Source organism: Caloranaerobacter longqiensis (assembly GCF_050286925.1).
In the GTDB taxonomy this organism is placed as follows: Bacteria; Bacillota; Clostridia; order Tissierellales; family Thermohalobacteraceae; genus Caloranaerobacter.
In genome coordinates this window covers 1-57,671 of sequence record NZ_JBFWFX010000008.1, presented here as the reverse complement: position 1 = coordinate 57,671, position 57,671 = coordinate 1, and the positions used below count along the sequence as shown (strand labels likewise).

The 57,671-nt window shown below is 29.1% G+C and carries 56 protein-coding genes, 1 pseudogene, 1 riboswitch and 2 other annotated features; of the genes and pseudogenes, 9 read left to right on the top strand and 48 right to left on the bottom strand.

Annotated elements, in window-relative coordinates:
• Positions 1-23 precede the first annotated feature (23 nt).
• The 5 genes from AB4Y15_RS08420 to pgsA all read right to left on the bottom strand — a co-directional run bounded on the left by AB4Y15_RS08420 (position 24) and on the right by pgsA (position 5,677).
• Positions 24-248 carry a hypothetical protein gene (locus AB4Y15_RS08420; RefSeq protein WP_427339699.1) on the bottom strand — a complete coding sequence of 75 codons (225 nt, stop codon included), beginning with the start codon at positions 246-248 and terminating at the stop codon, positions 24-26.
• 58 nt (positions 249-306) lie between these two features.
• The gene (locus tag AB4Y15_RS08415; RefSeq protein WP_427339698.1) at positions 307-1,602 is read right to left on the bottom strand and encodes a bifunctional folylpolyglutamate synthase/dihydrofolate synthase; all 1,296 of its coding nucleotides are present in this window, start codon (positions 1,600-1,602) and stop codon (positions 307-309) included.
• A 339-nt stretch (positions 1,603-1,941) separates the two neighbouring features.
• The gene (locus AB4Y15_RS08410; RefSeq protein ID WP_427339696.1) at positions 1,942-4,590 is read right to left on the bottom strand and encodes a valine--tRNA ligase; all 2,649 of its coding nucleotides are present in this window, start codon (positions 4,588-4,590) and stop codon (positions 1,942-1,944) included.
• 25 nt (positions 4,591-4,615) lie between these two features.
• Positions 4,616-4,786: a hypothetical protein gene (locus tag AB4Y15_RS08405; protein WP_427339694.1), complete on the bottom strand. Its 171-nt coding sequence runs from the start codon at positions 4,784-4,786 to the stop codon at positions 4,616-4,618.
• Between the two features lie 57 nt (positions 4,787-4,843).
• Positions 4,844-5,064: a binding site (T-box leader), on the bottom strand.
• 64 nt (positions 5,065-5,128) lie between these two features.
• Positions 5,129-5,677 carry a CDP-diacylglycerol--glycerol-3-phosphate 3-phosphatidyltransferase gene (gene pgsA, locus AB4Y15_RS08400; protein WP_427339692.1) on the bottom strand — a complete coding sequence of 183 codons (549 nt, stop codon included), beginning with the start codon at positions 5,675-5,677 and terminating at the stop codon, positions 5,129-5,131.
• Positions 5,678-6,011: 334 nt separating this feature from the next.
• On the opposite strand from pgsA, the gene AB4Y15_RS08395 reads away from it, so the two are divergent.
• The gene (locus AB4Y15_RS08395) at positions 6,012-7,022 is read left to right on the top strand and encodes an ABC transporter substrate-binding protein (protein WP_427339690.1); all 1,011 of its coding nucleotides are present in this window, start codon (positions 6,012-6,014) and stop codon (positions 7,020-7,022) included.
• 6 nt (positions 7,023-7,028) lie between these two features.
• Here the strand turns inward: AB4Y15_RS08395 and trpS are convergent, their stop codons facing one another.
• From trpS to AB4Y15_RS08380, 3 genes are all read right to left on the bottom strand, one after another.
• On the bottom strand, positions 7,029-8,030 hold the full coding sequence (gene trpS, locus AB4Y15_RS08390) for a tryptophan--tRNA ligase (protein ID WP_427339688.1): 1,002 nt from the start codon (positions 8,028-8,030) through the stop codon (positions 7,029-7,031).
• A 56-nt stretch (positions 8,031-8,086) separates the two neighbouring features.
• Positions 8,087-8,293: a binding site (T-box leader), on the bottom strand.
• A 68-nt stretch (positions 8,294-8,361) separates the two neighbouring features.
• Positions 8,362-9,126, bottom strand: coding sequence for a TIGR00266 family protein (locus tag AB4Y15_RS08385; RefSeq protein WP_427339687.1), 765 nt, complete (start codon positions 9,124-9,126; stop codon positions 8,362-8,364).
• Between the two features lie 312 nt (positions 9,127-9,438).
• Positions 9,439-10,275 (bottom strand): DegV family protein, encoded by an 837-nt coding sequence (locus tag AB4Y15_RS08380; RefSeq protein WP_427339686.1) that lies wholly within the window; start codon positions 10,273-10,275, stop codon positions 9,439-9,441.
• A gap of 415 nt (positions 10,276-10,690) precedes the next feature.
• Here AB4Y15_RS08380 and AB4Y15_RS08375 point away from each other — a divergent pair, with 415 nt between their 5' ends.
• On the top strand, positions 10,691-11,542 hold the full coding sequence (locus AB4Y15_RS08375; protein WP_427339685.1) for a DegV family protein: 852 nt from the start codon (positions 10,691-10,693) through the stop codon (positions 11,540-11,542).
• A gap of 52 nt (positions 11,543-11,594) precedes the next feature.
• Here the strand turns inward: AB4Y15_RS08375 and AB4Y15_RS08370 are convergent, their stop codons facing one another.
• The 12 genes from AB4Y15_RS08370 to cbiB all read right to left on the bottom strand — a co-directional run bounded on the left by AB4Y15_RS08370 (position 11,595) and on the right by cbiB (position 21,899).
• Entirely contained in the window at positions 11,595-12,821 is a 1,227-nt protein-coding gene (locus tag AB4Y15_RS08370; protein ID WP_427339684.1) for an MDR family MFS transporter, read from the bottom strand.
• A 139-nt stretch (positions 12,822-12,960) separates the two neighbouring features.
• Complete coding sequence (locus AB4Y15_RS08365) at positions 12,961-13,395, bottom strand: GNAT family N-acetyltransferase (RefSeq protein WP_427339682.1); 435 nt, start codon at positions 13,393-13,395, stop codon at positions 12,961-12,963.
• 130 nt (positions 13,396-13,525) lie between these two features.
• On the bottom strand, positions 13,526-14,272 hold the full coding sequence (locus AB4Y15_RS08360) for an AIR synthase related protein (RefSeq protein WP_427339681.1): 747 nt from the start codon (positions 14,270-14,272) through the stop codon (positions 13,526-13,528).
• Position 14,273: 1 nt separating this feature from the next.
• A complete protein-coding gene (locus tag AB4Y15_RS08355) occupies positions 14,274-14,792 on the bottom strand; it encodes an ECF transporter S component (RefSeq protein WP_427339680.1) in 519 nt (172 codons plus the stop codon).
• A gap of 28 nt (positions 14,793-14,820) precedes the next feature.
• A complete protein-coding gene (cobC, locus tag AB4Y15_RS08350) occupies positions 14,821-15,399 on the bottom strand; it encodes an alpha-ribazole phosphatase (RefSeq protein WP_427339678.1) in 579 nt (192 codons plus the stop codon).
• Entirely contained in the window at positions 15,396-16,130 is a 735-nt protein-coding gene (gene cobS, locus AB4Y15_RS08345; protein WP_427339676.1) for an adenosylcobinamide-GDP ribazoletransferase, read from the bottom strand. The genes cobC and cobS overlap by 4 nt, the downstream gene beginning before the upstream one ends.
• Before the next feature lie 7 nt (positions 16,131-16,137).
• Positions 16,138-16,698 carry a bifunctional adenosylcobinamide kinase/adenosylcobinamide-phosphate guanylyltransferase gene (gene cobU / locus AB4Y15_RS08340; protein WP_427339674.1) on the bottom strand — a complete coding sequence of 187 codons (561 nt, stop codon included), beginning with the start codon at positions 16,696-16,698 and terminating at the stop codon, positions 16,138-16,140.
• A 17-nt stretch (positions 16,699-16,715) separates the two neighbouring features.
• Entirely contained in the window at positions 16,716-17,513 is a 798-nt protein-coding gene (locus AB4Y15_RS08335; protein ID WP_427339673.1) for a heme ABC transporter ATP-binding protein, read from the bottom strand.
• A gap of 12 nt (positions 17,514-17,525) precedes the next feature.
• Positions 17,526-18,542: a FecCD family ABC transporter permease gene (locus tag AB4Y15_RS08330; protein ID WP_427339671.1), complete on the bottom strand. Its 1,017-nt coding sequence runs from the start codon at positions 18,540-18,542 to the stop codon at positions 17,526-17,528.
• 52 nt (positions 18,543-18,594) lie between these two features.
• Complete coding sequence (locus AB4Y15_RS08325) at positions 18,595-19,842, bottom strand: helical backbone metal receptor (protein ID WP_427339669.1); 1,248 nt, start codon at positions 19,840-19,842, stop codon at positions 18,595-18,597.
• Between the two features lie 29 nt (positions 19,843-19,871).
• Complete coding sequence (gene cobD / locus AB4Y15_RS08320) at positions 19,872-20,912, bottom strand: threonine-phosphate decarboxylase CobD (protein ID WP_427339667.1); 1,041 nt, start codon at positions 20,910-20,912, stop codon at positions 19,872-19,874.
• Positions 20,913-20,942: 30 nt separating this feature from the next.
• Positions 20,943-21,899, bottom strand: coding sequence for an adenosylcobinamide-phosphate synthase CbiB (cbiB, locus tag AB4Y15_RS08315; protein WP_427339666.1), 957 nt, complete (start codon positions 21,897-21,899; stop codon positions 20,943-20,945).
• A gap of 178 nt (positions 21,900-22,077) precedes the next feature.
• Positions 22,078-22,259: riboswitch (cobalamin riboswitch) on the bottom strand.
• Positions 22,260-22,469: 210 nt separating this feature from the next.
• Here cbiB and AB4Y15_RS08310 point away from each other — a divergent pair.
• A complete protein-coding gene (locus AB4Y15_RS08310) occupies positions 22,470-23,741 on the top strand; it encodes a M14 family metallopeptidase (protein WP_427339664.1) in 1,272 nt (423 codons plus the stop codon).
• Between the two features lie 56 nt (positions 23,742-23,797).
• On the opposite strand, the gene ppsA is transcribed toward AB4Y15_RS08310, so the two are convergent.
• From ppsA to AB4Y15_RS08230, 16 genes are all read right to left on the bottom strand, one after another.
• Positions 23,798-26,146, bottom strand: coding sequence for a phosphoenolpyruvate synthase (gene ppsA, locus AB4Y15_RS08305; protein ID WP_427339663.1), 2,349 nt, complete (start codon positions 26,144-26,146; stop codon positions 23,798-23,800).
• Between the two features lie 165 nt (positions 26,147-26,311).
• Positions 26,312-27,145 carry a carbon-nitrogen hydrolase family protein gene (locus AB4Y15_RS08300; protein ID WP_427339661.1) on the bottom strand — a complete coding sequence of 278 codons (834 nt, stop codon included), beginning with the start codon at positions 27,143-27,145 and terminating at the stop codon, positions 26,312-26,314.
• A 30-nt stretch (positions 27,146-27,175) separates the two neighbouring features.
• Positions 27,176-27,586, bottom strand: coding sequence for a nucleoside-diphosphate kinase (ndk, locus tag AB4Y15_RS08295; protein WP_427339660.1), 411 nt, complete (start codon positions 27,584-27,586; stop codon positions 27,176-27,178).
• A gap of 90 nt (positions 27,587-27,676) precedes the next feature.
• The gene (locus tag AB4Y15_RS08290) at positions 27,677-28,048 is read right to left on the bottom strand and encodes a hypothetical protein (RefSeq protein WP_427339658.1); all 372 of its coding nucleotides are present in this window, start codon (positions 28,046-28,048) and stop codon (positions 27,677-27,679) included.
• A gap of 21 nt (positions 28,049-28,069) precedes the next feature.
• Entirely contained in the window at positions 28,070-29,425 is a 1,356-nt protein-coding gene (locus tag AB4Y15_RS08285) for a TldD/PmbA family protein (RefSeq protein ID WP_427339656.1), read from the bottom strand.
• 2 nt (positions 29,426-29,427) lie between these two features.
• On the bottom strand, positions 29,428-30,816 hold the full coding sequence (locus AB4Y15_RS08280; RefSeq protein ID WP_427339654.1) for a TldD/PmbA family protein: 1,389 nt from the start codon (positions 30,814-30,816) through the stop codon (positions 29,428-29,430).
• A gap of 390 nt (positions 30,817-31,206) precedes the next feature.
• Positions 31,207-31,788: a hypothetical protein gene (locus AB4Y15_RS08275; protein ID WP_427339652.1), complete on the bottom strand. Its 582-nt coding sequence runs from the start codon at positions 31,786-31,788 to the stop codon at positions 31,207-31,209.
• 87 nt (positions 31,789-31,875) lie between these two features.
• Positions 31,876-32,400, bottom strand: a complete 525-nt coding sequence (locus AB4Y15_RS08270) for a DNA topology modulation protein (protein ID WP_427339651.1) — start codon at positions 32,398-32,400, stop codon at positions 31,876-31,878.
• 146 nt (positions 32,401-32,546) lie between these two features.
• Positions 32,547-32,984 carry a C-GCAxxG-C-C family protein gene (locus AB4Y15_RS08265; protein ID WP_427339649.1) on the bottom strand — a complete coding sequence of 146 codons (438 nt, stop codon included), beginning with the start codon at positions 32,982-32,984 and terminating at the stop codon, positions 32,547-32,549.
• Positions 32,985-33,118: 134 nt separating this feature from the next.
• Entirely contained in the window at positions 33,119-33,907 is a 789-nt protein-coding gene (locus AB4Y15_RS08260) for an ABC transporter permease (RefSeq protein WP_427339647.1), read from the bottom strand.
• Positions 33,882-34,835 (bottom strand): ABC transporter ATP-binding protein, encoded by a 954-nt coding sequence (locus AB4Y15_RS08255; protein ID WP_427339646.1) that lies wholly within the window; start codon positions 34,833-34,835, stop codon positions 33,882-33,884. The genes AB4Y15_RS08260 and AB4Y15_RS08255 overlap by 26 nt, the downstream gene beginning before the upstream one ends.
• Before the next feature lie 80 nt (positions 34,836-34,915).
• Entirely contained in the window at positions 34,916-35,245 is a 330-nt protein-coding gene (locus tag AB4Y15_RS08250) for a hypothetical protein (protein ID WP_427339645.1), read from the bottom strand.
• The gene (locus AB4Y15_RS08245; protein ID WP_427339644.1) at positions 35,246-35,944 is read right to left on the bottom strand and encodes a hypothetical protein; all 699 of its coding nucleotides are present in this window, start codon (positions 35,942-35,944) and stop codon (positions 35,246-35,248) included. It abuts the gene before it with no gap.
• Between the two features lie 47 nt (positions 35,945-35,991).
• Positions 35,992-36,510: a hypothetical protein gene (locus tag AB4Y15_RS08240; RefSeq protein ID WP_427339642.1), complete on the bottom strand. Its 519-nt coding sequence runs from the start codon at positions 36,508-36,510 to the stop codon at positions 35,992-35,994.
• A 35-nt stretch (positions 36,511-36,545) separates the two neighbouring features.
• Positions 36,546-37,391, bottom strand: a complete 846-nt coding sequence (locus AB4Y15_RS08235) for a class I SAM-dependent methyltransferase (RefSeq protein ID WP_427339641.1) — start codon at positions 37,389-37,391, stop codon at positions 36,546-36,548.
• Between the two features lie 54 nt (positions 37,392-37,445).
• The gene (locus tag AB4Y15_RS08230) at positions 37,446-38,207 is read right to left on the bottom strand and encodes a M48 family metallopeptidase (protein ID WP_427339639.1); all 762 of its coding nucleotides are present in this window, start codon (positions 38,205-38,207) and stop codon (positions 37,446-37,448) included.
• Between the two features lie 450 nt (positions 38,208-38,657).
• Here AB4Y15_RS08230 and AB4Y15_RS08225 point away from each other — a divergent pair, with 450 nt between their 5' ends.
• Entirely contained in the window at positions 38,658-40,304 is a 1,647-nt protein-coding gene (locus AB4Y15_RS08225; RefSeq protein ID WP_427339637.1) for a Na+/H+ antiporter NhaC family protein, read from the top strand.
• 170 nt (positions 40,305-40,474) lie between these two features.
• Here AB4Y15_RS08225 and AB4Y15_RS08220 read toward each other — a convergent pair whose 3' ends face one another.
• From AB4Y15_RS08220 to AB4Y15_RS08205, 4 genes are all read right to left on the bottom strand, one after another.
• On the bottom strand, positions 40,475-41,026 hold the full coding sequence (locus AB4Y15_RS08220; protein WP_427339635.1) for a class IV adenylate cyclase: 552 nt from the start codon (positions 41,024-41,026) through the stop codon (positions 40,475-40,477).
• Between the two features lie 119 nt (positions 41,027-41,145).
• Positions 41,146-41,832 (bottom strand): metallophosphoesterase, encoded by a 687-nt coding sequence (locus AB4Y15_RS08215; RefSeq protein ID WP_427339633.1) that lies wholly within the window; start codon positions 41,830-41,832, stop codon positions 41,146-41,148.
• A 102-nt stretch (positions 41,833-41,934) separates the two neighbouring features.
• Positions 41,935-44,682 carry an AAA family ATPase gene (locus AB4Y15_RS08210; RefSeq protein WP_427339631.1) on the bottom strand — a complete coding sequence of 916 codons (2,748 nt, stop codon included), beginning with the start codon at positions 44,680-44,682 and terminating at the stop codon, positions 41,935-41,937.
• Positions 44,682-45,785, bottom strand: coding sequence for a metallophosphoesterase family protein (locus AB4Y15_RS08205; RefSeq protein WP_427339629.1), 1,104 nt, complete (start codon positions 45,783-45,785; stop codon positions 44,682-44,684). Before AB4Y15_RS08205 ends, AB4Y15_RS08210 begins: the two co-directional genes overlap by 1 nt.
• Before the next feature lie 197 nt (positions 45,786-45,982).
• On the opposite strand from AB4Y15_RS08205, the gene AB4Y15_RS08200 reads away from it, so the two are divergent.
• The 4 genes and pseudogenes from AB4Y15_RS08200 to AB4Y15_RS08185 all read left to right on the top strand — a co-directional run bounded on the left by AB4Y15_RS08200 (position 45,983) and on the right by AB4Y15_RS08185 (position 47,793).
• Positions 45,983-46,306, top strand: coding sequence for an ArsR/SmtB family transcription factor (locus AB4Y15_RS08200; protein ID WP_427339627.1), 324 nt, complete (start codon positions 45,983-45,985; stop codon positions 46,304-46,306).
• Between the two features lie 39 nt (positions 46,307-46,345).
• Positions 46,346-47,290: pseudogene (locus AB4Y15_RS08195) on the top strand (permease).
• 15 nt (positions 47,291-47,305) lie between these two features.
• Positions 47,306-47,545, top strand: a complete 240-nt coding sequence (locus AB4Y15_RS08190; protein WP_427339625.1) for a thioredoxin family protein — start codon at positions 47,306-47,308, stop codon at positions 47,543-47,545.
• 65 nt (positions 47,546-47,610) lie between these two features.
• Positions 47,611-47,793, top strand: a complete 183-nt coding sequence (locus tag AB4Y15_RS08185) for a thioredoxin family protein (protein WP_427339775.1) — start codon at positions 47,611-47,613, stop codon at positions 47,791-47,793.
• Positions 47,794-47,831: 38 nt separating this feature from the next.
• On the opposite strand, the gene AB4Y15_RS08180 is transcribed toward AB4Y15_RS08185, so the two are convergent.
• The gene (locus AB4Y15_RS08180; protein WP_427339623.1) at positions 47,832-48,995 is read right to left on the bottom strand and encodes a M28 family metallopeptidase; all 1,164 of its coding nucleotides are present in this window, start codon (positions 48,993-48,995) and stop codon (positions 47,832-47,834) included.
• 384 nt (positions 48,996-49,379) lie between these two features.
• On the opposite strand from AB4Y15_RS08180, the gene AB4Y15_RS08175 reads away from it, so the two are divergent.
• The gene (locus AB4Y15_RS08175) at positions 49,380-49,514 is read left to right on the top strand and encodes a hypothetical protein (RefSeq protein ID WP_427339621.1); all 135 of its coding nucleotides are present in this window, start codon (positions 49,380-49,382) and stop codon (positions 49,512-49,514) included.
• A gap of 48 nt (positions 49,515-49,562) precedes the next feature.
• Here the strand turns inward: AB4Y15_RS08175 and AB4Y15_RS08170 are convergent, their stop codons facing one another.
• From AB4Y15_RS08170 to AB4Y15_RS08140, 7 genes are all read right to left on the bottom strand, one after another.
• The gene (locus AB4Y15_RS08170; protein WP_427339619.1) at positions 49,563-50,225 is read right to left on the bottom strand and encodes a TMEM165/GDT1 family protein; all 663 of its coding nucleotides are present in this window, start codon (positions 50,223-50,225) and stop codon (positions 49,563-49,565) included.
• Positions 50,226-50,459: 234 nt separating this feature from the next.
• Positions 50,460-51,002, bottom strand: coding sequence for a phosphatase PAP2 family protein (locus AB4Y15_RS08165; protein WP_427339617.1), 543 nt, complete (start codon positions 51,000-51,002; stop codon positions 50,460-50,462).
• 128 nt (positions 51,003-51,130) lie between these two features.
• The gene (locus AB4Y15_RS08160) at positions 51,131-51,880 is read right to left on the bottom strand and encodes a peptidylprolyl isomerase (protein ID WP_427339616.1); all 750 of its coding nucleotides are present in this window, start codon (positions 51,878-51,880) and stop codon (positions 51,131-51,133) included.
• 374 nt (positions 51,881-52,254) lie between these two features.
• On the bottom strand, positions 52,255-53,838 hold the full coding sequence (locus AB4Y15_RS08155; RefSeq protein WP_427339615.1) for a DEAD/DEAH box helicase: 1,584 nt from the start codon (positions 53,836-53,838) through the stop codon (positions 52,255-52,257).
• A gap of 142 nt (positions 53,839-53,980) precedes the next feature.
• Complete coding sequence (locus AB4Y15_RS08150; RefSeq protein WP_427339614.1) at positions 53,981-55,711, bottom strand: S8 family serine peptidase; 1,731 nt, start codon at positions 55,709-55,711, stop codon at positions 53,981-53,983.
• A 604-nt stretch (positions 55,712-56,315) separates the two neighbouring features.
• Entirely contained in the window at positions 56,316-56,474 is a 159-nt protein-coding gene (locus AB4Y15_RS08145) for a hypothetical protein (protein ID WP_427339613.1), read from the bottom strand.
• Positions 56,475-57,107: 633 nt separating this feature from the next.
• On the bottom strand, positions 57,108-57,356 hold the full coding sequence (locus AB4Y15_RS08140) for a hypothetical protein (protein WP_427339612.1): 249 nt from the start codon (positions 57,354-57,356) through the stop codon (positions 57,108-57,110).
• Positions 57,357-57,671: the final 315 nt, after the last annotated feature.

The window sequence follows — 57,671 nt, the reverse complement described above, 5'->3', positions numbered from 1 at the left end:
AGAGGTGATTAATTAAATTATAGCTATATATCAATTATTATTTTTTTAATCCATACTTCTTTATCAATTGTTATATTCCTTCTTTTTATCTCAATAATTAGTTCGTTAAACTCATTAGCTTCTTCCCAGTATTTTTCTTCATCATTTAATGATGATAAAAGCCTCAGTTTTTCCATTCTCGAATAAGCTTCTTCCAGTAAAACATAATCTTCTAAATCTTTATATGGTTTGTACCCTATTTCAGACATAACCGACCTCCCATTTGAATATATATATATATTTTATTCAATGGGAGAAAAATAATAACTAATCATTCATAATAATTTTTCTGACATCACCAATTAAATATAAAGAACCTGAAAATAATATTAAATCATCTTCTTCTGCCATATCTAAAGCTTTATTTACAGCTTTCTCTATATCTTTTTCAATTAAATATTTCTTGTTAAACTTTTTAATAATGTCTGCTAATTTTTCGGCCTCAAGTTTTCTTGGATTATTTGCCTCTGTAATAATAATTTCATCTGCTAGATGAACTAGTTCATCCAATATACTATTAACCTCTTTATCACTAAGTATTCCAATACCTAGAATTAATTTATTATATTTAAAAAGTTCCTTTATAGACTTTTTTAAAGAATTTGCTCCTGCTAAATTATGAGCACCGTCTATAATAAATGTCGGATTACGTCTTAATATTTCTAATCTGCCTTTCCACTCAGTTTTCAATAATCCTCTCCTGATACAATCTTCATCAATATCTATATATTTATTTTCCAATAAAGTAAGTATAACTGTTAAAGCTACACAAGCATTATTTATTTGATGCTCTCCTATAAGATTAATCTTAAGATTTTCAAAAGTCTTTCCATTAAATTTAAAATTGAATTTGCTACCTAATCCTGTACATTCAATCACTTCTACATCTTCAACAGGTGCTATTATAAGCTTGCCATTCTTATCCTTAACAACATTCTCAATAACTTTTTGTGCTTCATCTACTTGAGGATGACTTACAACGAGTCCATTTTCTTTTATTATCCCTGCCTTTTCCCAGGCAATTTTTTCTATAGTATCTCCAAGTATATCTTTGTGATCTAATGAAATTGGAGTTAAAACCGAAACCAATGGATTTTCAATAATATTAGTAGAATCATATCTTCCACCTAATCCAACTTCAAGCACTACAAAATCAACTTTTTCTTCTTTATAATAAACAAAAGCTATTGCAGTCACTATTTCAAATTCAGTAGGATGGTTATAACCTTTTTTTACCATTTCTTCAACTTTCTCTTTAACTTTTGAAGTAACTTGAGCTAACCTTTCATGTTCAATCTCTTTACCATTTATTCTAATTCTTTCTGTAAATCTCTCTAAATATGGTGAAGTAAATAATCCTACTTTATAGCCAGATTCAGTTAATATAGTCGAAATATAAGATGAAGTTGAACCTTTACCATTAGTTCCAGCTACATGTATTATTTTTAAACCTTTATGAGGATTACCCAATAAATCAAGTAAAATCCTTATATTTTCAAGTCCTAATTTGCTTCCAAATTTTCTTGTACCATGAATATACTCTAATGCCTCTTTATAGTTCATCATCTCACTCCTCAATATTATCGAGAAAATAGAACTCATTAAAAAAAGCTTAGGATACAAACTAAATAAATATAATGATTGAAAAAATAAAAGTGAATAATTACAAAGCTTCAGCCAAGAAAACTTGATGAATAATTTCAGAAAAATCCGTAGGCTTAGCAGGACGCTAAGCCAGCATCCTACAAGACAGGACGTCTTGATTAGGTGCGTTAGGATTTTTCGAAATTATAAGTCTATGTTTTCTCTGAAGATTTGTCTATGAACGTTATTTTTTCAATTCATTAAATAATATAACTTTGTCAACAAGCTAAGACTCCATCAAGGAGTCTTAGCTTTTCTCTATTTTCTCTTTAAACTTTCCAATCTTTCAAGCACTTTTTCCATCATATTTTGATACTTAGCTTCTTTTTCTCTTTCTTTATCAACTATATGTTTAGGCGCCTTACTTATAAAGCCTTCATTAGACAGCTTGCTTCTTACCCTTTTTAATTCCCCTTCTAATCTCTCTTTTTCTTTTTCTAATCTTTCTATTTCTTTTCCAATATCAACTAGTTCTTCTAAAGGTAAATATATTTCACAATCTTCTACTACGGCTGACATTGCATCTTCACCTATACCATCTTTATTATCCCTAATTTCTATACTTGAAGCTCCTGCAAGAGTAGTAAAATAAATCTCTCCTTCGGATAATATATTCTTAATATCATTGTTATTAGTTACAAATATTACTTTAGCTTTTTTAGAAGGAACTACATTCATTTCTGCTCTTATATTTCTAATATTTTTTACGGCTTCCATTATGAAACCAATTCTTTTTTCAGATTCTTCAAAATTATATTCTTCTTTATATGCAGGCCATTTTGCTATTATTAAACTACTTTCTGTATTTGGTAAGTGCTGCCAAATCTCCTCTGTAATAAATGGCATAAATGGATGTAGTAATTTTAGAAGGTCTTTTAATACGTATAATAGCACATATCTTGCAGTATTCTTGCTTGGTTCATCATTACCATACAAACGAGGTTTTACCATTTCAATATACCAATCGCAATATTCACTCCAGATAAAATCATATAGCTTTTGAGCTGCAATTCCCAATTCAAATTTTGTTAAATTCTCTGTAACTTCCTTTGCTACCTTATTAACTCTAGATATTATCCATTTATCTTCTTCTTTTAGTGAATTAAACGCTAAATCATGCTCTATTAACTCTTCACCTAGATTCATTAAAACAAATCTTGACGCATTCCATAACTTATTTGCAAAATTTCTACTTGCTTCAACTCTTTCCATATGGAATCTCATATCGTTTCCTGGTGTATTTCCAGTAACTAAAGTAAATCTTAAAGCATCAGCACCATACTTATCTATTATTTCAAGTGGATCAATACCATTGCCTAATGATTTACTCATCTTTCTTCCTAATGAATCTCTAACTAAACCGTTAATTAAAACATTCTTAAATGGAATATCTCCCATATGCTCTAATCCTGAAAATACCATTCTAACTACCCAGAAGAAAATAATATCGTATCCTGTTACCAACACATCTGTTGGATAGAAGTATTTAAGTTCTGGCGTATCTTCAGGCCATCCTAAAGTTGAAAACGGCCATAAAGCAGATGAAAACCATGTATCTAAAGTATCTGGGTCTTGTTTAATATCTGTACTTCCACATTTAGGGCAGCTTTCAGGTTCTTGTCTTGAGACTATAACTTCTTCACAGTCTTGACAGTAATATACAGGTAATCTATGTCCCCACCAAAGCTGTCTTGAAATGCACCAATCTCTAATATTTTCTAACCAATGAACATATATTTTACCGAATCTTTCTGGTATAAATCTAAATTTTCCTTCTCTATATGCTTTTAACGCTGGTTTAGCTAAAGGCTCCATTTTTACAAACCACTGTTTTGATACAATAGGCTCAATAACAGTTTTACATCTTTCACAATGACCTACATTATGAGTATGATCTTCAATTTTTACAAGATAACCTCTATCTTCCAAGTCCTTAACTATTGCTTTTCTCGCTTCATATCTATCCATTCCCTGATATTTGCCGCCTAATTCATTAATACTTGCATCATCATTCATAATCTTTATTTGCTCTAAATTATGTCTTAATCCAACCTCAAAGTCATTTGGATCATGTGCTGGAGTTATTTTAACAGCTCCAGTACCAAACTCCATTTCTACATATTCATCTGCTATAACAGGTATTTCTCTATTAACTAGAGGTAAAATTAATTTCTTTCCAATTAAATGCTTATATCTCTCATCTTCTGGATTTACAGCAACTGCCACGTCACCAAGCATAGTTTCAGGTCTAGTAGTTGCAATAACAATATACTCATCACTATCTTTAACAGGATACTTAATATGCCATAGCTTGCCTTGTTTTTCTTCATGCTCTACTTCAGCATCTGAAATAGCTGTCTTACAACTTGGACACCAATTTATAATTCTATTTCCTCTATAAATTAAACCTTTTTCATATAATTTTATAAAAACTTCTTCAACTGCTTTGCTTAATCCCTCATCTAAAGTAAATCTTTCTCTTGACCAATCACAAGAAACTCCAAGTTTTTTTAATTGTTTTCTTATATTACCACCATACTTTTCTGTCCAATCCCATGCTTCTTCTAAAAACTTTTCTCTACCTATTTGCTCTTTTGTCTTGCCTTCAGAATGTATTTTAGCTACAACTTTAGCCTCAGTTGAAATACTCGCATGATCAGTCCCTGGTAGCCATAAAGCTTCATAACCTTCCATTCGCTTCCATCTTATTAAAATATCTTGTAAAGTATTGTTTAAAGCATGCCCCATATGCAAACTACCAGTAACATTAGGTGGTGGCATCATAATAGTAAATGGTTTTTTTTCTTCATTAACTTCAGCTCTAAAATAATTATTTTCATTCCAATAGTTATAAATTCTTTCTTCAAAATCCTTTGGATTATACTTTTTTGCTAAATTCTTCTCCATATTTTCCCCTCCTCAATCTAATTATCTATTTGCCGTAAAACATTAAAAATGCTCCTAAAATTGATAATATTAGTCCAAGTATTTTTATTTTTAATAAACCTTTCAGAGTTTTTATTTTGCCCTTTTTAAAATATAAATCAGAACCAAACACAATTAATCCACTTATTATAAACAAAACTCCTCCTAATTCAAACATTAAACCACTTCCTTTAAAATGTAAAATCCTTCCGATTAAAAAAGCCCTTCATCCAAACATAAGGACGAAGGGCATTTTCGCGGTACCACCTTATTTCCAGATATTTAAAACATATCTGGCTCTCATTTAAATAACGGTAAAACCGTCTAGACTTACTTAAGTTCAGCCTAGAAGCTCCAGAGCTACCTTCAGTAAACATTGCCTTGCAAAACCTTCCAGCCAATGGGTTTTGCTCTCTTGAAGGTTGTTTACCTACTCCTCTCCTTCAACGCTTTTATCCATTATTTTAACTAATACCAAGTACCTAATACCTAATTTTTAATATATTATATAATAATTATCTTATTTGTCAATGCTTTTTTCCTTATTCATGCGATTTATTTTTCTAAATCCAATCAGATAATTAATAAACGCTATAAGCGTAAGTATAACAGCTGCTAAAACAAGTAAATAACTTATCAGCTTATTTATTTTGAAAACGATAGATAAAATAGCAATATAAAATGATACTGTTGCTATCTTACCATACTTATTAGCTGGAATAACAGTTTTGTCAACGAAATAATATAAAAATAATCCTCCTAATATCATTAAAATTTCTTTTATGCCTATAACTGTAATAACCCATAATGGCAAATATTTTTTATCTGTAAAACAAACTAAAACAGTAATCTGCATGAGCTTATCTGCTAAAGGATCAAGTACAGTTCCCCATTTAGTCACCATATTATACTTTCTGGCAATATATCCATCTAAAACATCAGTAATTCCAGCCAATATAAAAATATATGTAGCATATAGTATATTATTTTCTATTGATGAATAGAAAATACCTATAAAAATTGGTATAAATAAAAACCTAATTGTTGTAAGTATATTAGGTACGTTCATAATACACCTCTTCTGTTAGAATATAATAATGCTATCATTTCCAATGAATACCAAAAAGCCTATACTTAATATTATAAATAATTATGCCTATATACACAAGAATTATATCATCCATTTGTTTTATCTTTTATATAATTTATTACACTTTACATTAAAAATTCCTGCATAATCTAATATTTTGTTAAAATATAAAGCTTGTTGACAAAGTAAAATATAAGTTCGTCAACAGTCTGAATATTTTGTTAAAATGTATTTTTTAACTATATGTAACAGTTGAATTTACAACTGAATATAATAATTTTAAAACTGAACACTTAAGGAGGTTCAACATGAAATGCAAAAAAAATTTTCTCTATTTTTAATAGTCATACTTATAATATCTAATTTATTAATAGGTTGTCAAAAAGAAAATCTTAAAACTGTAAGATTAGTTGAAGTTACACATTCTGTTTTCTATGCTCCACAATATGTAGCTTTAACAAAAGGTTTCTTTGAAGAAGAAGGTATTAAAATAGAATTAACAAATGGTAAAGGTGCAGATAAATCAATGGCTGCACTGCTAAGCAATCAAGCCGATATAGGTTTTATGGGCCCAGAAGCTTCTATCTATGTATATAATCAAAGTAAAAAAGATTATGCCATTAATTTTGCTCAATTGACTCAAAAAGATGGTTCTTTCCTAGTAGGCAGAGAGAAAGATCCTGATTTTTCATTTGAAAAATTGAAAGGAAAAACTATACTTGGCGGAAGAAAAGGCGGAGTCCCTGAAATGACTTTAGAATATGTGCTTAAAAAACACGGTCTTGAACCTGGAAAAGATGTAAATGTACGTACTGATATACAATTTTCAATGATGGCAGGAGCGTTTACAAGTGGAGAAGGTGATTATACAACACTTTTTGAACCAACTGCTTCAATGATGGAAAAAGAGGGTAAAGGTTATATAGTCGCTTCAATAGGTAAAGAAGGAGGTTATATTCCATATACAGTATACTGTGCTAAAAAAAGCTATATTGAAAAAAATCCAGATATAATTCAAGGCTTCACAAACGCAATCTATAAAGGTATGCTTTGGGTACAAAATCATTCTTCTGAAGAAGTTGCAGAAGCTATACAACCTCATTTTCCAGATGCAGACAAGGAACTTCTAATTACTGTTATAAATAGATATAAAGAGCAAGCTACTTGGAAACCTGATCCTGTATTAACAAAAGAAGGCCTAGAGCATCTAATGCATATAATGGAATTAGCCGGAGAACTTGATAAAAGAGCTCCTTATGATAAAATCGTAACAACTAAATTTGCCAAAAAAGCCGTTGAAAATATTAAGGAATCCTTTAAATAGGATTCCTTAATATTTTCTCTGTACAAATCCAACTTTTCTATAAACTTTGCTTAGGGTCTTTCTTGCTACTCTCTGTGCTCTATTCGCTCCCTCAATATAAACCTTCTCCAAATAATCTTTATTTTTCATTAAATCTTCAAATCTTTCCCTTAAAGGTCTTAATCCTTCAACCACTACTTCAGCTAAATCAGCCTTAAATTTTGCATATCCCTGCCCTTCATATCTCTTTTCAATTTCTTCAATACTGTCACCTGAAAGTTTAGAATAGATAGTAATCAAATTTTTAATTCCAGGCTGTTCATCACAATATTTAACCCTATTTAACGAATCTGTAACAGCTCTCTTTATCTTTCTCCTTATAACATCTGGGCTATCTTTAAGCAAAATATATCCATTTTCATTGCTATCTGATTTAGACATTTTACTTGTAGGATCTTGTAAGCTCATTATTCTAGCTCCTACTTTAGATATATAAGCTTCTGGAATTTTGAACGTTTCACTATATCTATTATTAAATCTTTTAGCTATATCTCTAGCTAGTTCTAGATGCTGCTTTTGGTCTTCACCAACAGGAACTAAATCAGCTTGATATAGTAATATATCCGCAGCCATTAATACAGGATAAGTAAATAACCCTGCATTTAGATTAGCTTCATTTTTTCTGGATTTTTCTTTAAATTGTGTCATTCTATTTAATTCACCCATATAAGTTAAACAATTTAAAACCCAAGCTAGTTCTGCATGTTCACTAACATGGGACTGAATAAAAATAGTGTTTTTCTCTGGGTCTATTCCACTAGCGATATACTGTGCTAAAATCTCCAAAGTATTTCTCCTTAAATCTTTTGGTACTTGAGGTACAGTAATAGCATGTAAATCAACAATACAATAATAACATTCATATTCATCTTGAAGCTCTATCCAATTTTTTATTGCTCCCAAATAATTACCAAGTGTCAATTCTCCTGAAGGTTTAATTCCACTTAAAATTACTTTTTTATCGCTCATTTTCTCACCTTCCTTTTTCTTTCTAATCTATGAAAAAAACCTTTCTTCTCTATATTTATAGAGACGAAAGGTCAGCTTCCGCGGTACCACTCTACTTGACTCTGTGTCCACTTTAGCCCATAACGCAGGCATACGTTGGATTCTACTTAAAATTCGAATCCACACTCCTAAGCCCATTCAGCATACCCTTAACTTCGAGCTCCCACCATCCTCGAATCGCTTTAGTTAGGTATATGCCTACTACTCTTAGTCATAGCTTTTTGTTCTATTTTTGTTCTATTTTTTTCTATTATACCATATAGCTTAATATATTCAATATAAAAATATCAATCTAATCACCATCAAATATTTCTCCTAAAATACTAGCTCCAATTCCTCCTATTCCTCTTTTTTCACCAACTTGATGAAAACGTGCTGCTGCATATATTCTATCAGCTAAACGTGATAAAGGTAGACTTTGCAAATAAACCTCTCCAGGTCCTCTTAACTGAGCTAAGAAAAGACCCTCCCCGCCAAACAATGCGTTTTTGAATCCTCCAACAAATTGAATATCATAATCAACAGTCGGTGCAAAACCAACAATACATCCTGTATCTACACGTATAGTTTCATTATGGGCTAACTCTTTTTTTATAATTGTACCACCTGCATGAATAAAAGCCATACCACTACCTTCTAATTTTTGAAGTATAAAACCTTCTCCGCCAAAAAAGCCTGCCCCTAATCTTCTTGTAAAAGCTATATCTATATCAATACCTCTAGCCGCACATAAAAAAGCATCTTTCTGACAATAAAATCTTCCACCATATTTTTCTAATTGAATAGGTATTATTTTCCCAGGATAAGGTGCTCCAAACGCAACACGTCCTTTTCCTCTACCCTGATACATAAATGTTGTAATAAAAAAGCTCTCTCCTGTAATCATCCTCTTGAAACCTTTAAACAGTCCTCCACCAGTAGAAGTTTGCATAACTATACCGTCTTCCATATACATCATAGCACCTGCTTCTGCTCTTACTCCCTCATTAGGATCTAATTCAATCTCAACAATCTGCATGTCATCTCCATAAATTTTGTAATCAATAATATCGCCCATATATTCACCACCCTTCATAATATTAGTTAATCTTTTTAAATTATATCATCATTCAGAAGAATATATCCATATTTTCTTAAGTATATATTTATTTTTTATATAAACATATCAAAAAATAATCACTTAAAGCAAGTGAAAAACAAAGGGTCAAGTTATGGACAAATTTTCCTTTATTAAAAATCTATGAAAATAAAAACGAATACTTGAAAGAATTTGATTTAAAAAAACAGGATGTTAAACTCTGACGTCCTGCAAGACAAAACATCGTCAATAAACTCAAACCTGCGATTTTTAAATCGCAGGTTGACTATATTAAAACGCTATTATTATGCCTCCATCATTTGCATAAACTGTACTTATACCACCAGCATCTACAATAATAATATCTTTAAAGTTATATCTTTTCATAACTTCTTCTTTAAATTTTTCTGCTTTCTCTAAACAATTACAATGAGCTATTCCTAAAATCTTTTCTTCTAGTTTTTCACCTTTTTCACCTATCAAGTCGATTAACCTTTTAAATGCTTTTTTTGAACCTCTTACCTTATCTACCAATTCAATTTTGCCTTCTTTATTCCCACCTAAAATCGGTTTTATATTTAAAGCTGTTGCTATTCTACCTTTTAATTTACTCATTCTGCCTGATTTTATGAGGTTTTCTAACGAATCTAATATAAACAAAGTTTTCATTTCACTAATATATTCATTGACCTTTTCAACAATTTCTAAATTTTTATAATTTTTCTTAGCAAGTTCTAATATTTTTAAGCTTATCAATGTCTCTGCAACTGAAGCACTCAATGAATCAAAAACGTGTATAAATTTATCTTGAAACTGTTCTTTATACATTTCTTTAGCCATTAACGCATTATTATAAGTACTGCTTAATGAAGATGACAATGTAACTACAAAAATACTTTCTGCTTCCTTAAATCGTTTTATAAATTCCATAGGTGAAGGACTTGCCGTTTTAGGAATATTATCACTATTTTTCATCTGATCCAATAAACCTTCTGTATCTAATTGTTCATCATCTTTATAATGCTTATCATCAATTTGTATTGATAAAGGAACAATATCAATTTTCCTCTCTTTCTTTAACTTATCATTCAAATCGCAACCACTATCAGTAATAACCTTAATATTCATCAAATTCCCCTTTCAATTTATATACTCATATCTATATTATACTATTTAGTATAATGTTACAATTCAGATCTTAAAATATTTTAAAAAAATATTATTCACTTTCCTTTTATTTTTCTTTATATTCTACCCTACTTAATTTTATTTAAACTTTAATATTCCCTTGAACTTTTATAATATAATTAATATAAATAGTTATTTAAAAGGAACAAAATCTTCGATTCAAATAAGTTAAGGAAGATTTTGCCCATATCCACAAACGGAAATTATATTTGAATTTATCCACAATTTAAAGTAGTTTATAACGACTCTGGCATGTAAACATGTCAGACAAAGTTTCAATAAAATCAACATTAATTTTTTAAAATATGGGATTTTATTATAATTTCCTATGGATTATAAAAAAGGAGGTTGCCAAATGAATAACGTAAAAATATTTACTGATAGCACTTGTGATCTTTCGATTGAAATCCTTGAAAAATACGATATTTCTGTAGTACCTCTTTATGTAAACTTTGGTAATGAAACATATAAAGATGGGATAGATATAAATACAAAAAAATTATATGACTTAGTTGATAAATATGGAATACTACCTAAAACTTCAGCACCTTCACCAACTGATTTCTATGAAGCTTTTAAACCATACATTGATGAAGGAAAAGATATAATATATATTGGATTGTCTTCAAAACTATCTTCAACTTTACAAAATGCAAAAATTGCCGCTAATAAATTCCCAAATAACAGAATTGAAATAATAGACTCTTTAAATCTTTCGACAGGCATTGGTCTGTTAGTCTTAAAAGCTGTTGATTATGTAAAGGAAGGTATGGGAATCAAAGAAATCGGTGATAGATTAAGAAATAAAGTACCTTTAGTAAAAACATCTTTTGTAATAGATACTCTTGATTACTTATACAAGGGTGGAAGATGTTCTGCTCTACAAAATTTTGTAGGAAGTATGCTAAGAATTAAACCAATAGTTAAAGTAGTAGACGGTACAATGATATTAGGACAAAAAGCCATAGGGAAAAGAAGAAAAATAATTAATAAAATGCTAGAAAATACAATTAAAGAAAGTTGTAATATAGATTTAGACCGCATTATAGTAACTCATTCTATGGGATATGAAGATGCTTTATATTTAAAAAATGAACTTGAAAATAATTTAGATGTTAAAGAAGTTATTATTACAGATGCAGGTTGTGTAATTTCAAGTCATTGCGGTCCTAATACTGTAGGTATACTATACATAAATAAGGAGTAGAACTTTCTGCTCCTATTATTATGCAAAAATCACATTAATCATCTTTAATAAGTCACACTTCAGTTCTTTCCGTTAAAGAAAGCAAATACATCAAAGAAGCAGCACCTAATGATAATACAAATAATATTGGCCAAACCATTCTTACACTGTATGCTTCTATATATCGCCCCATAATTACAGGTCCTACAGCATATCCAACCCCAGATATAATCGGTAATACAGCATTAAATCTACCTCTATGTGAAATTGGTGTATGATTAGCAATGTAAACACTTGTATTCGTAACAGTAAGTATTTCACCTATTGTCCAAATTATTGTTGATAAAATAACTAAATAAAAACTATTAATATAGTAAAGCATACCAAAACCTATAGCATAAAAAACTCCAGCTACAGCTATATTAGTTGTTGACTTATTATTTCTTGTAAACTTAGTAATCGGTACAGTCAAAAATATTACTGATAAAGCATTTGTTGTCATAACTAATCCAAAAATTTTTTTACTATTGCTACCAAAAATTTCTCCAACTTGAAGAGGTATACTAAATGAATGCTGTGAATACACAAATGAATAAATAGTTGTTACTGCTGAAAATGCCAATAAAGCTGGCCTTCTTAATAAAACTAAAATTAAATTTCCTTCTTCAGCTTTTTCATCATCTTTCTTATTAAATGAGTCTTTAACTTCATCCTCAGAAGGAATAGTCTCTTCAACATAAATCAAAACTAAAAGCAAAGAAATAAATGTAGTTATAGCATCACCTAAAAAAATCCATTCTATGTAATTTTGGTATAGAAACCCAGCTATCAATGGACCAACAGCTATCCCTAAATTAGTACCAAGATATAGCAAAGAAAAAGCTTCCTGTCTATTATTTGGGTTAGTTAAATCTGTAACCATTGCTCCACTCGAAGGATTTGCGGCTCCACCAAAAAAACTCGATAAAATTAAAAGCCATGGTAGCATCATAGAATTTCCTAAAAAAGCACATGGAATTAATGTTAAAGCTGCCAAGCCTTGAAATAAAAGCAAAATTTTCTTCCTGCCAAAATGGTCTGCTAATTTCCCTCCTATTAATGAACCAGGTGCAAAAGCAATTGATGCTAATAAAATATATTTTCCTGCTGTATACTCTCCAAGACCTAATTTTTCAACAAAAAAATAAGTTAGAAAAGGATAAACAAAAGCCCCCATACTATTTATTACTCGAGCTAAAAATATTATATATATACTTCTTGGTAAGCCTCGGTAATTATTAAATCTTCTAAGTACTTCCATAGCACCCCTCACTTTTCAATAAATTTCTCTACATTATATAACAACTATGTATTCTTTTCAATTCCTATAATAATTATATCTCATTAAATTTTCTTAATACTTCGTAAATAAAAACAAGGGCTCTTATCGAGTCCCTATTCTATAAATATTTTTTAAAAGCTAAATTATTTTTACTGTTATATCCAAGTTTTTCATAAAATTTGTGCGAACTTACTCTTTTTATGTTAGATACAAACATTATAAAATGACAATTATAACTTTTTGCAATATTTTCAATATATTCAAATAATTTTTTTCCAAAGCCCTTTTGACGAAATTCTTTTTTAATTATAACATTTTCAACAACCATAAATGGCCTACATTCACCTGTAAGGTCATTACAAATTACAGCCATAGCGCTTCCAATTAATTTATTATAATATTTTACACCTAGTAAAAAATAATTGGGATTATCTTTAATAGTAGAAAAAACTTTATATATATTATTCATATCACTTTTCTTACATGTTAACTCTTCATATAGCAGCGATAAATCCTCTAATTCAGATTCTTTAACATTTTCTATTTTTACCATAATATCCTCCTCCAGTACTACCTATACTTTAAAATATGTACTGAATGCATATTTTGGTGCATACTAATCTATAACAAAAAAAATAAGGTGTCTTGTTGACACCTTCATTTTAAGTTTAATTTTCGATTTTTTAGCAAAATTTAGCCACCTTATTTATAGGTATTGGGCATTTATCTTTAAGTAGGTCAAAATATTTCTCTTCTATTGAAACAATAGCACAAGTAGCAGGACCTGCTGATTTATACAAATCCACTTTTATATCATTAAATATAGATAAATTTAAACCGTTTGTTCTAGCCATTTCTTTTAACTCAAATAAAATACCTTTAGAACCAACAGGAAGTATTTCTTGTATAAAAGGATATTTCTTTAATTCTAAAAGAATCTTCAATGAAAAAATTTCTTTCCCATTATCGGCTATAACTTCCTCCCCTATTTTAGGTAAACCAACTACTACAGCAATAGCTCCTTTTTTTGTCATAGGCATAGTCCAATTTTTAGTATTTATAATGCCAATAACTGTAATCCCCATTCCTGTTTGAATAACAGGAAAATTTTCCTCTGTGCTACCTGTAATTATAATATCTTTATCAACTGATATAGGCTCGATAGCCCTTTTTATTCCTTCTATTATCTTACTTCCTGTATCATTCATCTCTACAGATAATGTATTAACTATAACAAGAGGCTCTCCGCCAACAGATAAAATTTCACATAAAGCAACATTTGTAGTAAAATACCCTAAAATATCAGGAGAAACTTTTACAATATCATTTTCCTTACTTCCTATAGCTCCACTTGAATCACAAGCTATAACTAATAATTGCTCCTCATTAATCTCTACAAATGTTAAATCTCTAAATTTTCTTGCTCCCATTTTACACCCTCAACTTATTCTTGTTTATTAATCTAAAAATCAAATAAGCTAATATAATATTTGCAGCTGACGCTAATGTAAGAGGCGTAATTACAGCATAAAATAATGTCTTACCGCTAAAAGGTAATCCGAGTAATACTGAAGCAAATGCTGCAGCAAGTGCTCCAACAGGGCCATTTAAAATAATTGCTAATATTATAGCTATTACATAATTAAATTTTCTATAAAATACTCCAAATAAATAACCGAATAATGCCATTTGTAAAGCTATTATAATATGCATTGGAAGTGTTAAAGGAAATCCACTAGTAACAGCTGTAAGTATATGCCCTAACCCTGCTACTAAAGCACCATAGCTTGGTCCTAAAAATAGTGCAGCAAAAAATCCAGGCATTGAATCAAATGCTATACTCCCCTGTATTTTAATCAACGCCCCTACTGCTGAAAGTGCAATAAGCATCCCACAGTATACTATTTTTATAGTTCTACTATTTTGCTTAGCTGATTTAATTTCATTCATTTTTTTCACCTGCCTAATTAAAATTATATTAAATCAACTTCGTTAATACTCCAAAATCATTTTCATACAATATCTCAACTAAACCCCCAGGTAATATCTTAAAATGCCACATTTCATCAATGTTTAAATTCAAAAGATAAGTAATAACAATTCTAATTACGCCTGCATGAGTAACCAAAAGAAAAGTTCCGTCTTTATCTTTTAATTTATCTATAAACTGAGTAACTCTATTATACATATCTATTAAACTCTCACCATTAGGTATCCTATATTTGATATTATCGTTTATCCATTTCTCCCATTCCAAATGATAGGTTTCTGATATTTCTTTATAAGATTTTCCTTCAAAAATACCAAAATTCATTTCCTTTAATTTCTCACTAACATAAATTTTTTTACCTATATGTTTTGATATAATCTCAGCTGTAACTAAAGCTCTAGATAATGGACTCGAATATATAGTATCAATATTCTCTTTACTTAAAATCTCCAATAGATTTTTAACTTGTTCTTTTCCTCTATCTGTCAATGGAAAATCCGTCCAACCACTATACAACTTATCTATATTCGCCTGTGTTTCTCCATGCCTTACCAAAATTAATTTCAAAATATCAGTCCCCTTAACAAGTAAAATAATAATAGTGAAAAAGTCTGAGATAATTCGATAACTGCTCCTATAGTATCTCCTGTCATTCCACCTATTTTCTTTTTAAAATATACGCCTAGTAATAGAGCATACAAAAATATAAATATTTCACTAAAAGCTAAGGTGTAATCGAAAAATATAATAGATATTACAATTGTAATGAATATAACGAATATAGCATCTTTGAAATCCGAATATTCAACAAAACTCTTTCCCATCCCCTTATCTTTTCTAGCATAAGTATTAATAGTACAAGAAAGTACTCCACAACTTCTACCTAAAACAGGTATAATTATTAGGACTTTAAAATCTACAAAATAACTTAATACGATATTAAGTAATATAACAAAAATAATTCCTATAACACCAAAAGTACCTATTCTGCTATCTTTCATTATGTCTAGTATTTTCTCTTTATTGCGATTACTAAAAACTCCATCAAAAGAATCGGCTAAACCGTCAAGATGTAATCCCCCAGTAATCCAAATGTAAAACATCCAAACAAATAAAACTGTTACAGCTCTATCTATTAAATAGCTAGTCTTACTTACAGCCCATAACAGCACACCAATTACAAAACCAACAATTGGCAAATATTTGATGCCTTTAATAAAATCTTCTTCTGTAAATTCAAAATTAACTTTAATTGGCAATCTAGTTAAAAATGTTATCATCAATAGAAAACTCTTCATAACGACCTCACTTAATTTTAATTGGTATTCCTAAAACTGTTAAATAAACATCTTGTGCATATCTTGCTAAATATTGATTTGTTCTACCAGCTATATCTCTAAATATATTTCCTAATCTAAATGTTGGTACGACTCCCATACCAACTTCATTTGTAACTGCAATTAATCTTTTATTATACTTTTCGATTATAAATAATAATTTTTCAATTTCATCAATAATGCTTTTTTCAACCTTTTCAACATCGGCCATTGAACATCTGTCAAAATCTAATCCACTCTCTAATAATAAATTTGTTATCATAAGCGTTATACAATCAAGTAATATAGTATCTGCTTCAATAAAATCTTTATTATATACAAGTTCGTTAAAATCTCTATATTTCTCAATAGTTACCCATTCTTTAGGTCTAGAATTTCTGTGCTTTTCTATTCTATCAATCATACCTTCATCAAAAGGTATTGCAGTAGCTATATAAACTACATTTTTTCCTAACTCTTTGGCTAATTTTTCTGCTAATGTACTTTTACCGCTTCTTGCACCACCAGTTATTAATATAAAATTTTTCAATATTTCACCTTCTTTTGCTAAGACTCTAATGACTGAAAACTTAATGGGACTATATACGGTACTTTATATTCATTAAGTTTTACTAGTTTCACTTCAATACCATAAACATCTTGAATATTCTCTTTCGTCAATACGTTCTCAGGTAAACCAAATGCCTTTATTTTTCCTTTATTCATAAGTAAGATATAATCACTATACCTAGCAGCCAAATTTATATCGTGCAATGTTGTAATTATAGTTATTTTTTCTTCTCTATTAAGTCTTTTGCATAAATTTAATATATTTATCTGATGTTTTATATCTAGCTGTGAAATCGGTTCATCTAATAAAAGTATTTTTGGCTCTTGTGCTAAAGCTCTAGCAATTATAACTCTTTGTCTTTCTCCTCCACTTATTTCATGAATACTTTTTTCTCTCAAAGCCCATGTCTCAGTATTCTCCATGGCTCTTTTTACAATTTTGATATCATTTTCAGATTCCGACCTAAATCTCTTTTGATATGGATATCTACCCATCATGACAATGTCATAAACTGTAAACTCAAAATTTACATTACTATCCTGATGTGCAACAGCCATTATTTTCGCTAATTCTTTAAATGCTATTTTATTTAAATCTTTATCGTCAACCAATATTTTCCCCTCTAATGGTTTAAGTAATTTGCATATATTCTTCAGTAAAGTTGTCTTACCTGAACCATTAGGACCTAATATGCTAATAAATGCTCCTTCTTGAACGCTCAAATTAATATTTTTTAGTACTTCCTCATAACTATAGCTAAAACATATATTCTTAAGTTCTACTGCATTAGACATAAAGATGCTCCCTTATATAAATTTGTTACGCTTAGATTTTCTAAGAAGATAAAGAAAGAAAGGCCCACCAAATATAGAAGTAATGATGCCAACTGGTATTTCAATTCCGTTTAAAGCAGTTCTGGCTAAAGTATCGCAAATTAATAAAAAGATTGCTCCTCCTATAACTGAAATTGGTATAAGTATTCTATGATCTGAACCAAATATTAATCTAAACAAATGGGGTACAATTAAACCCACAAATCCAATAATTCCACTTACCGAAACTGCACAAGCAGCTAAAAAAGATGATAATATTAAAATTATTTTCTTTACTAATTCAATATTTACACCTAAATTTTGTGCACTTTCTTCCCCTATCACTACTGCATTCATTTCCTTAGTCATTGAAGATAAAATTATTATTCCTAAAAATATAGGGATAGTAACAATAATTATCTGTTTCCAATTCGCTCCATTAAAGCTCCCCATTGTCCAAGTTACTATTTTTGCTAATTCATTGTGATTAAGCACCATCATTATTGAAATTACAGACGATAGTAAAGAACTTACAACAATCCCTGCTAATAAAACAGAAGTTGTAGATATTTTATTTCCAACTTTAGCTAGATTATAGACTATCAATGTAGTTAATAATGCTCCTGCAAAAGCAAATAAAGAAGTTAATCCAAACCCTAAAATTGTATTATTAAGTCCCAAAATTATGCCAAAAGTAGCTCCAAAGGCTGCCCCAGAAGAAGCACCCATAACATAGGGGTCAGCCATTGGATTTCTAAAAATGGCTTGATAGCATGTCCCTACAATTGAAAGTACTGCCCCAACTAAACTAGCTAGTATTATTCTAGGTAATCTGATATTAAGAACTATAAAAATATCTGATTTCTTTATATTACTAATATCAATCTTTTTACTTAAAAAACTTATCTTACTTAAAATGATTTTGACAACATCTCTTGCTGGTATTTTTACTGTTCCTAAAGTTGTTGCCATTATAGAAATAAATATAAATATTAACAATAGTATAAGCATGTAAATTTTGTAATATTTCTTTTGCTTTAAGTACGTCATCTAAACCACCAAACTAAAAACCTAAATCTTTAATCTTATCTTTATGGAAAGTTTCTATCAATATTTTGAGCCCTTCATTAATAGCTCTTGGAGCTGCTCTAACAAATATATCTTCATTTACTACCTTATATTTTTTATTTTTAATAGCTGATAATACTTGATAATTCTCACCATTAACCATTGTATCAATGTTAAATTGACTACCTATGATAATATCTGGGTCATGGTCAATAAGTTTTTCAAGACTGTATTTCCAACCTGTTACATCATCAGCAACATTCTTACCGCCTGCTAGTGAAATAAGCTCTGATATAAAAGTATCTTTACCTGCTGTATACTCTCCCCATTGTCCTGTTCCTACTACATAATACACTTTCGGCTTATCGCTTTCCTTTAAATCTTTTAACACATATTTAACTCTATCAACCTTCGCCCTTAAACTTGATACTAATGCTCTCGCCTCATAGTTTTTATTAACTATAGCACCTAATTTAAGCATATAGTCATATACACCTTCTATATCCTTAGCTGTCGATTTAGCTACAACTTTTATACCAGCTTCATTAAGTTTAGCTATGATTTCATCTTTGAAATGAGTTTCGCCAATAACCAAATCAGGATTTATATCTAATATTGTTTCTAAATTTGGCTCATATAAAGTACCAATACTTGGAATATTTTTAACCTCTTCAGGATAATTACAATATTGAGTTCTACCCTTTATTCTGTCCCCAACACCTAATGCAAACAGTTTTTCTGTTACTCCTGGTGCCATAGATACTATAGTTTTAGCTTCTTTTTCAACAACATACGTATTATCACCATCTACGATTGTAATAGGAAATGTTAGCTCCTGAAGTTTTTCAACTTTAATCTTTTTAGCCTCAGCATCCCAACCTATCTTATAATTTAAAGTTTCAAGTATAAATCTCAATGGTAAGTATATATCCTTATCATTTTTATATGGTTTAGCATCTAATGTTAAACTCAAATCATTGACCTTAACTTGATTACTTCCTAGAGTAAACTCAAAAACTACATCATCATTCTTAACAATTATTACATTTCCTTTTTCAGTTGTAGTTAATCCAAAGTCTTTTAAACTTTCTGACGCAACATAGGATCTGGCATTAATAATTTCAATATTAAGATTTTTATCCAAACCATCAACAGTTACCTTTACATCTGCAGCTAATGCCAAACTTGATAATATTAAAACTAAAATAAGTGATAAAACTGTAATTCTTGAAATTTTCCCCATGATACCCCTCCTTAAATTTAATTATGTTATTATAAAACTTCTTTTATAGCATTAATTAGCTTCATGTTATCTTTATGACTTTTAATAGCAATTCTAAAATAGGTATTATCTAACCCGATAAAATCATCACATACTCTAATATAGATATTATATTGCATTAATTTTTCTCTTATTTCATATGCATTGCCTTTTTTAACTCTACATAAAATGAAATTCGCTTGACTATTTAAAAAATCAATACCTTTGATTTTTTTTAGCTCTTTATATAAATAGCTTTTTTCGACTTGCAGCCATTTTTTAGACTCATTATAAAAAGCTTCATCATCTAAAATTGTTGGAACTATCGATAAGGCAAAACTATTTATTGTCCAAGGCTCCTTATATTCATTTAATTTCTTAATAATACCACTATTAGCTATACCGTATCCAAGTCTTAATCCCGGAACAGAATAAAATTTTGTCATTGACCTAAGAATAAATATTGGGAATTCTTTAATAAAATTTACATACGATTCCTCGTCAGTAAAATCAATAAAAGATTCATCAAGCAATAAATATGAGCCAATCTCTTTAATATAACTAATAACAGGCAATAAGTCCTTGTGTTTAATAAAATAACCAGTTGGATTATTAGGATTACAAATTACTAATATATTAGGATTTGTCTCTTTAAGATAATCTAATAAATCATTTACTTCTAAATTAAAATCATTAGAATATGTTAATTCATAATTGCAAATGCTGCTTCCTGCCAATCTAAATGCTCTAAAATACTCATTAAAAGTCGGTTGTATAATTACTACTTTATTAGGACTAAAAGCTCTTGCAAATAAATAAATCAATTCAGTTGCCCCATTACCGATTATAACCTCAGAAGGTTCAATATTTAATCTATCGGCTAATACTTTTTTTACACTTTCTCCATCTATTTCTGGATATCTATTTATTGTATTTATGCTCTCAATAAGCTTTTCTTTTACTTTTTCAGTTATACCTAGGGGATTTATATTAACGCTAAAATCTAAAACTTTTTCCTGATTTTCTCCATAATAACCACCGTGCTTATTCATATAATACTCCTTCCATTCAGTAAACTACAGTTATAGTAAATTAAAGATCGCAACAATAATTGCTATTAATAAAACCTCTGCTGCATACATAATTTTTATTGCATCTTTTATATTGATAATACTTAACTCTCTATTTTTATCCCCTATGGTAGGCTTATACACTTTCTGCCCAAAATAAATATTTGTTCCACCTAACTGGACATTTAATAGCCCTGCGACTACAGCTTCAGAATATCCACTATTAGGGCTCTTATGGTTTCTTTTATCCCGTTTCAAAATCATATATCCATTTTTAAAATCGTATCTAAGTAAAAGTCCAGAAATAAGCATAAGTAAACTGCCTATTCTAGCAGGTATGTAATTCACTATATCATCTAATTTTGCAGAAGCGTAACCTATTTCTCTATATGGTTCGTGAATATAACCTACCATTGAATCTAGTGTGTTAACAGTTTTGTAAAAATAGGCCATTTCTACTGGTATACCTAATGCTAGTCCAAATCCTATAAACATTAATGGTGCAATTACTCCATCTATTGTATTCTCAGCAATTGTTTCGACTGTTGCTCTAATTATTTCCTTCTTTTGAAGCTGACTAGTTTCTCTTCCAACTAAATAAGAAAGTAATTTCCTAGCTTTATCAATATTATCTTCTTCCAATGCATAATAAACTTTCATTGTTTCTTTCTCAAGGCATCTGGCCGCTATGGAAGTATATATTAAATAAACTGAAAATATAAAACCTAATTCAAAATGTATAATATATGCAAATTTTACTAAATAATGAATTATAACTAGAACTGTCGTTAAAGTTGCAAAGGTTAAAATAAATCCGCCTTTTTTCCCAGATAATATATTGCTCTTTCTAACGAACTTTTCATATTTTGCTATTAATTTGCCTATATACTTTATAGGATGTGGCCAATTGTACGGATCTCCGATAATATAGTCCAAAATAACTGCTATTATTAAAATATATATTCCCATCATTTCAACTCCATAATTTCCTTTATACTATTTTAAGTCAATATACTTTTCAATTATTCTAATCAATTTCTTACATATATAGTCAATCAAGGTAAAATGTAGTTGATAAAAGAAATAAAAAAACACATAGAGGTAACTATGTGTCTATGAAAAAACTACATACTTCCCTCCGAAGTATAAGTCTACGGCTTTCAAGGCAGGTCTCCTGGCTCGTAGTTCATCTTACTCTCTTCCCCTTCCCGGTTACCCAGTGGTCTATGGAAGATTTCATCCCTACTCACAGTAGCGGGGGCTGCAGAGGATTTTCACCTCTTTCCCTTTTAAGTTCCGTAAAGGAACACCTTGAAATCTATGGAATTGTATCAATCAATTACATTATATTCAAATTAGATTTTTTTGTCAATTAAATTTTCTTTAAATTTTGATTATTTTACGATAATGTCATCTTATAAATATCTTCAAAATAAACTTTAGTAACTAAATCTACTTTCTAGCAATAATTTAATAACAAGAGCGCTTATTTGTCTATCATTTTTTTATCCCAATTCTAATTTAAAAAGAGGTGTAATTATGAAGATAATAAGGTTTGGCTCAACTGGAACTGAAATAATGAAGATACAAGCAGTTTTAAAGAAAGTTGGATACTATACTGGTCCTATAAATGGTATTTTTAATATTAATACTAAATTAGCAATAAAGAATTTCCAAAAAGACAGAAGTCTCCCGATGACAGGAGAGATTGATAAAGCTACTTATTACCAAATTAAAAGATTAATTTTAGGTTATGATTATTATATTATACAAAAAGGAGATACACTATTTGATATTGCTGAAAAATACGATACGACTATTAATAAAATCATTACAGCTAATCCAAGCTTAGTACCTTATAATTTAACTATCGGTGAAAAAATAATAGTCCCTTATAGTATCGATGTCGTTGATACTAATATAAATTACACTTATGATATTTTATCTGATGATATAAAAGGACTTTTAGCTAGATATCCTTTCTTACAATCGGGTAATATCGGTAGAAGCGTACTTGGCAGAAAACTTTATTATTTAAAACTAGGCAGAGGTAGTAATGAAGTGTTTTATAATGCTGCTCACCACTCATTAGAATGGATAACTACTCCACTACTAATGAAATTTATCGAAAATTTTTGCAAAGCTTATAGCGAAAATAAATCTATTAAAGGTTACAACATTAGAAAAATATTTGAAAAAAGCAGTATCTATATAGTTCCTATGGTAAATCCTGATGGAATAGATTTAGTATTGAATGGATTGGATAACAATAATCCATATTATGATGATTTGATAAAATGGAATAAAGGCAGTATCGATTTTTCCAAAACATGGCAAGCTAATATACATGGTGTAGACTTAAATCATAATTATGATGCTTCATGGGAAGAATCTAAAAAAGCTGAACCTCTATACGGAATCTACGGCCCTGGTCCTACAAGATACTCTGGCCCTTATCCAGAATCCGAACCAGAATCTAAATCAGTTGCAGATTTCACTAGAAAACATAACTTTAGACTCGTTTTAGCATATCATAGTCAAGGTGAAATAATTTATTGGAATTATAAAAATCTTGCCCCAGCCGAAGCATTGAAAATAGGTAAAAAATTATCTGAAGTAAGCGGCTATTCATTAGCTGAAGCTTACGGCATTGCTAGCTATGCAGGATATAAAGATTGGTTTATAAAAGAATATCGTAGACCAGGATATACAATAGAAGTCGGAAAAGGAAAAAATCCACTCCCGATATCTCAATTTGATAAAATATATGCCGATAATGAAGAACTACTGCTATTAGCGGCAATTGTTTGATCAAAGAACAGGAATCTGTAGGCTTATCATAGACGATAAGCCTACTTTACCCACTTTTACAGCTTTCTTATTTTATTTAAAATAATTTTCTGTTCAACATGTGCAACTAATCTTCTTGTATAATCAACTACATCTGGATTGACACTTATACTATCAATTCCCTCATTCACTAGAAATTCAGCAAATTCAGGATATAATGAAGGAGCTTGCCCACATATAGATACAGTCTTGCCATATTTATGTGCTGCTTCTATCAATATCCTTATTGCTTTCTTAACTGCTGGATTTCTTTCATCAAAATATCCCATACTGTTCAAAATTCCTGAATCTCTATCTGCACCTAATATAAGTTGTGTCAAATCATTACTTCCTATACTAAATCCATCGACTAGTTTAGCGAATTCTTCAGCTTGAAATATTACAGAAGGAACTTCTGCCATTATCCAGATTTTAAAATTATTTGTCCTTTCCAAACCTTCTGATGCCATTATTTCCATTACTTTTTCCAATTCCCATGTTGTTCTTACAAAAGGAAGCATAGCCCATACATTTATTAATCCATATTCTTCTCTGACTTTTCTTAATGCCTTACATTCTAGTCTAAAACCTTTCTCATATTCAGGAGATATATATCTTGAAACACCTCTCCAACCAATCATAGGATTATTTTCAATTGGTTCTACTTCTTCTCCACCTTTTAACCCACGAAATTCGTTAGTTCTAAAATCACTCAGCCTTACTACTATAGGTTTTGGATATACTTCTTGAGCTACTAAAGTTATTCCCTCAGCCATTTTCTCAATAAAATGACTTTCCATCCCTTTTTTCAGTAAATACATAGGATGAGCACCCACTAAATTTGTAAAAATAAATTCTGTTCTCATAAGCCCAATTCCATCAAAGGGTAAGTTTCTATATTTACTTATGATTGATGGTTCGCCTAAATTCATATATATTTTAGTACCTGTAATAGGTGCTAATTTATATAGTATTTCTTCACTTAAACTGATGCCCTCCGTTTTCTTATTTTTATTCTCATTCTCTGAACACAATACTTCGCCTTCGTAAACAACGCCCCTTGTAGCATCTACAGTAACTATCATACCTTCTTTCAATACTTTTGTTGCCTTTTTTGCTCCAACAATACATGGGATTCCTAATTCTCTTGATACAATTGCAGCATGACAAGTTCTCCCACCTTCATCTGTAACAACAGCTGCAGCTTTTCTCATTGCCGGTACCATATCCGGATTAGTCATTACAGTTACTAATATATCCCCTTCTCTAACTCTTGAAATCTCATTAATATCATTTATCTTTATGACTTTCCCACTATTTATACCTGGTGATGCAGATAACCCTCTAACTAAAACATTTAAATTAGTCTTAATCTCAGTCATATCTTTACTCCCCTTTAAAGTTGTAATTGGTCTAGCCTGTAAAATATACAATTCTTTGGTGTCATTATCAATAGCCCATTCTATATCTTGTGGTGAATTATATAACTTTTCAATCAAAATTCCTTTTTCACTTAATAATTTTATCTCATCATCACTTAAACATTGTGAGATAACTTTGTCATAACCTAAAATGTCTTTGACACCAATTTCTACTGTACCAACCCCACTATCTTTTCTAACTATCATAACATTTTTCTCTGCAATATTCTTATCTTTAATCTGTAATGTATTTTTATCAATAATATATTCATCTGGTGTAACTATTCCAGAAACTACTGCCTCACCAAGCCCCCAGCTTGCATTTATCATTATTTCATTAATATCATTAGTTACAGGATTTGCAGTAAATAAAACTCCAGATTTTATACTGTTAACCATTTTTTGTACGACTACACTTAATGAAACCTCAAAATGATTAAATCCTTGCTTTTCTCTATAATAAATAGCACGTGCAGTCCAAAGTGAAGCCCAACATTTCTTAATGTGCTTTAATACTTCTTCTACTGACTTTATTTCTAAATAAGTATCCTGTTGGCCTGCAAATGAAGCTTCAGGCAAGTCTTCAGCAGTAGCAGAACTCCTAATAGCAACATACAAATCTTTTATCTTAAGCTTATCAATAATCTCATTATATGCATCTATTATTTCAATCTTAATATTTTCAGGTATATCATAATTTTCAATATATCCTCTTATTTTAGAACTCCTTTTATATAATTCAGAAGAATCTTCTATGTCTAAATCTCTTATTAAATCTTCTATTTTGGGTTTTAGATTATAATATTCAATAAAATAACTGTATGCATCTGAAGTAATACAAAAACCTGGCGGAACATTAATTCCATTTCTGGTTAATTCTCCAAGGTTTGCCCCCTTACCCCCAACTATAGATAAATCCTTCTTGTCTACTTCTCTAAACCATTTTATATATTTGTATACCCCCATTAAAAGCTCCTCCTTAATAATAATTCTATATATATTAATTCTATATATATTATATCATATTTTGTTAAATGTGTTATACTTTTTTAACTTATTTTTGATTTTGTATGTATTAAAAGTGTATATAATTTCCTATCAATTATAGAAAAAAAAGGAGCATTTCGCTCCTTATTTTTGTAAACTTATCTGATATAAATCCTTCCTTAAATGTTTCAATATAGGTAATTGTTCTCTAATCTTATCTACTCTTTTTAAATCTATTTCCTTAATTAAAATTCCTTCTTTTTCATCTAATTTTCCTACTATACTTCCCCAAGGATCGGTTATAATAGAATTCCCATATGAAACATATGATGAACCTTCATCTCTAGCTGGTGCTGCAGCTGCCATATAAACTTGATTATCTAATGCCCTAACTCTAAACAATAATTCCCAATGAGCAGGTCCAGTTGTCATATTAAACGCAGCTGGCACAATTATAACTTTAACACCTTTTAAAGCCATCAATCTGAACAACTCAGGAAATCTAATATCATAACAGATTGCCACACCTATTTTCCCATATTCTGTATCTACGATAGTTAAACTGTCCCCTCTACTCAATACATCTGATTCTCTAAAGCTAATTCCTCCCTCAACATCTATATCAAACAGATGCATCTTTCTATGTTTACCGATAATGTTACCTTTTTTATCAAAAACAAAGCTCGTATTATATACATTACCTTTATCATCTTTCTCTGGTATAGAGCCTCCTATTAAGTAAATACCTCTTTCTTTAGAAACTTCTGATAACATTTTAATAGTTTCTCCATTTTGATAATTTTCTGCATATTTAGGAAAATAACTATTATTATAAGGACAATTAAACATCTCCGGCAGCACAACAAGTTCAGCCCCCATATCTGCTGCCTTATTAATCATTTCTTTTGCATTTTTTATATTTTCTTTCTTATCTTCACTAACTAATAACTGACACAACCCTAATTTAAATTTTTCCAATTTACTCACTCCCCATTCTATTACTTAAACTTATTTAAACTTTTCTTTAAACCATATATTTATCTCTCTCTCAGCAGCTTTTATACTGTCAGATGCATGTACTATATTTTTAGTTACACTATTTGCATAATCTCCCCTAATAGTTCCAGGCAATGCCTTCTTAGGGTCTTTATGTCCATTCATATTTCTTATCACTTCTACTACATTTTCGCCTTCTATAATCATTACCATTACAGGGCCTTCCATCATATAAGCAACTAGTTTTTCAAAATAATCTTTACCCTTATGCTCTGCATAATGCTCCTCTAAAGTCTTTCTATCAGCTTTTATTAGCTTTGCATCTAAAATTTTAAAACCTTTTTTTTCATACCTACTTATTATCTCGCCCATCAAACCTCTCTTAACACCATCTGGTTTTATAATAACTAATGTTTTCTCCATAATACCCCTCCTACCTTTATTTTATAATTATACCCTATATACAAAAAATCCAACCAATAAGGCTGGATTTTAAAATATAATATATTAATTTTACTTACTAAATATTGTAAACAATAAAACAATAACTACCATAGCCAATATATATATTAAACTAACATTTTTATACCACTTAGTCTCAAAATTAAAAAGCACTTGTTTTACCTGTTTAACTTTATCGTTCTCTTTTTGTTCTTTTTGTTTTAATTCAGGATCAATTTCAAATATTTTTTTCCTAAAATAACTTGATAAAGCATTTTTTACAACAACATAATAGATAAAAGTAACTACTATAAAGAATATTTTATTTGCTCCTATGTTAAAAATATTAAAATACTTAAGAGCTAAAAATATTAGAAAATAAGCTATTAACATTGTAACAAGTGTAAAATAGTATTGCCTAATAATCTTTCTTTTTTTATCCATCGTGTTATCCTCCTGCTTAGCTTATATGCCAGAAACAGAAAGCTCCTTTATCTTTAGAGATGGTGAACCAATAAAACCATTAGCCATAGGCAATGCAAACTTCAAATCATTGCCTATTTCCAATACATTATTTAATAAATCATAGAAATTACCAGCTATTGTTATCTGATTTACAGGTCTGTTTATTCTTCCATCTACTATTTCATAACCTGACGCTGCGAGTGAAAAGTCTCCAGAAACAGCATTTAATCCCGAATGCAGCCCCTCTACATTGGTTATAAGTATACCTTTTTTAGTATTTTTTATCATTTCATCAAGACTTTTATCTCCGTTTTCAATATACATATTAGTCGGCGATATAGAAACAGGTGATTTAAATGAAGATTTAAATCCATTCCCTGTCGACTGCACTCCATCTTTTTTAGCAGTCTTTGTATTATGCAAATATGTCGTAAGTACACCTCTATCTACAACCTTTTTATATTTAGTAGCCACTCCTTCGCTATCAAAACTGCAAGAAGCAATTCCCCCTTTCATAAATGGGTCGTCTACTATTGTTATAATTTCATTTGCTATCTTTTTATTTAATTTACCTTTAAGTAAAGATAAATCTTTTTGAACATTTTCAGCTGAAAAAATAGGTGAAAAAGCTTGCAAAATATCTGCTGCAACATCATTTCTCAATATTATAGGGTAAGTATCAGATTTAATACTTTCAGCACCTAACATTGAAATTGCTTCATCTACAGCCTGCTTAGCTAAAACTTTATAATCAAATTCAGAGAAATCATTTGAAATTATATATTTACTGCTAGTCTTAACATCGCCATTTTCTTTTGCCATTACATTCACATATGCATAAGCAATATTAGACTTATTCTCTAAATTCAGCCCTTTTGTATTGACAAGAATTGCATATATAGACCGCTTACTAAAAATGCAATGAGGTACAGATACAACCCTACTATCAAGCTCTAAAGCTTCTTTTTCCAATAACTTTACAAACTCTATTTCATCTTTAGCACTTACATTTTCTAATTCGTCATTAAAACTATTAACTTCTCTATAAGTTTTTGAACCTGCAAATATTTCCTCAACATCCTCACTATCTATTACATTTGCATTTTCTATCGCCTCATTAATCAGCATATTTATAGAAGTTTCATCTAGCCTTTCTGTATAAGAATATCCCATTTTACCATTATACAAACATCTGAATGAAAGACCTTCTTCTTTTGAAATGCTAAATTCATCTATTTCCCCTTTAAATACTCTTAAATTTAATCTATTACTTCCTTGTATATAAACTTCCATATCTTCTAAACCTTTCTTTTTACCTTCTTCAAATATTCGATTTATTAAAGTTTTTCTATCCACTTTTATTCCCCCTTTCTCCCGCCTACTGTCATAGATTGGACTCTAATAGTAGGTTGCCCAACATTAGCTGGGATACTTCCGCTTACTGAACCACACATACCTTGACCAAACTCTAAATTATTTCCTACCATATCTATTTTTTTCAGAACTTCCAATCCGTTGCCGATTAATGTAGCCCCTCTAACAGGCTTTTCTATTTTTCCGTTTTTAATCAAGTAACCTTCCATAACAGCAAAATTAAAATCACCAGTTGATGTATCTACTGAACCCCCACCCATATATCTTGCATATAAACCATATTCTGTATTGGCTATTATTTCTTCCTTCGTAGACTTACCATTAGCAATATAAGTATTTGTCATCCTTGAAGTCGGAGCATATTTGTAAGACTGCCTTCTTCCAGAACCTGTTGATTTTACTCCCATTCTTCTACCGTTTAACTTATCAACCATATAACCTTTTAATATACCATTTTCAATAAGTATATTTTTCTGAGTAGGAGTTCCTTCATCATCTATATTTTGTGACCCCCATGCATTTGGTATTGTACCGTCATCTATCGCAGTAACAAGTTCTGATGCTACTTTTTCTCCTATTTTTCCTGCAAATACTGACGTTCCCTTTGCTACAGAAGTAGCTTCAAGTCCATGCCCACAAGCCTCATGGAATATTACGCCACCAAATTCATTATCTATAATTACTGGCATTTTGCCACTTGGACAATAATCTGCATATATCATAGTTTTAGCAATTCTTGCTGCTTCTTTCGCATAATCTTCAATATTTATCTTATCATAAAATTCAAATCCCATATGAGCTCCAGGAGCATAAAATCCTGACTGCATCTCTCCATTTCTTGAAGCTATAGTTTGAATAGCTGTTCTCGTTCTTACTCTTTTATCCTCTACATAAAGCCCTTCAGTATTAGCAATTAAAACATTTTGTTCTTCATCTGAATATCTGACAGTAACTTGTGTTATAACCTCATCATAATTTTTTGCTGCAAAATATGCTCTTTTCATCAATTCAATTTTTTTAGATTTCTCTATGGTACTTGGTAATAGCACTATGTTATGTATGCTTTTCACATCACTTTTCATTAAATTTAGAGTAATATCGCCTTTTACTCCATTTAAAGCCAAAGCTGCTTCTTTTGCTACTTTTAAAAGATTTTCCCTCGAAAAATCATTCGTGTAGGCATATACACTATTCATTTTATTAAATATCCTTATTCCTACCCCAAAATCCCGACCTGATACTGCTTTCTCAAGTTTTCCGCCTACCATCAAAAGGTTATTGTTAAACTTATCTTCAACAAATATTTCTGCAAAATCTCCACCTGTAGATAAAGCTGCTAACAAAACATCTTCAATTACCGATTTACTTAACATTTTTTATTCCCTCCTTGTCCCCCTATATTAAATCACTTAAATTTTATTGTTAATAAAAAACTATCATTAAATCCAACTTTTGTCAACAATAAACTTATACACACAAAAAACTATGACAGAGGTACAGCACCTCTGCCCAAAATAGGTATTGTATTAGCAATAGCAGCCAAATAGTATTACTAACAATAAGAAGAAGAATAATAGGCTGTCGTCACCATCTCCGCACCAATCACACTTATTAAAGAATAAAACTAATAATAAAAAGAAAAATAATAAACTCTGATCATTATAGAACAATCCTTCAACCACTCAAACTCCCTCCCCAAATATGTTATAGGTTTCACCTAATACATAGTATTCTAGAAGGGAGTTTTTGGTTACAAAACTTAACTAATATATATCATCAGACTTAATTATTTCCATTATTTTTTCTATTTTCTTAATTTGCTTATTGGTTTTCTCATCTAAAACAGGTTTAAAACATTTTATAAAATTTACCATAGACTCAACCTTATTTGCATTAGATTGGATAGCCTTATTTTTGTATCCTGATATATTAGCTTTTGTTTCATATATTCTCTCTTTTGAATTTACAGCCATACTAATTATTTTTTTTTCTTTCTCATCCAAATATTTTGATATTTCTTTTAATATTCTTTCTTTTCTCTGTATTCTATCCATATCTGATAATGTATTTACCACTTCTTCGGAATAATCGCCATCTGTAAGTCTATTGATCTTATAAATTATCTCTAATACATCTTGTACTTTACTTAAAATTTTCTGATCTTTTTCATAAAAATAAGGCTTAATATTCTTCATCATCTCAATTCTATCTTCAACATTAATATTGCCTAATTTAATATTTAAATTTTTAGCTCTAAATAAAAGAAATAAAGGAATTATCATTCCAATCGAACCGAATGGGCTCTTAGAATTTTGGCTCTCATTATTAAGTAGTTTATTATACATACTCAGATTTCACCTCTATTCTTTTTAGCATGTCTAGTCATTTCTAATATATTTTATGCAAATATAAAATAAAGGTGAAAAAAGATATCAATCAGTAGCATGTATATTTTTTACATTTTCAATAAAGCATTCTATCTCTTTTTTACTTTTCAAAATATATATTTCTTTTTCTGTTAAGCAGTTTTCTAGCTTAGCTAATATTTCTGGCTTATTTTTAATTGGATATTGCCATATCCACTTTAAAAATTCCCAATCAATTTTTTCATCACATCCTTGAGTTATATCAGGCCTTGATTTCCCTTTATACATGAATCTTCTTTTTATTGCTCTATATATACAAAATAACCTTGACATATCAATAAAAATAACTGTATCAGCTAACTCCAGTCTCATATCTAATGTACTTCTATAATTACCATCTATTATCCATGAATCTTTTTCTAAAAACGCTTTTAACTTACTTAAAAACTCTTCTCTTGGTGCTTCTATCCATCCTGGTTTCCAATGGATTGTGTCTAAATGCAAAACATCTATACCTGTTATTTCTCCTAATCTTTTCGCTAAAGTCGATTTCCCTGATCCTGCTGAACCGAGAATTAAAATTTTTTTCATTTCTACACCTCTTTATCTATCTTGAAAAAACTACTTTTTAATTTCAATTTCTGACCATGTATATCCACCATCATTAGTCTTGTATAAGTGCCAAGTTCCCGATAATGTTTATAATACTAGGAAAACTGTATCATTATCTACTGCTATCATAAATTGCATATCTCTTCAATAATTTCAATTGCATCAACAACAAACTTTGGACACTGCGTTACAAAAAGTTCTTTCTCTTCTGCTATTCTCCTTCCCTCTTCAGTGCTTATATCACACTCTAATAGTTCCTTACATATAACACTACCATTACGTAATCTAAATTTATTTAAGAATTCTTCTATAAGTGTGTATGTCTTTTCTTTTGCTAATTTATCTTCTGAATTTTTCGGCCCATATTTAAGCCCTATTACCATTAAGGCTCCAGTTACCGCTCCACATGTTTCGCCTTGTCTCATTCCTCCACCAAAACCACATGAAATCTTTAATGCTATTTCAGAACTTAATCCTAATTCTTCGCTGAACATTGAAAGTACTGCCTGTGAACAATTAAACCCTTTATTAAAACACGATATTGCATAATCTTTTTTAGTCATTAGCATCTTCCTCTCACATATTATTAATCTCTTTCGAGTTAATTTTAACATACAATATTCCGTATCAATTAACATAAATATAATGGAGTCGTACCCTTTGTTGCTACTTATTAGCCTTGTTCTATAATTAAAAATCAAAATCTTGATGTTGTCCCCTCTGAAGTTGCTTTAATAAAAGCTAATTTAAATATAATTATACCTATAATTAAATAAACTAAAGAATTTATCGATAAAAATACTATATCTTTTAATCCAACACAATTTCCATTAATAATCGTACTCTTCATTAAATCTGTTCCCTTTGTAAAAGGTAGTGCATAAAAAACATTCCTTAAACCCTCTGGAACATTCGAAAAGTCAATGATACTAGTTCCTAAGAAAAATATACTTATAATGAATGCAAGTTGTCCTGTTCGCTTATATCGAATTGTTATACCTCCTAATAGATACGAAAATCCAATTGTCCCAATCAACATAATCAAGAAAACGATTATTAAGTCTTTATTTATCATCAAAGACACTCCAGTAGATAAAACTAATAATAATCCCAATGGAAAGATTATTAAAGTATTTATCAAAGAATATACAAGTAATTTGATGAAGTAAATTTTTGTTATACTGTTATGAGTAAGACATAATTGTTCGAAAGTACCTTCTACTAGTTCATTATAAATACCATTACTCATAAAACTTATGGTAAATGAAAAGAAAAACCATGACATATAGCCAACTATTTGCATTGATACTATCTTATCTATTTCCTCTTTAGGCATTTTACCCATATTATTTACTACAAAGAAATAAAGCCCCATAAACAAAATATAATATACTACTATATCGGTAATAAAACTTAATATATATCTTTTTTTAAGTATAAGCATTTTTTTTAATTCGCTTTTAAATATCAAAATTGCTTCTTGCATATTCCCCATCGTCCCCCTTTATAATATCCATAAATACATCTTTAAGTTCAAAATTAACCTTTCTAATATTAAATAATTTTATAGAAATGTCTTTTAAATAATTCAAAATCTCCAATATTTCATTATCTTCTTTTAAAGTAATCCTTATTTGAGTTTTATTATTGTTCTCTTCAATATAAACTGAAAAATTTTTATGTATATCATTTTTAATCTCTTGCTGCAGAACCTGAGTCTCTATTATATATGTAATATTATCCGAATAACTTTCAAGAAAACTTATATCTTTATCTAACACAAGAACCCCTTTATGTATAATAGTTATTCGGTTACATAAATCGCTTACAAACTTTAAATCATGAGAAGTTATAATAATAATCCGATCTTTTGAAATAATCTTTTTGATAATATTTTCCATAGAATCTACCGATTCTACATCTAATCCTAATGTAGGTTCATCTAAAAATAAAATCCTAGGTTCATGAATCATCGCACAACATATTGCTACCTTTTGCTGCATACCTCTTGAGAGCTTACCACACTCAACATTTCGCTTTTCTTTTAAATTAAATATTTCTAAGTATTCATCCATTTTCTCTCTAATTTTTTTACGGCTTATACCCCTTAATCCCGCAAAATATTCCATATTTTCAATTGGTGTTAGTCTCCAATAAATATTCCTGTTTCCTTCTAATACTGCACCAATATTTTTTATGTACTTCTTTCTACTTTTACTTATAGATATTCCAAAAGCCTCTATATCTCCATAAGTTGGCTTCACTAATCCGCAACTCATTTTAATAGTTGTAGTTTTACCTGCCCCATTTGGACCTAAAAAACCTAATATCGTTCCCGCTTCAACATTTAGATTTAGTTTATTAACAGCTACAAGTTTCCCAAATGATTTACTTACTTCTGTATATTTAAGCATTATAACCACTCCCTCATAATTTAAAAAAGTTACAATATAAGACTTAATAAATTTAATATAATATCCTTTACTTACTAGATTCAATTAACTTTATAAACATAATCTAATACTTTTAACTTCTGTTCATATTTTTCAAATGATAATAAACCTATATTTTTTAAATCCTCTAATATTTTTTTATCTTTTTCATAATTTTTATTTCCCATTTGTTTAACAGCTTTATCAACTAAATCCTCAAATTCATAAGAAGTGAAAATTCCTACCTTTTTCAACTTTAAAAGTTTTCCCATTATTTCATCTGAAATAATCAAACTCTTTTCCAGATGTTCCTGCAATAAATTTAATCTTAAAAGAATAGCTATGTTAAGTAAGAAAAAGATTAAAATAATTAAAACAATTAACATTAACATTTAAAATCCCCCTTTAACTTCATCCAAACAATAAATCTTGTGCCCATCTGGCAAACTAAATACGCTAATTGATTTTAAACCATTTATTTTATACCTTTTTATTTCACTATTCGATTTTATTACTTTTATCTTCTTACCATCAACTTTTTCCTTCACATCTATAATTTTTTTATCAACGATATTTACTAAATAACAATTTTGAGTTTTATCAATATTAAGAAATGACCTTGGCATCATATATAAATATGAACTATCTTTATTCTGTAAATCATTTATAATTGGCTTTTTTATTACAGATATTAATTGTACAAACTCATCTAAAGTAAAATAACTATTTTCTCTTACTCTATTTTTTTCTACACCTCTTATTAACTTATCCCATACAATCAATTCATGATCTCTTCTATTTAAATGCATAATCAGTTTTCTGTCTCCAAAAACTGTTTCTTTAAATACAGTAATATTCATGCTCCTAATAGTTTTATCATTTGATAAAAGCATAGTAAAGTTCTCAACCCAATATTTAGACTTATCAACGTCCTTACCTTCAACTAAAGCTAACACCTTTCCTAAATCAAAACTTTCAAAGTTTAATTCCTCAATTTTTATAATATCTTTCTTATCTTTATTAAAAATAAATACTATAGAAAAAATAATTATAAATATTAAAATTCCCACTACAATAAAACTTTTTTTCATACAATCACCTCTAAAATCACATAACATCCTCAATAGTCTTTTTATTTTTATAAATCATCATATTTTATTATTCCAGACCTTATAAGTTCTTTAGATAAACTAATTGCTTCTTCTCTACTTTCAGCTGGGGCTGATATCATAAATCCATTTTTACTACTCCAATGACCTTTTGAATAATCACCTTTATCATCAGGTTCAAATAATAATATTGTAATTTTATCAAGAGTATTGCTCAAATAAATTTTTCCATACATCCTAAATTCATCAATCTCTTCTTTATACCCCATTAAAATATCACTATTGTATTTATTAAGTTCTAGATTTACATTCAAAAGTTTTTCATCCCCTAAACAGATTTCACCTTTAAATTGATTTCCTGAAAATATCTTTTTTGTATACCACCCTTTAATTCTTACTTCAATATCTTCTTGATATAAAGTATCTCCTAATCTGTATTTAATACCTTGAAAAACAATATTATATTTCCTAGGAAAAGTATAGAAAACATAAAATGCTATTACTATAATTAAACATGCTAATATAATTTTTTGATATTTACTTTTCACATCATATTACCCCCTGGAACTTGTAACAGTTAATTTTATCTTTTTCTTGCAATTGCTATAAAATGAGGACTCATGCCCATTATGCTTTTTTCTTCCTCCACCATTCTTGCTATTTTTAGCATCCTTTTCCTACTATCTTCAAGACTCCATTTTTCTTCAAATGCTGGTACTATCCATATTGGTCCTTCAACAGCTATATTTTTTTCATGCTCTAATCCTACTTCCTTAATTTCGTTTGCTAATTCATCAGGTAAATGAAAATACGCTCTTGCTATAAATCCAGGATATTTTTCTGGTCTTATATGTTGCCCATCTGTTAATTCTCTTTCAATCATTTCCATAAATTCATCTTCTTCAATTAAATTATTCTTTTCCCCATATACCGATAAGCCATATAAAGTTGAACCAAATCTAGTTATCGCAGCTACTATCATCACTCCATCTTCTTTAAGTACTCTTTTTGCTTCTTTCAAAGCCAATAATCTCTCTTTTCTTTCTGTCAAATGATATAGAGGTCCCATTAATAAAACCATATCTGCACTTTCATCTGGTCTATTAATTTGTCTTGCATCTGCTAATTCTATATTGTAAATATTATTTTCATTTTCGTTTTTTGATTTTTCTCTTGCTATTTCAATCAGTTTCGGAGATAAATCAAATAAATGAACCTCATGCCCTAGCTTTGCTAACCATCTTGAATATGTACCAGCACCTCCACCTATATCGTATATTACTAACTTTTCTTTTAATAAGTACCTCAATATTATATCTTTTGTTCTTTCAAATTCGATTTTACCTATTCCACACTGCAACCTATCTACTTCTGACCCTCTGTTATAATATTCTAATATCTCTTCCATATTCTCTTTACTATCAAACATTTAAATTCATCCCTCCTCTCAATACCTTTTTATCTATATTTCAATCTTATTATTTTACTGCATCTGATATCCTTTTGAATCTATTACAACTTTTGTTTCATAATATACTCTATTTATTCGTTTAATCAGATTAGGATGATTTGAAAATTTTTCAGATAACCAAATCCAAAATCCGCTTTCTTCTTCCGATTGATTTATTACTTCTAATATATTCAATTTCTGATATAATCTTTTCCCTGTTGCTAATACTGTAAGTCCCTGTATAGCTCCATCTGGTACAAGCTGAGCAGCAATTAAATCACTTGTATATTCACATGCCCTTGAATATGCTGAACCTAAAAACGGAACTAACATTGCAGGATATAATAAGCCTCTCCATGTAAGATGCTTTCTTTTTATATGTGCTAATTCGTGAGCTATAATAAACGCAACAGCAGATTCACCTTCTTTATACGCCAACTCAAGCACATCAGAATAAATGATAACAAAATCTCTTCCTAGAAACTTTGTTGCAAAAGCATTAAGCATACCTCCAGACTGCATAATATATATTGAAGGTACTTCTTTAAACCCAATTTTCTGTGATAATTCCTTTGCCATTTTATAGACTTCTGGAAATTGGTTATCAGATACTCGTACACTATTGCCTCTTACACTCCCAATAAATATCCCATGTGCAAAAAATGCAAAAATAGAACTTATTAATAAATATATAATCCCTACTACTGAAAAAATTAACACAGCATAAATTATTGTACTTACTATAAACATCAAAAACAGATAAAATTTTTCTTTTGGATATACTTTTAATTCCATTAAATCTCCTCCTTGAAGTCATATTTGACTATTTTTGTCTATTGCATATAGTATTTTTATATTCTACATTTAATAGCAAATTCCTCTAATTTTATCTATTTATGTTTATAATTTAACAACTACCTTTCCAAAAACTATAAAAAAAGAAGGTAGCATTAGCTGCCCAATTTTTATTTATCAAAAAATTATTTTCTATATTAGCAATAATTACTAATCGTTGATTTAAGATATCTAGTAAACATTTTCAAAAAACTGTCTAGCAAAGGTATCTTTTATTAAACTCATATTCGAAAAATACTATCTTATACCTAAAAAAACAGGTAAAACAAGTTAAGTTTTTGATTGTTTTGTATATTCTGATTTTTTTTAAAATTCTGAAGGAGGAAAGGTTTTCTTATCGAATATATACATAAAGATAAAATAGAATTTTAATCAGATAGGAGGGTTTTTATGGAGAATTTAGTAAGTCATTATGGGATTTGGTCATTACTACCACCCTTAATAGCAATTATTCTTGCTTTTAAAACGAAACAGGTTTTACCATCATTATTTGCAGCTATTCTTGTAGGAGCTACTATTATCTACAAAGGTAACATCTTTGTAGGCTTTGCAAAAACTATTGAAACATACATTGCTGGATCAATTGCTAGTAAATGGAATGCTGGAATTATTGTGTTTGATATTGGCCTTGGCGGTATGATTGGTATAATTGCAAAATCTGGTGGTGCAAAAGCTATAGCCGAATGGCTAGGAAAAAAAGCAAAATCGGCTAAAAGTGCCATGGTAGCTACTTGGGCTATGGGGCTTGCAATTTTCTTCGATGATTATTCTAATACATTATTAGTTGGCACTACTATGAGACCTTTAACTGACAAACGTCGTATTTCAAGAGAAAAATTATCTTTTTTAACAGATGCAACTGCAGCACCAGTTGCTAGTATGGCACTTATATCTACATGGATAGCTTATGAATTAGGACTTTTAAAAGATGCATTTGCATATATTGGATTTGAAATGAACGCTTATGAGGCATTTGTAAAGTCAATTCCATTTAGATTTTATAGTATTATAATGTTAGGTTTTGTTTTAATGATTGCAATCACTGGTAAAGATTATGGACCTATGTTAAAAGCTGAAAGAAGGGCAAGAAAAACTGGTAAACTCGTAGCAGATGGAGCAATACCATTAGCATCTAAAGAACTTACTGATATGGAAATCAAAGAAAATATTCCATTAAGAGCTTATAATGCTATCATTCCAGTATTAACAGTTATAATTATGGTAATTGTAGGATTATATATAAATGGACGAGCAGCAGTACTTAGTGGAAATGATACAGCACTAATTAATGCATTAAAAGAAACTCCTTTCGCTCCTAGTGTATTACGTCAAGTAATTGGTAACTCAAACGCGGCTGTAGCGATGATGTGGGCATCATTCTGTGGTTCGATAGTAGCATTTGCACTAGTATTAGGTCAAAAAATACTAACTTTCAAAGAAGCTATGGAAGCATGGGTAGATGGTGCTAAATCCTTAATAATAGCAATTATGGTGTTAGTGCTCGCTTGGGGTATTGGAAGTATATGTAAAGATTTAGGTACAGCAAAATATTTAGTTAGTGTATTAGAAGGAAAAATTTCAGCAGGAATAATTCCTGCGGCGGTATTTATTCTAGGATGTATTATAGCATTTTCAACAGGAACTTCATGGGGAACTACAGCTATATTAATGCCTATAGCAGTTCCACTTGTATATCAATTAAGTGGTGGAGATACAGGAACTATTTTATTTGCAACAATAGGTGCAGTATTTACTGGAGCAGTATTTGGTGATCATTGTTCACCAATATCTGATACTACTATAATGAGTTCTATGGCATCAGCATCAGACCATATTGATCACGTAAAAACCCAAATACCATATTCAATAACAGTTGCTATTATAGCGTTAATAGCTGGTTATTTACCAACAGCTATTATTAATATAAATCCTCTTATATCATTAATAGTTGGATTAGCATTAGCTTATGGTGTAATTAAATTCTATGGACAAGAAGTAGAAGCCCCTGAGTTTATGGAAGAAATTACTTCAATATAATGCTGTTTTCTCAGTAGTATAAAAAAATTTGTACTCTAATAAAAACTCCTTTCCAGCAAGAATTAACAAATAAAATCAAAACTAGAAAGGAGTTTTTATTTTCACTTAAGCACAAATTTTCTTACATTACTATATTAAACTCAACGTAAAAAAATCTACCTTCAAATTTACTACAAATCACCTAACCCTAATTCCATTCTAAGCTCAGCTAAAGATTTTATTGTAACTTTGCTTTCATCTAAATTAAGTAGTTTAATTGCTCTTTGTAAATCTTCTTTTTGTTTAACTTCTATCTCAAGATATGTATATGGATATGTTTCCTTATCCCAAGTATCTATATCAAAAGTAATATCCTCATACTTATATTTAATTCTTTCTTTAGTTCCTTCATGCACAATTTTAAAATTTAATGCCTCCAATATCTTTACAAGTGCTTCTTTATTTTCGACTTTAGTCTCTATTTCCAAATTTTCTCTAACGTCATCTTTTGAAATATTTTTCTTTAACGTAAATATATAGCTAACCGAGCCTTTGTCTAAATCTCTTTTTTCTCTGATTCTAAGATATCCATTTTGCTTATTCTTTATAACTCTATCTTCTGTATCAAAAATTGTATTAATTTGATATTCTCTGCTTATAAGTTCTGCTCCTATTTCCTTTAACCTTTTTTCAATTTCATCTTTATCTATATCGAGTACCTTTACTTCCAATTCTTTAGCCATATCAATCAACCCTTTCAATTCCTATATTCTAAGTAATTATAGCTAACCTAAATTACCAATAAACTATTACTAAAACTTCCTTATACTTTTTACAAAACCATACTTGTCCCCCTCAAAAACTACAATAACCTCTTTGGCCTAAAATCCATAAAATCACAAGAGACGCAGTGAAATTTTATACCATCTATCTCACCTTCAACAGCAAACTTATGCCCTTCTCCATGCAAATGTCCATACACACAAGTAGATACATTATAATGATTCATTATTTCAACAAATTCATTAGGGCTTCCATCAATATTAAAAGGTGGGTAATGAAGCATTACAATAATTTCTTTTACATCTTCTTTGATAGATTCTAATGAAAGTTTAAGTCGATTTAACTCCCTATTAAATATCTTTTCATCTTTTTCTCCAAACTCATCATTATCTTTACTAATCCATCCCCTAGTTCCACAAATTCCTATGTTTTTATACAAAAAATAATCATTTTGTAAGAAATGAATTGTATTAAACTTTAGTGCTTTCAATTTAGATTTTGTACCCCACCAATAGTCATGATTCCCCTTAGTTATCACTTTAATACCAGGTAATTGATCAATTTTTAATAAATCTATGTATGCATCATCAAGTTTCATAGCCCAACTAACATCACCAGGCACTAGTACCAAATCTTCTTCATTAACAATTTGCTTCCAGTTTTCAAATATTTTCACTTCATGGTCAAGCCAATTATCCCCGAAAATGTCCATTGGCTTCTCACCAGAAAAGTCTAAATGCAAGTCTGATATTCCATATATACTCACGACATTCACCTCAACTAGTTAATGTTAAACTTTAACTTTAAGTTATAAACGTTGAATTTCTCAGTTTTGTAAAAGTTAAAGTTATACTTTAAATGCTTAACATTAATTAATATCAATATAATTATAGTCAACTTTTAATTCGTCAAGAATATCCTTTTCTCTTGTATGACAAGTGAACAATATAATCTGTCTGTTTAAACTCTCTTTAGCTAAAAATTTTAAAATATTTTTAAGCCTGTCATTATCATATTGTATAAAACACTCATCCAATATTAAAGGTAATCTTTTATCTCCTTTAATAATGTCTATTATACCAAACCTTATAGCAAAAAATAACTGATCTATAGTTCCACCACTTAAACTTTCAATATCGACTAATCTTTTACTTATTGGATCAACTACCATTATATTGAGTTCTTCAGTTACTTTAACATCTCTATATCTGCCTTGAGTTACATTTGATATTATTTCTCCTACTTTTTTATTTAATTTAGGTGCAAAATCTTTATGTATTTCTCTAGATATCCTTTCTATAGTATTTCTAGCTAGCTGTAGAGCTTCAAGTTTTTCTTCATAATATTTTTTAAGCTTCATTTTTCTATCTATCTCTTCATCTATATCGACCATTGGTCTTACTGACGATGTTAATCCTTTTATTTTTTCTTCTAATCTAGCAGAGAGTTCCTTTTTAGCTGCTATTTGCTGCACGAGTACTTTTACATTTTCCTCTAGCTTTTTAATATCCTTATTTTCTATTTTTGAAATATCAAAATCTAGATTTAGTTCTGCCTTTTTCTTTAAATATTGCAAGTTATTATCTCCTAAAACGCTATTTAATAGACTCTTTTTACTTTCTAATTCCTGTATAATTTTTTCAATTTCCGCTTTCTTTTCTAATGAAACCTTAAATTCTTCTATATCTTTAACTTTGTTTTTTTCAAATTTTTCATTTAACTGTAAACTAAATTCTTTAATTCTATTTTTCAATTCATTTATCTCCTTATTCACTATCTTTATATCCTCATTAACTAAAAGGAAATGTTTCTTATATTCAAGATAATCTAGAAACTCTTTTTTCAACTTTTTGATATTATCAAGATTTATTTCATAAGCAAAACCAATTTGAGACAGGTATCTTTCTATAATATTCCTTAATTCCTCAATTTCTGATTCTAAAATCAACTTTTGTGACTTAAGTTCTTTAAGTAAGTTCTCTTTATCCTTAATTGATACTGATTCCTTTGTTTTATTTGATATTAACTTCTTTAAATCAATTTTATTGCTTAAGTTGTATTTATTTAATATATCCCCTATTTCTTTATCAATTATATTAATGCGATTTTTTCTCTCTTGCTCCCTCTTTTCTATATCTACTATGTTAGCTTTAACATTATTTAAATAACTGTTTAGCTCTTTATGTTTAATCAACGTAAATATAAAAAATATTAAAGGTATTAACAACGCTATAAAAAATATTGGTTTTACATAAAAACCTAATGGTAAAGACAGTAGAATGCCTATTATCGAAAGGATTTTGTATGTTTTTAATTTATTTAATTGTTTTTCCTTTTCCTCTAATCTTAATCTAAGAAAACCAAGTTTGCTGTATTCACTATTGTATTTAATATTGCTTTTTTCATCTTCTAATTCCTCAACTCTATACAAATCTTTTTCCATTTCATCGATATTAGTAGCTTTTATTGTCTCTTTCATATTTGAAACGTCTAATATTTTATTATTAATCTCTATTAATTTTTCACGTTTGCCTTGTAAAACGAAAAAATCACTTAAAATATTATCAATTTCATCTATGTCTTTTACAGAGGCAAAATTACTAAATTTATCAATTTTATCTGTTATATCATTGATAACTTCTATTAGCTTTTTCTTTTTATTATCTAATTTATTTAGACTAATATTTATTTCCTCTATACTATTTTTTAGCTTAACTGCTTCTGTAAAATCATCAGGATTTATTATACTGTAGTCTTTTAATTTTTCTATTTTTTCATTTAACTCATTTATTTGTTCAATTAGCTTAACTGCAGCATTGTATCTTTCTCTTGCTTTATATGTTTTTACTTTTTCAATATCATTTTCAAGCTCTTCTTTATTTGATATGAGCTTTTCAATCTCTTCTTTAATAGAATTTAACTGAATTTGATGCTGTCTTATTTCTTCTAAAACACTTTCTGCCTTTTTTCTTTCTTTATATAATCTATCTAATTCTTCTACAAGCTTACCATAAGGTGATGTTTTTACTCTTGCTTTAGTCCCTATATCATTTATTTTTTTATCTAATTTATCGATTACTTTTTTAACTGAAATATCTTCATCAAGACTCCCACCTAAGTTTATAAGAGAATCTTTTATTTCTTTAGCCAAATGCTTATCTGTTTTATTCTGCATTTGATTAATGCTTATAGTATTGTTGTAAACAACATTATTAAGTCCAATATGTAATGATGCAGGAATATAAAGCCTTTTTACATTATCATACTCAAATAAATGAGATAAGTCCTCACCTGTTTCATCATCAAAAATTTTTACATCTTCTTTCCCTTTTAAAAAATTCCTTTCTATTCGATAAAACACTCCATCACATGAATATTTTAAAATTCCAGAAAACTCACTATCATTCCAAGGGAAATACTTATTATAATCCTCTGTATAATTTTTTCTCTTTGTATATGGCTTAAAAAAACCATAAAACATACCTTCAATAAATTTATGGATAGTTGTCTTACCAGATTCATTTTTACCAAATACTATATTTATACCTTCAGTAAAAGTTATACTTTTATTTTTAAACTTTCCGAACGAATTTAGTATAAGCTCACGAATAATCATTAAATCTTCACCTTCTCATCAAGTAACGCTTCAAGTCCTACATATAGTGCCTCTTTAACTATTTTATTTTCTAATCCTTCTCTTTTCATACTTTCAATAAAATACCCAATAATATTATCCTTGTTTTCTTTGTATATTCTATCAATATCATAATCTGGATTTGTTTTATCTATTATTTCTAAATAAAAAAATTCATTCTTTAGATTCTCCTTTATTTCATATAAATCAATATTAATATGTCTATCTCTTATACCTTTTAATATTACTCTATACATATTCTTTTTTCTACTCTCTTTATCATCTACATCTACTATTCTTTTTATTATTTCAGTCAAGCCCATAGTCTCTTTAATTTCTAAAGTTTTTATAATAAAATTTCTTTTACTAAATGGAATAAACTTCATATCTACATTTTCTTTTGAAATAAAACCCTCTATTATTCCATGTTCTCCCGTTTCACCAAAATCTAAAGGTTCTGGACTGCCACAATAATAAATCGCATTATCTATAATCTGCGGTTTGTGTATATGACCTAAGGCTATATAATCAAATCCTGACTTTATTAAATCTTCTTTATCCAAAGGTAAATATTCAGAGTTTTTATTAAGAACATCGCCATGAATTAGTAAAATATTTATTAACTCTCTATTATCAATACTGAAATCTTTCAATAGGTTTTCTCTTATTTCCTTCCTATCCCAACTTAGCCCCCAGACCACTGTATTTAGACCTTTGAATTCAATTTTATTAATTTTTCCTGTATCAAAGATATATACATTTTCTGACCATTCAATCAATTTATATAATGACCTTTTCCCTAAAATATCATGGTTCCCTGTTGAAATTACAACTTTAGTATTCTTAATATCCTTAAATCTTAAATTTATTCTCTTAATGTCTCCTAGGCTACAGTAATCTTCTTCAAACAAGTCTCCAGCAATTAGCAATATATCTGTTTCTGTTTCTTTCGCTCTATCTATTATTTTATTAAATGTTTCCCATATTTCCATTCTTCTCTTATGTGCATATTCTCTATCAAAACTAGCATTTTTAAATTCCATTCCTATATGTAAATCACCTGTATGTATGCATCTTATTTTCAAATTAACACCTCCACAATAGAACATATATTCGCCAAAAGATTCCTCTTTTCCTGCATACAATGAAAAAACTTACCCTAATATAGATAATAACTATTGCATTTTAATTCATTGAAGTATATAATTTAATTAAGTATATTAGAATTTTCTAATATTATAATTTGCTTATTGATAAAAGTTTTAAGAAAGGTGTGACTACTATGAATGAAATAGTATTTAAACTTACAGCCTCTTATTTAAAGGCACTCTCTCATCCTACAAGACTAAAAATTCTTGATATTCTAAAAGAAGATGAATTATGCGTATGTAAAATTTTTGAAGCTTTAGACTTAGAACAGTCGAATGTTTCACAACATTTAAGAATTTTAAAAGATCAAGGTATTTTAGTAAGTAGAAGAGATGGTTCAAAAATAATGTATAAAGTCAAAGATACAGAAGTCTTTGATATTATAAATAAAATTAGAGCAATATTAATAAGACAACTTAATGAAACACAGGAGCACTTAAAGAAGGGAGGAATATAGTTGCTAAAGTTTTTAGCCGATGCCATTACACCTTATATAGTGAATTTTACCAACTGGCTACTAAGCAAATTGGGGATAGCTTTAAAAGCTGGTAATTCTTTTGCTGATGCAGTAAATTTTTTCATATATGATAGCTTAAAAATTATAATTTTATTAAGTTTCATGATATTTGTTATATCTTTTATTAGAAGTTTTTTTCCACCAGAAAAAGTAAAGAAAGTTTTATCAAAATTTAATGGTGTTTGGGCACACATTATAGCTTCTGTATTAGGTGTATTATCTCCATTCTGAAGCTGCAGTACAGTTCCGATTTTTATCGGATTTGTGGAATCGGGGATTCCACTAGGTGTTACTTTTACTTTCTTAGTAACTTCACCTATCGTTAATGAAATAGCTCTAGGATTTTTATTTATTTCTTTCGGTGTTAAAATAGCTGCTATTTATACTATAGCAGGTATGATTATAGGTGTAATAGCTGGTATAATTATTGAAAAATTGCATTTAGAGCATTTAGTAGAAGAATATGTTTATCAAATTCATATGGGTGAAGCTGAAATTGAAGAAATGAATTTTAAATCAAGAATTATTTTCTCATTAAATGCTGTAAAAGACATTGTTAAAAGAGTTTGGATTTTTATATTAATAGGTATTGGTATAGGAGCTGCTATACATGGTTATGCACCTTCTGATCTATTAGTAAAATATGCTGGACCTAATAATCCATTTGCTGTATTTGTAGCTGTAGTTTTAGGAATACCTCTTTATTCAAATGCTGTCGGTACTATTCCTATAGTTGAAGCACTTATAAATAAAGGAGTTGGAGTGGGTACAGCTCTATCCTTTATGATGTCTGTGGTTGCACTATCTTTACCAGAAATGATATTATTAAAGAAAGTTATAAAAACTAAATTAATTGCTATTTTTGTAGCTATTACAGGGATTTCTATAATATTAGTAGGTTATTTGTTTAATATAATATTATAAAACGGGGGTGAAGACATGGTTATTAAAATATTAGGGGCTGGCTGCAAAAATTGTGAAAAATTATATAATTTAACTAATGAAGTAGTAAATGAATTAGGCATAAAAGCAGAAATAAAAAAAGTAACTGAATTTAAAGATATATTAAGTTATGGAATTATGAAAACTCCAGGACTTGTAATAGACGAAAAAGTCATAGTATCTGGTAGAGTACCATCTAAAAACGAAATTAAAGACTTTATTCAAAAATATTTATAGGAGGTATGAATATGGATATTAAAATATTTGAAATGGTTTGTTGAGGTGGTAGTAAATTAGGGCCCATCGTTGATGCGGCATTAGACAAATTAGGTCTTAATTATGATTTTGATTTAATAAGCGACTTGCCTGAAATAGCTAAAGCTGGTGTTACTAACCCACCTGCTTTAATGATAAATGGCGAAATTAAAATTGAAGGCAAAATTCCTACTGTTGATGAAGTAGTTGAAGTACTTAAGAATATATAAATACCTGGTACTAAGGGGCAAGATTATTCTTGCCCTTTTTACCTTATTATTTCTTTAAGTATTAAATTGATATAATCAATAAAAAACCTTTCACAATAATCCATATGTTCTTTTTCAATTTTATCAATGGTATCTGTGTGCCAATGATAATTTTCCATATTACCACACTTATCTTTTCCTAAGAAACTAATAGTATTAAATCCTTGATTCAGTACAGGAAGCGAATCAGTAGGCAATAATAAATTTTTGAATTTCTGTATATCATATAAATCTTTTAACTTATTCGCTATATGCTTTAGCTGCTTATTATATTCTTTAAATACTATCATCCCTTCCCCTTCTAGATAAGTAATCTTCCCACTACCTATATTGTCAATAACAACAAAATACGTATTATCTTTATCTAATTTATCTTTGTATTCTCTTAAAAATGCTTTCATACCCTTTGAACCGACTTCTTCACAACCAGTTAATAAAAATATAAAATTAACATCTTTATAATCACTAAACTCTCCATTTTTAAAATGCTTGGCTAAAGCCATAGTTAAGGATGTTCCTGTCCCGTTATCATTTGCTCCATTTATGTATTTACCAGTCGCATTTGAATATATGAGAAAAATAATAGATAATAAAGATAGAACAATCCCTATTGTATCTAAGATATAAATAGTTGGACTTACTCTGAAATTACTAACAATAACCGAAACTATTATAAGTGCAAAGCTTAAATATGAAAAATTAAAATATGTTTGTATATATCTTTGGAAACTAGGAGCAAACAATAAACTTCCTTTTTGTGTATCATAATGACCTGATATAATTATAGTCGGCCTTCCTTTCTTGAACTCATCAAAAACAATTATATTCTGAGAATCATATTTAGGAAAGAAATTAATTTCTCTTAATGAACCTGTAACTTCTAAATAAATCATAAGTATAGGAAGGATTAAAAATATAGATAAATATAATGGATTAACTTGTAATAATAACATTATGCCTGCTAAAATTATAAGAACTCCGAATTGTACAGGAAATATGTACATACAATCCTTTGGTGATTTAAATCTTTGCAAAATAACATTTTTAAATCCAAGCTTTTTCATTTCTTCATAGATATATTCTCCAGCTTTACTCTCATTATCAGAGCAGCTACCACGATGTGGAAATTTGCATAATTTTTTTAAATAATTATAACTATACATAAATCCCTTCCCCCTTTTATAATTCATAGAAAATTATATCTCGCATTAAATTATAAGTGATTAGGCAGAATCTTCCTTATAATATTTTTTAAATCTAAGACTTTATTCCACAACTATTACACTTTTCATATTCGACAATCTATTTTTTTATCCTGCTCAATAGCTTTAATTCAGACTATTGACAAAAAAATATTTTATGAAAATGACGCTCATGCGGACGAATTTTAAAAAAAACTAAATTCTTTCAAGCATTCGCCTTCATTTTCACAAATAAAAAAATATAAGTTTGTCAACAGTCTAAATTAAAAATAGTAACATAATCAAAATCTCCTCATATTATGTATTGAGAAGGATAGTAAATATCCGATACGGGGAGGTTTATATATGGATAATAATGGTGTTTCTGTAGTAGAAAGCTCAAAACCTAAAAGCCAATTTTTCTTTGGAGGAGGTTTCTTTTTCATATTTTTCATTTTCTTTTGCTGTTTCCGCGGTTTTGGATGTTTAAATAAAAGATAAAAAATTTGGCTTGAAAAAATTTTATATTATTGAGGGACAAAACATCCCTCAATTTTTCCTTTTTCTTAAAGATTTTTTCAAAATCATATATGTACTAGTTGCTATTAATAATATAAATATCAAAACATTGGACAGAGTTAAGAAATTTTTAGGTAATGTTGAATATAATTTTGATACTCCAAAAAACATGAAAATAGCTGCTGAAACTATTCTTAATGTGAATTCTGAAATTTTATCTGCTAATTTGCTACCAACATAAATTCCTAATACACTAGTTAAAACCATACCAGTTACTGTTCCTAACAATATAAAAAATGGATATCTTGCATCTATTGATAAAGTAATAGCTGTAAGTTGTGTCTTGTCTCCTAATTCACCAATAAAAAACGCTAAAGCCACAGTTAAAACAGGCCCAAACCTGCTTTTTCTACCACTTTCATTTTCTTCATCTTCATCATATAAAGTCCATAATGCAAATCCTATAAATAAAAACCCTGCTAAAACTTGAATAAAATTTACCGGTATTATACTAGATAGACATGTACCTAATATTACTGCTAAACCATGATTTAAAAATGAACCTATAAACACGCCAAATAACACACTTTTAACACTAAACTGTGTAGCAAATGACATTGCTAATATCTGTGTTTTATCACCCATCTCAGCCATAAAAATTAAAAACAAAGCTCTTATAAATTCTGTTATCATATTCATTACCTCCTCTTATATTTATTAATTGTATATTTAATATTTTTTATCCAAGAAAAAAGCGAAACTATTAGCTTAGTATAACTTCCAAAAGGAAATTTTACTAAGCTAAAAGTCTCGCTCCTTTAGAATAATTCTAAAGTAAATAGAACCAGGTATATAATACCAGCATGTTGATTCTATTTGCGAATATTTCGCAGCTACTCCCTTTTAGCTAAATTTAACTTTTTTAAATTAAGAGAAGATAAGCATATCTAAGAATATATTATTAGTTATCGCAAAAATTGTACCTATAATCATTCCTACTAAAACATCTGATGGATAATGTACTCCAATATAAACTCTAGATAAACCTACGACAAACGCTATAGCTATAAAAAACATTGTGAAAACCGAAAAATTTAATGCTAAAGTTACACATATTGAAAATATTGCTGTTGTATGTCCAGAAGGAAATGAATAATCAAAAAGTTTATTTTTAAAAGTATTAATCCCCTTTAGCTTAACAAAAGGTCTTTCTCTAGTAAATACTTTCTTCAAAAAGTGTACCAGAATATGACTAGTACTAAGAGCAGTTATTGATTTATAACCAACTATTTTTACTTGCTCATTCCCAAAATAAATTAAAATAAAACATGTTAATATAGTTGAAATTGCTCCTCCTAAGTTAGTTATAAAAGGTATAATCTTATCAAGAAAACTACACTTTATCCTATCGTTTATAATATAAAATAATTTTATATCTCCTCTGTTAATAAAATTTATAACTTTATTCATCAAAATCATCCTCAAATTACAATATGCTTAATTCTATTTTACAATAATCGACTAAAAAATACAATGAGCAGCTTTCCAACTATCCTTCTTACTAAAAAATATCTCTAGCATAAAGCTAGAGATATTTTTTAAAGATTTACTTTTACTTCATATATATTTCTTAATTCTTCAACTTTTTTGAAATAAACTTCATTTTGTTTAGCTGCAATTAACTGATTTTTGATTTGATCTTTTACTGCTTCAAAAGGACTGATTTCTTCTTCCTTTTTATCTAATATTTCAATTATATGATAGCCAAAACTAGTCTTTACAGGCTCACTCATTTGCCCTTTTTCTAGTTCAAATGAAGCATTTTCAAATTCTTTAACCATTTTACCTCTTGTAAAATATCCTAAATCTCCTCCATTTGCCTTTGAAGGACACTTAGAATACCTTTTAGCTGCATCTTCAAAATTTAAACCACTTTTTATTTCTTCTATTATTTTATTAGCTTCGCTTTCTGTATCTACAAGTATGTGTCTAGCCCTAACTGTTTCTGGCTTTTTAAACTTCTCCTTATTATCACTGTAGAAAGTAACTAGCTCTTCTTCTTCAATAGATATGTTTTCTAATAATTTTCTAACTGCAAATTGTTTCAATAGATTTTGTTTCATATATTCCAATTCTGCTAAAAATTCTTCATCACTATCCAATCCACTTTCTAAAGCATCTAAATAGATTAGCTCTTGATTAATAAGTTCATCTAATAACCGTTTCCTTCCTTCTTCCGAATAAAATTGCATTGCTCTTTGAGGTCCTAAATTTCTAAGAAGTAAATCTACATCTTTTTCTGTTATCTGTTTCCCATTTACAGTTGCTAAAACTCTACTTTCTTTCATTAATAAACTCTCCTTTGCATTAAAATATACTGCTATAATAACACAAAAAAGATGTCATGTCCAAAATTTATTTTATTCACAAAAATATTTAATTAACATATTTTATATTAGGAAATATTTACAACATAATATTTTTAGTTAAGGAGGTCTTTCAAATGGCTGAAGGTAAAAGCTTATTTGCACAAATAATGGATGGTCAAGGTACTGAATTATTATTCTTCTTCCTACTATTAGTAGTTATTCTATGTAATTGCTGCAACTACAGATGCTAAAGCATTGTATTATGTGCAAACTATATTTAATATAAATTCTCCATTACAAAAAGAGCCTCCTTAGGCTCTTTTCGTAGTTTATTTTTAAATTCCACGATTTATCTATCTTGAATTAGCAGGTTCAATATTAATCCTTTTTCCCTTTATTTTATTATTTTTCATAATCATTAACACTTCTTTTGCATATTCCTTTGGTACTTCCACAAAAGTATATCTATCAAAAACATCGATTATTCCAATCAGTTTACCTGAAAGCCCTGTTTCACCAGCAATTGCACCTACAATATCCTTAGCTTTTACTTTATGCTTTTTACCTACATTTATAAATAGCCTTACCATTCCTGGCTCTGCACCTGTATTCTCAAACTCATTATTGAGTTCAAGTTCTTCTTTACTTTGTTCTCCAATAGCCATTTTAAGCAAAGCTGCTGCTATATCTATAGAAGTATAGTCTTCTTCTAGTAATCTTTCAATATATTTGATATACCTAGTCATATGTCCTTCTTCCAAAACAGCTTTTACTTTTTCTAAGAACAAATTAGTTCTAATTTCTTCTACATCATTAATAGTAGGAATATCATGTCGTACAATCTTAGTTTTTGTATATTTCTGTATTTCTTTTAGTTTGTAAATCTCTTTACCTACTACGAAGTTAAAAGCTCGACCTGATTTACCAGCACGCCCGGTTCTTCCTATTCTGTGTACATAATATTCTTCATCTCTTGGCAAATCATAGTTGAATACAGCTTCAACATCGTCAACATCAATACCTCTGGCTGCCACATCAGTTGCCACCAAAATCTCTATTGTACCATTTCTAAATTTAGACATTACTCTATCTCGTTGAGATTGCTTCATATCTCCATGAAGACCGTCTGCAAAATAACCCCTTCCTTGAAGCTGTGAAACTAGTTCATCTACTCGCTTTTTCGTATTACAGAAAACCAAAGAAAGTTTAGGGTTATACATATCAATTAAGCGGGATAAAACTTCTAATTTTGTTTTCTCTTTCACTTCAAAATATATTTGTTCAATATTTGGAACTGTAAGCTGTTTATGTACCACCTTAACTAATTGTGGATTCTTTTGATATTTTTTTGTTAGCTCAAGAATAGGTTTTGGCATCGTAGCCGAAAACATTACTGTTTGCCTTTCTTTAGGCACTTCTTTTAGTATTGTCTCTATATCATCTCTAAACCCCATATCTAACATTTCATCTGCTTCATCTAGTATTACAATCTTAATATTATCCATTTTCAAAGTACTACGACGCATATGATCCATAATACGACCAGGAGTACCTACTACAATATGCACACCTTTTTTTAAAGCCTTAATTTGTCGCTCTATAGGCTGCCCACCATAAATAGGTAATATTTTAATATCATTTTTATACTTTGAAAGTCTTCTTAATTCTTCTGAAACTTGTATAGCTAGCTCTCTTGTTGGACATAAAATTAAAGCTTGTAATTTCTTGCTTTCTGGTTTTATCTTCTCTAAAACAGGAATTCCAAAAGCTGCTGTTTTACCTGTACCAGTCTGAGCTTGCCCAATCACATCCTTCCCTTCCATTAATAAAGGAATAGCTTTTGCTTGGATTGGAGATGGCTCTTCAAAACCCATATCTTCAATTGCTCTTAATATTTCCTTTGATATCTTTAAATCTTTAAATTCTATTTTTATCATATTTTACCTCACTCCATATTTAGTTAACTTAACTAGTATACACTTAGTATGTGCAAAAAGCAATCTTTTTTTCATTTTTAATTAAAACTCCCTCTGATTTTTAATCAGAGGGAGTTTGTTTAAAACAGGTTAATTTGATTTTTTACTGATCTTGTTTTAATACTAAGTTATGCCCACTTGCACTCAAATCAAAGAAATACTTTCCACTACCTGAATATGAATACACTTTTATTCTATATGTGCCTGTGCTTGAAGGTACAAAGTTAATATTCTCCTGTCTTTTTGCTCCAGTTGAAGAAGCTACAGTATTTCCATTAGAATCATACAAATAAATGTCAAAATCAGGTGTCCCTCCCCATAACCAGGATGTCCAATCAGGCATTATTAAAGTTATAGCTATAGGATAGTTTGTATCATCTACTGTAAACTCCCAAATATCGGATGCTCCAGTTTTTGATAAACTTCCTGTTGCATTCATGTAATCTAGCAAAGATATGTTATTACCACTATAACCACCTGCTTGTTTTATAGCTTCATATCCATCAAGTCTGCCATTTCCATATTCTATATCTTTTCCATATGGACCCCAATCATGAGCTGTAGAAGCTAATATCTCTTTAACTTGAGTAGGTGTTAAATTAGGATTTGCATCTAACATCAAAGCTACTATTCCTGCTGTAAAAGGAGTTGCCATACTTGTTCCACTATATGTTACATAACCATTTGTTGTATTTGCTTTTGGAGCAGTTATGTTATATCCAGGTGATGCAATATCTGGCTTTATCCTCTCATCAGCAGTAGGTCCTCTGCTTGAAAAATCAACTAGACTAAATCCATTTTCTCCAACATCTGCCATCGCTGCTACTGTAATAGCTTTTTCAGCTGCACCTGGTGAACCTATTGTATATTTATTAGGTCCTTCATTTCCTGCTGCTACTACAACAACAATACCATTATTAACTGCATTATTTACAGCTAATGAAGTTGAATCTGTACCATCAGAACTTCCACTAGTTCCCAAACTTAAATTGATTACATCTATACCATAAACATTTTTATTTGTAACACACCAATCTATAGCTGCTGTTACATCACTCATTGAACCACTACCTCGTCTGTCTAAAACCTTAACCCCTACTAAAGCAGCCCCTTTTGCAACACCTGTATAGTTAGGATTTCCATCTCCTTCGCCGGCAATTATTCCAGCTACATGAGTACCATGTCCATTATCGTCATAAGGTGATGACTGATTATTTACAAAATCTTTCCACCCTATTATCTTTCCGCCATCTAAATCAACATGATTTCCATCTATACCAGTATCAATTACTGCTACAACGACATCATCCTTAGTATAGTTGTATATATTTCCATCTCTATCTCCATTTACATAAAAATCATTTCTAGCTTTTTCTGCACCAAACCAGTAATTTGCTGTATCCATAGAAGTTTTAACAAGTTCATCATATTCAATATGGTCAACTATATCTAACTTAGATAATCTATCAATTTGGCTTTTTTTCAATTTCATAGCTATTGCAGGTATATTTTTATATTCATGTTTTGTTATATAATTACCTATTAGTTTCTTTATACTATTTTTTTTCTTAAAATTTAATTTTTCTTTGAATACAACTATAACTGGAATTTCTTCGTTATCTGCAACTTTATCCATTTTTTTAGATAAATTTTCAAATAATTTATCTTTGTTTGAGTCATAAATTTTAATAATTTCCTTTTGCGGTACTTTTATTTTTGGTTTTTCACCCTTATTTTTTTCAGTAAATGCAAATCCATAGCCAGTAATTGAAATTAACATAATAATAAATAATAATATTGAAACTATTTTTTTATTTCTAAACATACCTTTCATTCAAACTCCTCTCTTTTAATATATAAAATACTCTTTAATTCATTTATTAATATAAATATACATTGGAATCAACCCCTTCTAAAAATATTTGCATTTATTAGGGGATTTAAACTATATATAGTATATCGTTTAAAAAATTGATTTCATATTAAACTTGTTTACTCTTATATTAATACTATATATTTAAAAAAAATACATTTTATGATTCAATTTGATATTTGTCCTAAAAATAATACTTTAGTCCTATATGATTTATTCTTTACTGTTTAATTATAATTTTTGATCATACAATCCGTTATAATAGTTTTGAACTCTATTACATTGTCTTTATAAATATTTCATCAAGTTTTTACCTAAAATAAGCAAATAGATTAACAAAGTTTTGAATATACCTTTAAATTAACTTGGGAAATTATAGAAAATTGTTTGAGCAAGATGGATTTGACGTGAAAAGTCCCAGGCAGCTTTTCAAACCCAACTTGTTAAAGATATACATATAGATGCATTTCAATTTAAATAAATTGTATAAGGTACATTTTGCCTATATCCATTACGGAAATTATATTTAAAATCACCCACAATTTAATTTGTATTAAAATAAGATTCATATATTACCTTTATATGCCAATATCCCTCCTGCTATTAAACCTATTCCTACTGCAAAAGTAAGTATTTGTGGAAATTTTAAAACACTAATCATAGAACTAACTGTAATACCTACGCCAATGATAGTTATTATTTTGTAATATTCAGCCTTATTCATACATTTAAAACTCCTTTCATAATTTTAGATTTTGTTAATTTATATGATAGTAATTCTAGCTCCTTTCTGGAATTGCAATATATTTAGCTAGAAATTAATACCTCCCAGAAAGTGAACGATAAATTAGACTAAAAATATAATAATATACCATTTCTACATACATTTTTCATTTCCTTCTACTCAAACAATTTTTTTATATTAAAAGCTCCCTCTCATTAATTCCCTATATATAATCTTCATCTCTGTCAATACTCCTCTCAAAGTAATATCGTATATGCTAATACATATGTAGAACTAAGTAAAAACCGGAAAATATAGTGTTTTTAAGTTTAGAGCTATTACTAAGTAAAAATATCTTCATTCACATTACCTACATTACAGAATTACCCAAATCGCAATAATAATTGTTTGTATGGTTTTATGGGAAATTTCAGCCAGACTAGGTTGGATAGATACATTCCTTACAAGTTATCCATCTAAAATTTGGAATTTATTTATAAAACTTCTGAAAGATGGTTCTTTATTTGAACGGTTGGTGCTAGATATACCGGTATTATTGCAACTGCAATGGAAACAATAGTGATAAATTTAATTTGCTTATATTTTTGCTATAAATATTAAGCATGTTTTTTATTATTTAAAGAATAAATAACGATAATCAGTTAAAAGTTGTAAATTATTAAAAATAGATGTTTGATGAGGATACAAAAGGATGCAAAATAACAGTTTTATTGTTCCTTTTTCTGTCATTTCAAACCAATAATCCTCAACTTCTTTATTGTCGTAAGATAGTTTAATAAAGTAATCATTACTCCTATCATTAGGATATGCTATATATATTAATGACTTATCAAGTAATTCATTTAAACATTTTTTAATCATTTCTCTACTAAAATTCTATATCAAAATATTCTAGCAGGTGTTCAATTTGTACAATATTTTCTCCATCATCTGCTAATGTATTTAAAATTTCAAATTGAAGTTTATGCTTCATCATAATTAAACCTTCCTCCATAATAAATTAATCTAACCAATAATGGACATAAATAATTTTGCCTTTTTTATAATCCATAGGAAATTATAATAAAATCCCATATTTTAAAAAATTAATGTTGATTTTATTGAAACTTTGTCTGGCATGTTTACATGCCAGAGTCGTTATAAACTACTTTAAATTGTGGATAAATTCAAATATAA

What these genes read in the sequence shown, in the direction of transcription:
- AB4Y15_RS08420 (WP_427339699.1), bottom strand. Translation starts at nt 248, where the DNA reads ATGTCTGAAATAGGGTACAAACCATATAAAGATTTAGAAGATTATGTT.
- AB4Y15_RS08415 (WP_427339698.1), bottom strand. Translation starts at nt 1,602, where the DNA reads ATGAACTATAAAGAGGCATTAGAGTATATTCATGGTACAAGAAAATTT.
- AB4Y15_RS08410 (WP_427339696.1), bottom strand. Translation starts at nt 4,590, where the DNA reads ATGGAGAAGAATTTAGCAAAAAAGTATAATCCAAAGGATTTTGAAGAA.
- AB4Y15_RS08405 (WP_427339694.1), bottom strand. Translation starts at nt 4,786, where the DNA reads ATGTTTGAATTAGGAGGAGTTTTGTTTATAATAAGTGGATTAATTGTG.
- pgsA (WP_427339692.1), bottom strand. Translation starts at nt 5,677, where the DNA reads ATGAACGTACCTAATATACTTACAACAATTAGGTTTTTATTTATACCA.
- AB4Y15_RS08395 (WP_427339690.1), top strand. Translation starts at nt 6,012, where the DNA reads ATGCAAAAAAAATTTTCTCTATTTTTAATAGTCATACTTATAATATCT.
- trpS (WP_427339688.1), bottom strand. Translation starts at nt 8,030, where the DNA reads ATGAGCGATAAAAAAGTAATTTTAAGTGGAATTAAACCTTCAGGAGAA.
- AB4Y15_RS08385 (WP_427339687.1), bottom strand. Translation starts at nt 9,126, where the DNA reads ATGGGCGATATTATTGATTACAAAATTTATGGAGATGACATGCAGATT.
- AB4Y15_RS08380 (WP_427339686.1), bottom strand. Translation starts at nt 10,275, where the DNA reads ATGAATATTAAGGTTATTACTGATAGTGGTTGCGATTTGAATGATAAG.
- AB4Y15_RS08375 (WP_427339685.1), top strand. Translation starts at nt 10,691, where the DNA reads ATGAATAACGTAAAAATATTTACTGATAGCACTTGTGATCTTTCGATT.
- AB4Y15_RS08370 (WP_427339684.1), bottom strand. Translation starts at nt 12,821, where the DNA reads ATGGAAGTACTTAGAAGATTTAATAATTACCGAGGCTTACCAAGAAGT.
- AB4Y15_RS08365 (WP_427339682.1), bottom strand. Translation starts at nt 13,395, where the DNA reads ATGGTAAAAATAGAAAATGTTAAAGAATCTGAATTAGAGGATTTATCG.
- AB4Y15_RS08360 (WP_427339681.1), bottom strand. Translation starts at nt 14,272, where the DNA reads ATGGGAGCAAGAAAATTTAGAGATTTAACATTTGTAGAGATTAATGAG.
- AB4Y15_RS08355 (WP_427339680.1), bottom strand. Translation starts at nt 14,792, where the DNA reads ATGAATGAAATTAAATCAGCTAAGCAAAATAGTAGAACTATAAAAATA.
- cobS (WP_427339676.1), bottom strand. Translation starts at nt 16,130, where the DNA reads ATGAAGAGTTTTCTATTGATGATAACATTTTTAACTAGATTGCCAATT.
- AB4Y15_RS08335 (WP_427339673.1), bottom strand. Translation starts at nt 17,513, where the DNA reads ATGTCTAATGCAGTAGAACTTAAGAATATATGTTTTAGCTATAGTTAT.
- AB4Y15_RS08330 (WP_427339671.1), bottom strand. Translation starts at nt 18,542, where the DNA reads ATGCTTATACTATTGTTAATATTTATATTTATTTCTATAATGGCAACA.
- AB4Y15_RS08325 (WP_427339669.1), bottom strand. Translation starts at nt 19,842, where the DNA reads ATGGGGAAAATTTCAAGAATTACAGTTTTATCACTTATTTTAGTTTTA.
- cobD (WP_427339667.1), bottom strand. Translation starts at nt 20,912, where the DNA reads ATGAATAAGCACGGTGGTTATTATGGAGAAAATCAGGAAAAAGTTTTA.
- cbiB (WP_427339666.1), bottom strand. Translation starts at nt 21,899, where the DNA reads ATGGGAATATATATTTTAATAATAGCAGTTATTTTGGACTATATTATC.
- AB4Y15_RS08310 (WP_427339664.1), top strand. Translation starts at nt 22,470, where the DNA reads ATGAAGATAATAAGGTTTGGCTCAACTGGAACTGAAATAATGAAGATA.
- ppsA (WP_427339663.1), bottom strand. Translation starts at nt 26,146, where the DNA reads ATGGGGGTATACAAATATATAAAATGGTTTAGAGAAGTAGACAAGAAG.
- ndk (WP_427339660.1), bottom strand. Translation starts at nt 27,586, where the DNA reads ATGGAGAAAACATTAGTTATTATAAAACCAGATGGTGTTAAGAGAGGT.
- AB4Y15_RS08290 (WP_427339658.1), bottom strand. Translation starts at nt 28,048, where the DNA reads ATGGATAAAAAAAGAAAGATTATTAGGCAATACTATTTTACACTTGTT.
- AB4Y15_RS08280 (WP_427339654.1), bottom strand. Translation starts at nt 30,816, where the DNA reads ATGTTAAGTAAATCGGTAATTGAAGATGTTTTGTTAGCAGCTTTATCT.
- AB4Y15_RS08275 (WP_427339652.1), bottom strand. Translation starts at nt 31,788, where the DNA reads ATGTATAATAAACTACTTAATAATGAGAGCCAAAATTCTAAGAGCCCA.
- AB4Y15_RS08270 (WP_427339651.1), bottom strand. Translation starts at nt 32,400, where the DNA reads ATGAAAAAAATTTTAATTCTCGGTTCAGCAGGATCAGGGAAATCGACT.
- AB4Y15_RS08265 (WP_427339649.1), bottom strand. Translation starts at nt 32,984, where the DNA reads ATGACTAAAAAAGATTATGCAATATCGTGTTTTAATAAAGGGTTTAAT.
- AB4Y15_RS08260 (WP_427339647.1), bottom strand. Translation starts at nt 33,907, where the DNA reads ATGCAAGAAGCAATTTTGATATTTAAAAGCGAATTAAAAAAAATGCTT.
- AB4Y15_RS08255 (WP_427339646.1), bottom strand. Translation starts at nt 34,835, where the DNA reads ATGCTTAAATATACAGAAGTAAGTAAATCATTTGGGAAACTTGTAGCT.
- AB4Y15_RS08250 (WP_427339645.1), bottom strand. Translation starts at nt 35,245, where the DNA reads ATGTTAATGTTAATTGTTTTAATTATTTTAATCTTTTTCTTACTTAAC.
- AB4Y15_RS08245 (WP_427339644.1), bottom strand. Translation starts at nt 35,944, where the DNA reads ATGAAAAAAAGTTTTATTGTAGTGGGAATTTTAATATTTATAATTATT.
- AB4Y15_RS08235 (WP_427339641.1), bottom strand. Translation starts at nt 37,391, where the DNA reads ATGTTTGATAGTAAAGAGAATATGGAAGAGATATTAGAATATTATAAC.
- AB4Y15_RS08230 (WP_427339639.1), bottom strand. Translation starts at nt 38,207, where the DNA reads ATGGAATTAAAAGTATATCCAAAAGAAAAATTTTATCTGTTTTTGATG.
- AB4Y15_RS08225 (WP_427339637.1), top strand. Translation starts at nt 38,658, where the DNA reads ATGGAGAATTTAGTAAGTCATTATGGGATTTGGTCATTACTACCACCC.
- AB4Y15_RS08220 (WP_427339635.1), bottom strand. Translation starts at nt 41,026, where the DNA reads ATGGCTAAAGAATTGGAAGTAAAGGTACTCGATATAGATAAAGATGAA.
- AB4Y15_RS08210 (WP_427339631.1), bottom strand. Translation starts at nt 44,682, where the DNA reads ATGATTATTCGTGAGCTTATACTAAATTCGTTCGGAAAGTTTAAAAAT.
- AB4Y15_RS08200 (WP_427339627.1), top strand. Translation starts at nt 45,983, where the DNA reads ATGAATGAAATAGTATTTAAACTTACAGCCTCTTATTTAAAGGCACTC.
- AB4Y15_RS08190 (WP_427339625.1), top strand. Translation starts at nt 47,306, where the DNA reads ATGGTTATTAAAATATTAGGGGCTGGCTGCAAAAATTGTGAAAAATTA.
- AB4Y15_RS08180 (WP_427339623.1), bottom strand. Translation starts at nt 48,995, where the DNA reads ATGTATAGTTATAATTATTTAAAAAAATTATGCAAATTTCCACATCGT.
- AB4Y15_RS08175 (WP_427339621.1), top strand. Translation starts at nt 49,380, where the DNA reads ATGGATAATAATGGTGTTTCTGTAGTAGAAAGCTCAAAACCTAAAAGC.
- AB4Y15_RS08170 (WP_427339619.1), bottom strand. Translation starts at nt 50,225, where the DNA reads ATGATAACAGAATTTATAAGAGCTTTGTTTTTAATTTTTATGGCTGAG.
- AB4Y15_RS08165 (WP_427339617.1), bottom strand. Translation starts at nt 51,002, where the DNA reads ATGAATAAAGTTATAAATTTTATTAACAGAGGAGATATAAAATTATTT.
- AB4Y15_RS08160 (WP_427339616.1), bottom strand. Translation starts at nt 51,880, where the DNA reads ATGAAAGAAAGTAGAGTTTTAGCAACTGTAAATGGGAAACAGATAACA.
- AB4Y15_RS08155 (WP_427339615.1), bottom strand. Translation starts at nt 53,838, where the DNA reads ATGATAAAAATAGAATTTAAAGATTTAAAGATATCAAAGGAAATATTA.
- AB4Y15_RS08150 (WP_427339614.1), bottom strand. Translation starts at nt 55,711, where the DNA reads ATGAAAGGTATGTTTAGAAATAAAAAAATAGTTTCAATATTATTATTT.
- AB4Y15_RS08145 (WP_427339613.1), bottom strand. Translation starts at nt 56,474, where the DNA reads ATGAATAAGGCTGAATATTACAAAATAATAACTATCATTGGCGTAGGT.
- AB4Y15_RS08140 (WP_427339612.1), bottom strand. Translation starts at nt 57,356, where the DNA reads ATGATTAAAAAATGTTTAAATGAATTACTTGATAAGTCATTAATATAT.